We start from the raw sequence: 54,745 nt of genomic DNA on the forward strand, positions 1-54,745 counted from the left end.
CACTAAAAACAATGCTCAAGTATAAATGCGAGAACGCAGGCGTATTGTTTGAAGAAGTCCAAGAAGCCTATACCACCCAAATCTGTTCGTGCTGCGGTGAGATCACCTCAAGTAGTCCCAAAGGTAGTACAGATCTTGGAATAAGAGAATGGGAGTGCATGAGCTGTGGTACAGCTCATGATCGAGATATAAACTCAGCTTTAAACATTCTTGCGCTTGGGCATAAGCGTCTAGCTGTAGGAATCACCCTCTTTTAAGGGGGGGAGGATGTCAAAACCTCAAAACCGAGCACATGATTTTACTGCATCTACCTCACCCTGAAAATGAAATCAAAGGTGGGGCATTGAAAGCTGTAAAGCAAGCACTCAAGCAGGAGGGTTTTTTATGAGTTATTTTAAATACAAAGGTTATCTCGGGACGATTGAACCAGACCTTGAAACAGGTGAGTTGTTTGGAAAATTGGCGTTCATTCGAGATCTTATTACTTATGAGGCTGAAACCTTAAAAACACTTGAGCAAGCTTTTCAGGAATCGGTAGATGGATATTTAGATTCTTGTGCAGAATTAGGGAAGAAACCCGATCAGCCATTCAAGGGAACATTTAATGTTCGTATCAGTCCTGAGTTACATCGCAAAGCTGTTTTAGCTTCGGAAGATAGTTCTTTGAATGCATTTGTGAGTGATGCAATTCAAGAGAAATTAATGCGCTTAGGTGGATGATTTTATCAATGCTATAAATTTTGTTCTATATTCAATTTAAAGCATAGCGACCCATTGTTATACAGATCGCTATGCTTTTTTGTGTGAAAACTACTTCTTCTTACGTTTCAAGCGTTTCTTCGCTTGTTGTGCAGCAAGTGCCTCCAAAGCCTCACGCAATTCTTCATCACTAAAGGTGGTGATGTGTTGCAGCATCTGCAAAGTCACATCATCCAACACCAAATTGGCGTATTGTGCGACGTTTTTAAAGTTATCATCAAACACAATCGCATTGTCACTGTTGGTGCTGATATAACCTTGCTGAGTTAAGACTTTAATAAAGCTTTGGAACAAGGCTTTGTCAAAGAATTCAGGTGAGTTGAATTCATACAGCACCGACAAACGCTGACCGACCAAATGGCTGAGTTCTTCGACCTGACGTGCCGAAATATTGCCTGAGCCGCGTTGTGTAATCAGCGCCAGTGTCATGTAATAACGCTCTAAACTCTGCATTACAGGTGCAGCCAATACTACCAACTGGTTATGGTCTTCACTATTTGGTGCAGGTGAAATTAAGTTGCCTTCCGCATCTTCAGAAATCAATTTGGCCTGAATTAACGCTTCTACATAGGCACAAATCCGTTCTTTGAGTTCCTGATCTTGCCATTTCAAGAACAACTCAGCTTTCAGGAACGGATATAAAGTACGAATGACGTTGATTAAATCACCACGACGAATCGAACCATTATGTTTCACCAATGCTGCAATTAAAGATGGTAAGACAAAGGCATGCAAAATATTGTTGCGGAAGTAGGTGAGTAACACCGCCTGATGGTCTTCAATCGCGATAATATCGCCCAAAACGTGCTGCACTCGTTTAATCAGTTTGAGTTTTAAGCCGTAGGCAATAATTTCTTTACCTGATAATGGTGTGACTTGAGTGCGCTCATCATAAGGCAGGGCAGTGAGCAGATTACGGTAAGTGTCTAACTGCTTCACACAAATTTCTTCATCCAAGGTATGTTTTGGTGTTGCCAGTAAAATCAGCGATAACAAAGATACCGGGTTAATTACCGCAGCACGGTTAATGTTTTCCAAAATCGCATGTGCTGAAGTATTCACTGCATCTGACACTTGTGGTGGAATAGGATCATCATTTTTTTCAATGCTGATGTGTTCGGCATCGTGTTGTTTTAGAACATCATCTAAAAACACAGGTTCGCCAAAATTGACATGCACCTTGCCAAAAATCCGTTCAATCTTGCGCATGGTTTTTAAAATGCCCATTAGCGATTCAGATTCTTTTGGCTTGCCTTGCATTTCACCGACATAGGTTGAACCTTCCATCAGGCGTTCATAACCAATATAAGTTGGCACAAAAGCAATCGGTTTAGCACGACCACGCAAATGACTGTGAATGGTCATGGCGAGCATGCCTGTTTTTGGTGGCAACAAGCGGCCTGTACGTGAACGTCCACCTTCAATAAAGTATTCAAGCGGCGTGTTACGCGACAAAATACTGAATAAATATTCTTTAAAGACGGTTGTGTATAAGCCGTTGCCACGGAAAGTACGACGGATAAAAAACGCACCGCCACCACGAAGCAATTGACCTACAAATGGCATATTCAGGTTATCGCCCGCAGCAATGTACGGCACCATCATGCCGCGTTTGTAAATCACATAAGACAGCAATAAATAGTCGATATGACTGCGGTGACATGGGGTATAGATAATTTCATAGTCTTTGGCCAGTTCGCGCACGGTACTAAAATTATGCACTTCCACGCCATCGTACAATTGTGTCCATAAGCGGGTCAGTGCCATATCGGCAAAGCGTACCGCTGCATGAGAGTAGTCCGACACGATTTCATTTAAATAACCAATCGCACGACGCTCGGCTTCAATCACGCTAATTTTACTGCGTAAACTTTCACGACGAATGGCATCTTGCACATCGGGAGATTTAATCAGACTGAGCATGACATTGCGGCGGTCAGACAAGTCTGGGCCAAGTACGACTTCACGTTGTCCATCTAAGTAATTATTTAGAGTGTTAACAATAAAGGTCGCAGGCGACAGGTTCGGATGCTCAGTTTTGGCATGTTCAATTAAAGCGCGTAATGATTGTGGCTCGTGAAATTCCAAATAAGACTGACGACCATGCACCCCAATATTCATTAACTGCTTGACTGTGCCAGGCGTTGCCCACGTATCGGTAAACAGTAGTTTAAACCACGAATCCTCTTTGTCTGGAGAACGTCCCCACAACACGGTCACAGGTACCAATTCAATATCAAGTTCTGGGTGTTGTTCTAATTGTTCAATTAAACGTAACAAGCGTGGCGGAAAAGCATAAGGTGGTGGATTGAGTAGGTTGTTCTCATCGTGATGCTGTAAAAACAGAATCGAGGCTTTTTCTTTATGTGAACCCATCACCAATGGATCAAGCGCAGGCGTGAGTTTTAAGCGACGTGTTTCGCCATCGACCACCAAGGCATTGCTGCGTGAGTGATTTTGCAATACGTAGCAAGTTATCTTGGTGCGAGTGGCATTTGAGTCTACACTTTGCGCATCCTTGACAGGGACTTCACCCAAAACATGCGGTGTCACCACAAGGTCAAGCAGCTTACCAGAAAGCTGACGATACATTTGACCAAAACCACGCTTGGACATATTCACTCCTACTTCATCACCTAAGTCCCTAGCCAGTAGGGAATTTATTTTGCGTCATTGTATCTAATAATCGCGCTGCATTTTTAGATAATTTGCATGAATATTGTTAGATTTTATCGTTAAAAATCGTATTTTTAGCAAAATTGATCGGCTAAGTTGTGACACAGCGGTCAGTCTTTGATGGGTAAAAGATGCAGAATCTATGGCAAAATAGCAGGCTTAAAATAGTCAGTTTATTTTGACGATTTATTTTTTCATCGACTTCGATCCCGCATCCCCAATTTCCGCCATACATAGGTTAGTTATGAACGCACTCACACAAGAGCTGGTTGAACTTCTTTGTTTAGAAAAGTTAGAAGAAAATATCTACCGAGGTATCAGTCGTAACTTGGTGGGTAAACGTGTTTTTGGTGGACAGGTTTTGGGACAGGCTTTACGTGCTGCATCTTATACCACTGATCGTCCTGCGCACTCATTGCATGCCTATTTCTTGTTTGGTGGCGATGTCAACGCACCTATTATTTATGAAGTTGACCGTTTGCGTGATGGTAAAAGTTTTTCTAGCCGTCAAGTACGTGCCATTCAGCATGGGCGTACCATTTTTACTGCGATGGTGTCCTTTGCGCCGTTGGAAGACGGTCTGAATTATCAAATTTCAGAGCCAAACTATCCTGCAGCAGAAGCTTTAAAAAACGAAGCGGAACTCAAACAGCATATTGTCGAGTTTGTACCTGAAAATGTGCGTGCCAGTTTTATGCGTGATCGCTTGGTGGAGATTCGCCCGATTAATCCGAGCAATCCATTTTTACCGCAGCCTGAAGAACCTGCTTATGCACACTACATTCGTACCCATGACAGCATTTCACCAGAGGTGGATGAAGTGTCTTTGCATCAGGCAATTGCGGCATTTTATTCAGACTTCACGTTAATGACCACAGCACTGCGTCCGCATGGTTTGAGCTATTTATCACCAAGTTTGCAGTGTGCCAGTATTGACCATGCCATGTATTTCCATAAACCGTTCCGTGTGGATGACTGGATGCTGTACGACATGGAAGCCACCATTAGCACTAGTTCGCGTGGTTTGAACTTTGGGCGCATGTGGCAAAATGGTGAATTGGTGTGTAGCACCAGTCAGGAAGGCTTGATTCGTTTACGTGAAATCGAAACGCAATAAAATATAGCCTTTAAAATCTACATTCATCAGCCGACATTCATGTCGGCTTTTTTACATCCTGAAGCACGATCTGAACCTAATCAAAGTGCGCTAGAAAAATAATACTCGATTCAATTTCAGCCACATGGCATAGTCCACACATCACATTAAAAAACTCAATTGCGTATGAGCCTCAATACACAAATTCTAATTGCCGCAATTTTGGGTGTGGTGTTTGGTTTTATTCTGAATCTATTTCCAGACAGCACATTTTTTAGCGCCAGTTTGTATGGCATTGGTTTAATGAGCAGTATTTTTATTGGTTTATTAAAAATGCTGCTGATCCCACTAATTTTTAGCTCAATTGTGGTCGGTGTGTCGAACTTACAGGCTGTAGGGCAATTGAGTCGAGTCTGGAAAATTACGTTGGCGTGTTGTGTCACCACCACGACTTTGGCTTTAATTTTAGGTTTGGCGTGTGCGCATTTATTTGCAGTGGGTAAAGGCGTAGATATTGTGATGTTTCAAGATGCTATGGCGCAGCATCAAAGCCCAGACACGCTTACGCCGTCTTCGTTTTTTACCAATTTCATTCAAAACACCTTAATCAATCCGTTTAAAGCTTTTGCCGAGGGTAATGTTTTGGCAGTGGTGATATTTGCCTTATTGGTGGGTGTGGCGCTGGTCAAAGGCGGGGAGCACTTTAAAACGGTACGTAAACTCAGTCAGCAATTTTTTGAAATTATGATGTTGATGATTGGCTGGGTAATGAAACTGGCACCTTTGGGGATTTTTGCTTTATTGGCTAAGTTGGTTGCAACCGAAGATATTTCAGTCCTGAGTCGTTTGGCAGAGTTTGCTGCAGTGGTCACGGGCACCACGATTTTTCATGGTGTGGTGGTCTTGCCTTTGCTGTTGTGGATATTTGGCAAAATGGATCCGATCACCTTTTTTAAAGGCACACGTGCTGCCTTAATTACGGCTTTTGCCACCAGTTCCAGTTCTGCCACTATGCCACTTTCGATGAAATGTGCGCAGGAAAATTTAGGTGTGCGTCCGCAAACTGCAGGCTTTGTGATCCCGTTAGGTACACAACTGAATATGGATGGAACGGCATTGTATGAAGCTGCAGCGGCTTTGTTTGTTGCCAATTTAATGGGGCTGGATTTAAGTTTAGGACAGCAATTAATTGTCTGTGCCACAGCCATGATCGCTTCTTTGGGCGCGCCTGGTATTCCAAGCGCAGGTATGGTGACGATGATTATGGTATTACAATCGGTGGGCTTGCCTGCAGAAGCGATTGCGATTTTATTGCCGATCGACCGTTTGTTGGATACTGTGCGTACTGTGGTCAATGTGCAGGGCGATATGATGATTAGTGTGGTGGTCGATCGGCATACTCGTGATGACCCTGCACTGCATTCCTGATAATGGGTTTAAAATCGAATCAAGTTTTCAGCATCATCCTGTTTTATTGTGCTATGTAAAGACATGAGCCAAAGCAGATTAATCCCAACATGGGCTGTAGGCCACTTCCCAAATATGACCATCTAAGTCCTGAAAATAACCTGCATAACCGCCGTAAAAGGTGCTCTGTGCAGGTTTTAAAATTTTCGCACCTGCATTTTTTGCTTGTTTCAATACCTGATCGACCTCGAGTGGGCTATGTACATTATGTCCTAAAGTGATTTGTGCAGCACTGCTGGCTGTACCTGTTAAGCCTGTATCTTGTTGTAAACTTTGTTTAGACCATAAAGCCAGTTTTAAGCCTGCTTGCAGTTCAAAAAAGACCACCGCACCTTGTTCAAATTCCTGTCCAATAATGCCTTCAGTTACAAGTCCTAAGCCGTCGCGGTAAAAATCGAGTGCACGTTGTAAATCTTCTACCGCTAAGGTAATCACTGAAATGTGTGCCTGCATGTTTGATCTCCTTATCTTATGTAATTGTTTAAGCGTTTAATTGTTATGATCTTGACAGTAGGGCATTTCTGGCTGCGTTGTAAAGTGCAACTTTGGTGGTGAGAGAGATTGTGATTACGGCGTAAAACTGAAAGTGGACATACAAATAAAAAGTCCTATTCGAGATTGAACGAATAGGACTTTATGTTATAGACCAATAGTCAGTAATTTAACGGACTATTTGGTTTTGGTATCAGATGTGGCTGGATCGTCTATATCTAAAGATTCAGGCTGATCAACATCAACATCAACATCAACATCAACATCAACATCATCGCCAGTCGCTTCTGGAATGCTGTCTAAATCAAATTGATGCGCTTGTTCTAAGGTGAAGTTCAAACGACCGCCCATCACACTCGCAAGCTCTTCCAAACCTTGTTTGTTGAGTGATGAAAATAATTGAATCGAGAAATCTAGTTTCATCTTTTTCAACTGCTGTTTGACTTCAAGCAATACTTTATTGGCAGGGCCGCGGTTGAGTTTGTCCGATTTGGTGAGCAATACATGCACGAACAATTTACGTGAATATGCCCACTCCAGCATCATCACATCAAAGTGCTGTAAGGGATGGCGAATATCCATCAGTAACACCAAGCCTTGTAAACTTTTACGATGAATCAAATAATTTTCGAGTTCTTTTTGCCACACAATTTTCATGGCTTCAGGTACGGCTGCATAACCATAACCGGGTAAATCGACCAAACGCTGTTCGGGGTTGCCCAAACTAAAGAAGTTGATCATTTGAGTACGACCCGGTTTTTTAGAAGCACGTGCCAATTGTTTTTGATTGGTTAAAGCATTAATTGCACTGGACTTACCTGCGTTGGAGCGTCCTGCAAAAGCCACTTCGTAGCCAGTATCTTCTACACATAAATTCAGTTTAGGCGCACTCATTAAAAACTCGGCTTTACGCAGCCAGTTTAAGGCGCGAACAGAGTATTCAGTAATGGCAGGGTCTACTTTTTTCTCGTAGCTAATTTTCTGCCGTGGCTGTGCTGCTGCCTTACTGTTTTTCGATTTTCCTCTGCTATGGTGCATAACTTAACTTCAATTCATGGTCTACAAACAGGCATTATAAAGCAAGTCATACAGGCAAGCGACCTTTGCGCCCTGAATGCCCGAAAAAAGCAACATCTAGGATGATATTGCTTTGACCGTTTAAGTTACTTTAAAGATGAATCAGCGGGATTGGAGATTGTGTACTGAACTGTAAATTGGGTACAGGCTGTAGCACTTCACCCAAGCTGTATTGATCTAAGCTTTGATAAAACTGTTCCATTGCCTGATTGAGAATGCCTTTTAGTCCACATTGCGCACGCAGCACGCAGGGCGGGGTATTACACTCTACAATTTGATTTTCACCTTGCAGGATTCTCACCACATGACCTAAACGCAAAGGCAATGCTTCAGGATGCAAGCGAATCCCGCCACCTTTACCACGAGTGGTAATTAGCCATCCTTGCTTACCCATAAAGTGAACGATTTTTACCAGATGGTTCTGGGAAACATGCAAATCCTGTGCAATTTCCGCAATGGTATAGGGTACATCTCGAGGACGCGAGATATACATTAAAATACGCAGCGCATAGTCGGTGAATTTATTTAATTGCATGATCGCACAGATGTTTTTTTTAAATACAAATAAATTAAGGCTAGTCTAGCATAACTAGACTAGCCTTACCTATTAGCTTTTAACGCTTTAGATTAGTGGCGAACACCACCTGTACCAAACGCTTCGCTATGGATTTGCTCATCTTTGATGCCACGCGCAAGTAAAGCTTTACGCTGTTCTGCCATGAATGGCATTGGACCACATAAGTAGTAATCTGCATCGGCTGGTAACAGCGCTGCATCTACAGTGCTGAGGTCTAAACGACCTGCAACATCGTAATCTTGACCCAGTACATCACCTTCGTTCGGGAACTCATACGCAGTCAACGTATGAATACGTGGACATTTTGCAGTTAAGTCTTGGAGATGCTGTTTCATGGCATGTACTTGTTTGCTACGACATGCGTGAATAAATGTCACAGGTTGTGGCACATCTAAAGTCACCAATTGATTCAACATTGCAATCATTGGTGTTAAGCCAACGCCGCCACTAATGAAGACATTGCGTTTGTTGCTGTCGATGAGGAAGAAGTTACCTGTTGGTGCAGATACTTCAACTTCAGAACCTTCTGGTAATTGGTGCAATACGTTCGATACCCAACCTGCAACTTTATCTGCACCATTGCCTGGCTCACGTTTTACAGAAATACGTAAGTAATCTTGTTGTGGGCTAGTCGATAGCGTGTATTGACGTGGTTGCTTCAAGCCAAGTTCAGGTACAAATACGCGTACTGAAATATATTGACCTGCTTCGTATTTTGGTAAATCGCCACCATCTACTGGCTCGAAGTAGATTGAAGTGATTTCGTCACTTTCTACAACTTTCTTGGCAATTTTGAAATTACGCCAGCCTAACCAGCTGCCTTTAGTTTGTTCGTGTTGTTCGTAGATTGCACGTTCAGCATTAATAAACACTTCTGCTAACTGACCATAAGCAGCTGCCCATGCATCAATTAGAGGATCTTCCATTGAAATATTTAATACTTCGCTAATAGAGTGAAGTAGGTTTTCGCCCACAATATTATAGTCAGGTGCTTGAATGTTTAAGCTCACGTGTTTGTGGGCAATCAATTCAATCACAGGCGCAAGCACAGAAGGATCTTCAATGTTTTCAGCATAAGCCAATACAGCACCTGCAAGCGCTTGAGCCTGCGCACCACTACGTTGGTGACCCATGTTAAAGGTTTCTTTTAGATCAGGATTATTCCCCAACATGCGGTTATAGAAATAACCAGTCAGTGCGACACCATTTTCACGGAGTACAGGAACAGTTGCTTTTACAAGGTCAATTTGCTGTGGAGTCATGTTCGATCTCTCATGGCTGTTATTTATAAGATGTATTCAAAATACATCTTATAAATAAGGATTGCAAACATTTTTTTGTGAAACCTTAAAAAAAATATGGATTATAAAAATATCCCATTATTTTTAAAGTTTTTATGGGGTTTGTAGATGTGACAGCGAGAGGTTTGTAAGTGTTCATTTAGGTTTTGGATGGTGCATCCATGAATGAAATCTATACAAACCTCATCGTTTATAACATGCTATTTCTTACCAAATAATGACCCTAACAAACCTCGTACAATTTTCTGCCCAGTAGAACCGCCTAAGCTGCGTGCTGCGCTTTTGGCAAAGGTACCCACAATATCTTGAGTCAGTTTTTCACGCTGTTTGGCAGCGCGTTCTGCTTCTTTTTGCTGTTCGCGGGCTAGACGTTCTTGCTCGCGCGCTTGTTGTTTGGCGAGTGCTTCGGCTTCTTTTGCCTCTTGCTTGGCGCGAGCTTCAGCTTCTTTGGCTTCAATTTTAGCTTGTTCTGCTGCTGCGGCTAGTTGCTGACGTTGTTCAACTTTTTGTTGCAGCATTTCATAAGCACTTTCACGATCTAATTGCTGCTCATACACACCTGCAATAACACTCTGGCTGATACAGGCTTGACGTTCTTCTGTGCTAATTGGGCTAAACGATGAGTAGGGCGGCATTACCCAAGCGCGTTCTACAATTTGCGGTGTGCCTTGTTCATCTAAGCAACTAATTAAGGCTTCACCTACCGCAAGTTCGGTAATGGCTTGTTCAACTTTAAAGTCTGGGTTGGCACGGAATGTATCTGCGGCAGTTTTTACTGCTTTTTGGTCTTTGGGTGTAAAAGCACGTAAGGCATGCTGAACACGGTTACCCAATTGTCCCAATACGCTTTCAGGCAAGTCCAGCGGGTTTTGGGTCACAAAATAAATCCCCACGCCTTTAGAGCGAATTAAGCGTACCACTTGTTCAATTTTTTCTTGTAGCGCGCTGCTGGCATTGTCAAATAACAAGTGTGCTTCATCAAAAAAGAACACCAGTTTTGGCTTGTCCATATCGCCCACTTCAGGCAATTGTTCAAACAGTTCTGATAACATCCATAATAAAAAGGTGGCGTACAGTTTTGGCGTGTTCATGAGTTTGTCTGCAGCCAAAACATTAATATTGCCGCGTCCCTGACTGTCAGTTTGAATAAAATCCAAAATATCCAAACTCGGCTCACCAAAGAATTTATCACCGCCCTGATCAGCTAAAGCCAGTAAATTGCGCTGAATCGCACCCAAACTGGCTGGAGAAAGATTGCCATACTCAGCTTTAAATTCACTGGCGTGTTCGCTGACATAGGTCAGCATGGCTTTTAAATCTTTAAAATCAATCAGTAATAAACCCTGATCATCGGCAATACGGAATACCGCAGACAACACGCCCTCTTGGGTGTCATTCAGGTTCAGCATTTGCGCCAATAATAACGGGCCAATTTCAGAAATGGTGGTACGAATCGGATGACCTTGTTCGGCAAATAAATCCCAAAACACCACAGGAGATGCTGCAAACGGAATGCTTTCGATACCTAAGCTCTTAATACGTGCATCAAACTTTGGGCTGCTGCTGCCTGCTTTGGCTAGACTGGAAACATCGCCTTTGGCATCGGCTAAAAATACGGGTACACCAATTCGTGAAAAGCTTTCTGCCAGTACCTTTAATGTTACGGTCTTGCCGGTACCTGTTGCCCCAGCAATCAGGCCATGACGGTTGGCAAGCTGAGAATGCAGCACGATATCCTGTGTGGTATCGGCGGTTTTTTTAGCAATAACGATTGGTGTATTCATTGACTTGAAAACCTCTATATAAATTTTTGTCTTTTGGAATACTTAAATTTCCCTTATGCACGGATTCGTGATTTAAGCCTCTTTTTTGGTTTATTGTGTTACATGTTAAGGTATTTTTACTTTATTGTTGAAATTGTATCCATTTTTTTTGTAATATTCACCATTCATTTTATTTTTAATAACATTATGAAAAATAAAATTTTAATTTAATAGCTTTTATTAAATAGTTTGAAAACGGTTAGAGGGTATAAATGAAACTTAACAAACAATTATTAGCAATGTTAGTGGGAACATCTGTATTTTTAACGGCATGTGGTGGTGATTCAGATAGCTCAATATCTACAAAGCCTACTGATCCAGTTCAACCAGAACAGCCAGACGAAACGCTTACTACTATTCAAGATGTTGCAACTGTAGTAAGTGAAAAGGCAAATATTGCAGTTTTTGGTGCAGTGAATCCTAAATATTTTACAGAGACAGCATTAACATCAGGTCGGACTGTTTTATTGTTAGATGATAATGTGACAAAAGCAGCTGGATTTGCTTCACAGGTTGATTTAACTGCTTCATCGGCACAGAATCAAGCGAAAGTGAGATCCGTTGTATTAAATCAAAATTTAGATGAATTTAGTAAATTCTATTTAGCTGCATTTACTGATGCTCTTATCCAGCAAAATGCAAAAGTCAATATTTTAACTAATCGTGTATCTACGAATGCTCAAGGTGAAGTGGTTAATGTAATCTTGGATATTGATTTTTCTAATGCCAATGAACTGACTAAAGTTCGTGATCTGTTGTTATCTGTATTAAATTCAAATTCATCTGTTACTACTCCTGTAGCCGTACAAGCAAGTGATAAAAAATTACGTCTCAATCTATCTTTTTGGCTTGCAAACCAATTAGGTTATATTTGGGGAAATACTTACGTAGCGAGTAATAGTGATCAAGTTAACCAAGTATATGGTGATTTGAATATTGCTAGTGCTTTAAGTAGCAATGCGGTTATTGAAGTGGCTACAGTAAAAGAAACTTTTACTCAAACAACACAATCTGCAAATGCGGTTGACATTTTATGGAATATTGATTCTTCAGGTTCAATGTCTGAAGAACAGCGTAACTTGGCTAATGGTGCTGCACAGTTCTTTAAATCATTGAATCAAGCAGGTGTAGATTATCGTTTAGCAGTGAATACGCAGGATGCGTACGCATGTAAGTCGCTTAGAACTTTAAAAGATAAAACGACTAATTTTATTGATAGAAATACACCTGATGCAGAGCAAGAGTGGGCAACCTTGGCTCAACCTGGAACTTATGGTTCAGCTACTGAAACAGGTTTTTACTGCGTTCGTGAAGCAGATTTGACTGGTTTTGACCGTCCAAACGTGAAGAATTTAGTGGTGTTTGTTTCAGATGAGCCTGAAAATGAAACATATTGGCAGTCCAGTCCAGTATATAGTAACTATACACGACGAGATTTTAATGATTATAAAAATTATTTCTTGTCTACAAACACTACCTACTTTTCGATTGTAGGTACATCTGATCATATTCGTCCAACTTTTGCAGATCCTACAATTTCTTGGAGTACACCAGGATTCGAATGTAATGGTCAAGGTGGATCAGCAGAGGGCGGTGGTCATTTTAAAGAGATTGCACGGTTGACTGGTGGGGCTTCTGCTTCAATTTGTGCGGATGCCACAAGCTGGAATGTAGTATTTGATGACATTATTCGTGTAGCAACCGGTCTTGCAAGTCAGTTTAGTTTAAAACAGGTACCAGTACCTTCAACTGTTAAAGTGACAGTAAATGGTCAAAATGTTGCGCGTGATACAACACATCGACAAGGCTTTGATCTAGTTTATAGTAATTCTGGCGTAAGTTTAGTGTTCTATGGAACAGCTTTACCAAAAGCAGGTGAGACTGTTTCAGTAAGCTATGATTACTTTAAGTAAAGCGAAACAATAATGTAAAAAATTGGGCAAATTGCCCAATTTTTTATGTCGATATTTAAGCTAAGACTTTTAAAGCTTGTTGAATATCCTGAATCAGATCTTCCGGATGTTCCAGACCAATACAGAAACGAACCAGAAAACCCTCCTTCAAATGTGAATGTTCAAGCACACGCATTTCTTTTAAGTTATATAGCATGACCAGACTGACAGGACCACCCCAGCTAAAGCCAAGCTTAAACAGTTTTAAGCTGTCACAGAAATTGCGAATATCTTGCAACTTGTAGTTATTGTCAAAAATCACGCTGACCAAACCTGCGCTGTGTCCATCGCGGCAAATTTCTTTCCAATACGCATGCCCCGCAGATGTGGCATCAGCAGGATGCAACACCTGAGCAAATTGTGGTTGTAGTTTCAGCCAGTTCAGTAACTGCAAACAGCTTTGCGCTTGGTGTTCATAGCGCAATTGCATTGAGGCTAAGCTACGTTGTACTTGCGCAACATCATCGCCCGATACACAAATGCCTTGGATGGCATGCATACGAAATAATTGATGATGTAAATGTTGATCACGGGTCACCACAGAACCCATTAATATATCGCCACCACCACTTGGGTACTTGGTTAGGGCATGGACACTTATATCGACACTTAAATGATCGTCACCAAAATCGAAAGCATTAAAAGCAAGCCCTGCACCCCAAGTGTTATCTAAGGCTGTGAGCATATGATGTGCTTTGGCTTTTTTGACTAAGGCGCTCAAATCGGGAAATTCCAACGTGACCGAGCCTGCGGCTTCCAGCCAAATCAGTTTGGCTTTTGCAGAGGGTTGAAAACTTGCAACATCAATTGGGTTATACACTTTTACCGCGATGCCATAACGCTGCGCTAAATTGCGTAAATGCTCCATATTGGGACCGTAAATATTGTCGGCCACCCAGACTTCATCGCCTTGACTTAAAAAGCAGGAATTCACCAAATTAATGGCAGACAGTCCGCTCGGTGCAAGTAAGGCGTATTGCCCACCTTCTAATTGCGCAATTTGGTCGGCAAGGGTAAAGGTGGTTGGGGTGCCGTGTGTGCCATAACTATAGTCATAAGCATCTGTCCAATGGCGATTAAACAGTGCATCGGTATTCTCAAAAATAATGGTCGATGCACGAAATAGGGGAGGTTGTACTGTCGAAATATATTGCGGGGCACGTCGTGGTGCATGAATTAACACAGTTTGAGCATTCTTTTTCACAATCTCACTCAGAAAATAAAACCATATTGGCTTTAGATTAAGAGAAACACAGGCTTAAAGCTATAAAAAGCTGAACGCTTTAAAAATACAAGATGAGTCTTGAAGTTGGCGTTATTTTTGCAGAAGCTCAAGTGTAGACATAACTCAGGATGATTAAGATGCAAGCGCCATTAAGAGTGCATTATTTTCAACATATTGCCGAAGAAGGTTTTGGGAGTTGCTATAGCTACCTGAAACAAATGCAGGCACACATCAGTGCCACCGAATTTTTTGCTTTGCCACCCGAACAAAATATTGAAATTGAAGCTTTGCCACGGGTCGAAGATGTCGATTTATTGATTGTGATGGGCGGCGCCATGAGTGTCAATGATGAGGCGAACTATCCCTGGCTAAAAATTGAAAAGCGCTGGATTCGACGTTATTTCGCTTCAGGCAAGCCTGCTATTGGCTTGTGTTTGGGTGGGCAGTTAATTGCCAATGCGTTGGGTGCAGCGGTCAGTCGTAATCCAGAACAAGAGCGTGGTTGGCATCCAGTCTATAAAGTCGAAAATACACCAGAAACCTGCTTTCAAATACCTGATCAAATCACAGTGATGCAGTGGCATGGTGAAACTTTTGAATTACCAAAGGGCGCGGTAAGACTTGCCAGTAATGCCGCCTGCGCTAATCAACTCTATCAAATTGGGAAAAATGTACTAGGATTCCAATTCCATCCAGAAATTACCCCACAAGCTTTGCAGCTGTTTTTAGACAATGCCGAAATGAAACCAGCATTTTCGGGCATGTATGTACAACCCGCGCATGAATTAAAACAGATGTCTGCGGCACAATTTCAGGCAGGCAACCAATTAATGAATCGTGCAATAGATTATGTTTTAGCACAAAGCAAACTTCGAGAATAAAGTCATGGGTTGTGGCGCAAACACAGAAAAGAAAGTTAGGTCAGGGCGATGACGATTTCTGCTGTCAGGGATGGTTGGAATGGTCAAAATGCAGATTGTCTAAATTTACACTCAATAAATGGATAGGAATGCTGCCTAACTCATATATAAAGTGCTAATCGTATATTTTAAAAAGAGAAATCGGCAGAGCGTGAAAAATAAAGCAATAAAGCCAAAAAGAGATTTGCTTATGCATTAAACAATCGTTATAATGGGCGACCCTTTATGCAAGGGGGTTAACTGCGAAGAAAGTAGTTAACATCGTGACAGTCGTGGCATCGATCATGACCTTAGTGATAATTCACTGCCTTTGACACTTGCCTTAAATTAGTGGGGTGAGATGCGTCAAGGGTGATTCTTTATATATTTGGCTTGGAGTTAACTGGTATGTCTAACCAGAGAATTCGTATCCGTTTGAAGTCTTTTGATCATCGTCTGATCGATCAATCTGCTCAAGAAATCGTAGAAACCGCTAAGCGTACTGGCGCACAAGTTTGTGGTCCAATCCCGATGCCAACTCGCATCGAACGCTTCAACGTTTTAACATCACCACACGTAAACAAAGATGCGCGCGACCAGTATGAAATCCGTACTTACAAGCGTTTGATCGACATCGTTCAACCTACAGATAAAACTGTTGATGCGTTGATGAAATTAGATCTAGCAGCTGGTGTTGATGTTCAGATTGCATTGGGTTAAGGCTTTCGGTTAATTAACACTCTAAGTTAATTAGGCCGCTTTTTTAGAGGTTTATGCACATGGCTATTGGTTTAGTCGGTCGCAAGTGCGGTATGACCCGTATCTTTACAGATGCTGGTGTTTCTGTACCTGTTACAGTGATTGAGGTTGATCCTAACCGCATCACTCAAATCAAAACGCTTGAAACAGATGGTTATCAAGCAATTCAGGTTACTACTGGTGAACGTCGCGAATCTCGCGTAACTAACGCTCAGAAAGGTCACTTCGCTAAAGCGGGTGTTGCTGCTGGTCGTTTAGTTCAAGAATTCCGTGCTACAGAAGCTGACCTTGAAGGTCGTGAAGTTGGCGGAACTATCGGTGTAGATTTGTTCACAGTAGGTCAGATCGTTGACGTAACTGGTCAGTCTAAAGGTAAGGGTTTCCAGGGTGGTGTTAAGCGTTGGAACTTCCGTACTCAAGACGCTACTCACGGTAACTCTGTTTCTCACCGTGTTCTAGGTTCTACAGGTCAAAACCAGACTCCTGGTCGCGTATTCAAAGGCAAAAAAATGGCTGGCCATTTAGGTGCTGAACGCGTAACTGTACAGGGTCTTGAAATTGTATCTATCGACACAGAGCGTTCAGTTCTTGTTGTTAAAGGTGCGATTCCTGGTGCGACTGGTGGTGACGTAACTGTACGTCCTACGATCAAGGCTTGAGGGGAAATAACGTGAATTTAAATACTGTTTCCGGCTCTGCTGTTGAGTTATCTGAAGTTGCGTTCGGTCGTGAATTCAATGAAGCACTTGTACACCAAGTTGTTACAGCTTACTTAGCTGGTGGTCGTCAAGGCTCTAAAGCTCAGAAATCACGTGCAGACGTTGCTGGCGGTGGTAAAAAACCATTCCGTCAAAAAGGTACTGGCCGCGCTCGTGCTGGTTCTATTCGTAGCCCAATCTGGGTTGGTGGTGGTAAAACTTTTGCTGCTCGTCCACAAGATTGGTCTCAAAAAGTTAACCGCAAAATGTACCGCGGTGCAATGCAATGTATCTTAGCTGAACTTGTTCGCCAAGATCGTCTTGTATTGGTTGAAGAGTTTGCTGTTGAAGCTCCTAAAACTAAAGAGTTGCTTGCAAAACTTAACGACTTGAATGCAACTCGCGCATTGATCGTAACTGAAGCTGTAGATGAGAATCTATATCTTGCAGCGCGTAACCTTCCACACGTTGATGTGGTTGATGCTACTGCAATCGATCCTGTTAGCTTGATCGCGTTCGACAAAGTTGTAATGTCTGTTGCTGCTGCTAAGAAAATTGAGGTAGAACTCGGATGAACAACGAACGTTTATATCAAGTCCTACAAGGACCTGTATTTTCAGAAAAAGCACAAGTTTTAGGCGAAACTGCTGGTGTTCAAGTATTCAAAGTTGCATTAAATGCAAACAAACTTGAAATCAAAAAAGCAGTTGAGCAATTATTTGGTGTGGAAGTTGTTAAAGTTAACACGACTATCACTAAAGGTAAGACTAAGCGCTTTGGTCGTACATTGGGACGCCGTTCTGATGTTAAAAAAGCATACGTCACCCTGAAAGCTGGCCAAGATGTTGAAATGGCTGACTTGGGCGATACCGCTGAAAGCGCAGCGGAATAAGGACGAAATTTATGCCGATTCAAAAATGTAAGCCAACGTCTCCAGGACGTCGCTTTGTAGAGAAAGTCGTTCACGACCATCTTCACAAAGGTGCGCCTTATGCGCCGTTGGTGGAAGCTAAAAAACGTACTGGTGGTCGTAACAACAACGGTCACATTACTACACGTCACGTTGGTGGTGGTCATAAGCAACACTACCGTATCGTAGACTTCAAACGTAACAAAGATGGCATTCCTGCTGTTGTAGAGCGTATTGAATACGATCCAAACCGTACTGCACACATCGCATTGTTGAAGTATGCTGACGGTGAACGTCGTTATATTATTGCGCCTAAAGGTTTACGTGCTGGTGATCAAGTTCAATCTGGTAACGATGCTCCAATTCGTCCAGGTAACTGCTTACCACTTCGTAATATGCCAATCGGTGCTACTCTTCACAACATCGAACTTAAAATCGGTAAAGGTGCTCAATTAGCGCGTTCTGCTGGTACTTCGGTTCAATTGTTGGGTCGTGACGGTTCATACGCTATCGTTCGTCTACGTTCAGGCGAAATGCGTAAAGTGCACGTTGAGTGTCGCGCTGTGTTAGGTGAAGTATCTAACTCAGAAAGCAACCTTCGTTCACTTGGTAAAGCAGGTGCTTCGCGCTGGCGTGGTGTTCGTCCTACCGTTCGTGGTATGGCAATGAACCCGGTTGATCACCCGCACGGTGGTGGTGAAGGGCGTACTAAAGGTATCCAACCTGTAAGCCCATGGGGTCAAAAAGCTAAAGGGTACAAGACACGTACCAACAAGCGTACGACTAAGATGATTATTCGCGACCGTCGCGTTAAGTAACAAGTAAAGGAATCTGACAATGCCTCGTTCTCTGAAAAAAGGCCCATTCGTCGATGCGCACTTGTTCGCTAAGGTTGAAGCGGCAATCGCGGCTAATAACCGTAAGCCGATCAAAACTTGGTCGCGTCGTTCGATGATCCTCCCAGATTTTGTTGGTTTAACAATTTCTGTTCACAATGGTCGTAACCATGTTCCAGTGATTATCTCTGAACACATGGTTGGTCATAAACTCGGTGAATTCGCGCCAACTCGTACCTATCGTGGTCACGGTGTTGACAAGAAGTCTAAACGTTAATAGGTGCTATGATGGAAGTAACTGCTAAATTACGCGGTGCCGCTATCTCGGCACAAAAAGCACGTTTGGTTGCAGATCTTATCCGCGGCAAATCTGTTGCGCATGCACTTAACATTTTAAACTTCAGCAACAAAAAAGCTGCTGTTTTAGTTAAGAAAGCATTGGAATCTGCAATTGCAAATGCTGAACACAATAACAGTTTAGATGTAGACGACCTTAAAGTATCTACGATTTACGTTGACGAAGGCATGAGCCTTAAACGTATTATGCCACGTGCTAAAGGCCGTGCAGATCGTATTACTAAGCGTACTTGTCACATCACCGTTAAGGTAGGGGTTTGATATGGGTCAGAAGGTTCATCCAATCGGTATCCGCCTAGGTGTTGTGAAACGTCATAACGCTAACTGGTATGCGAATCCGAAACAATACGCTGAATACTTGCTTAAAGACCTTCAAGTTCGTGAGTTTTTAACTAAAAAACTTAAGAACGCAATGGTAAGCAATATTCTTATCGAACGTCCAACGGGTGCTGCTAAAGTAACAATTAGCACTGCGCGTCCTGGTATCGTAATCGGTAAAAAAGGCGAAGACATTGAGAAATTACAACGCGAATTAACATCTATTATGGGTGTTCCTGCGCAAGTAAGCATCAACGAAATTGACCGTCCAGACTTAGATGCACGTTTAGTTGCTGAAGCAATCGCTTCTCAATTAGAAAAGCGTGTAATGTTCCGTCGTGCTATGAAGCGTGCGGTACAGAACTCTATGCGTGCTGGTGCTAAAGGTATCAAAGTTGAAGTTTCTGGTCGTTTAGGTGGTGCAGAGATTGCACGTACTGAATGGTATCGTGAAGGTCGTGTACCTTTGCATACACTTCGTGCGGACATCGACTATGCAACTATGCGTGCTGAAACTACTTACGGTACGATTGGCGTTAAAGTTTGGGTATTCCGTGGTGAAATCTTGGGTGGCATGAAACAAGTCATGAACCCTGCACCTGCTGAAGAACGTCCAGCTAAACGCGGTCGCGGTCGTGGTGAAGGTCAAGAGCGTCGTGGTCGTCGCAATGATCGTTCTGCTGAAAAAGGAGAATAATCCATGTTGCAACCTAAACGTACTAAATTCCGTAAGGTGCAAAAAGGCCGTAACACTGGCTTAGCGCACCGTGGTAGCTCAGTATCTTTCGGTACTATCGCTCTTAAATCAGTTGAACGTGGTCAAATGACTGCGCGTCAAATTGAAGCGGCACGTCGTACAATCAGCCGTCGTATTAAGCGTGGTGGTAAGATCTTTATCCGTGTATTCCCAGACAAACCAATTACTTCTAAGCCTCTTGAAGTGCGTATGGGTAAAGGTAAAGGTTCTGTGGAATATTGGGTTTGTCAAATCAAACCAGGTAAAGTCTTGTACGAAATTGATGGTGTGAACGAAGAATTGGCACGTGAAGCATTTACGCTTGCTGCTGCTAAACTTCCGTTTAAAACCACTATCGTGACTCGGACGGTAATGTAATGAAAACTAAAGATCTACGTGAAAAGTCGGTAGAAGAGTTGACAGCTTTGCTTGATGAGCAACAGCTTAACCAATTCCGTCTTCGTATGGCGAAAGCAACTGGTCAATTGGGTAAATCGCATGAAGTTGCGCTTACTCGTAAAACTATTGCACGCATCAAGACCCTCCTTACCGAAAAACAGGGGAACGGGCAATGAGTCAAAATACAGTCCGCACGTTAACTGGCAAAGTTGTAAGCGACAAAATGGAAAAATCTATTGTTGTCCTTATTGAACGCCAAGTTCAACACCCGTTGTATGGCAAATTGATTCGCCGTTCAACCAAATTACACGCTCATGATGAGAACAATACCGCCAAGATTGGTGATGTTGTAACCATCAAAGAAAGCCGCCCAATGTCTAAAACTAAGTCATGGACTTTAGTTGAAGTTGTTGAAGCTGCTGCTGAGTAATTAACGTTCTTGTTGCATCATCGGTCAATTTCGAGTACTCTTTGAGCCTTTCGAAATTGTGACCGGTGATGCTCGGTTTTGGAGTAGGGCAATGATTCAAACCGAAACGATGCTTGACGTAGCTGACAACAGTGGTGCTCGCCGCGTACAATGTATTAAAGTACTAGGTGGTTCACATCGTCGTTATGCTTCTGTTGGCGACATTATTAAAGTTACTGTAAAAGAAGCTATTCCACGCGCACGTGTTAAAAAAGGTGACGTGATGAATGCTGTTGTTGTACGTACAAAGTTCGGTATTCGTCGTCCAGACGGTTCTGTGATCCGTTTTGATGATAACGCTGCTGTTATTTTGAATAACAACAAAGCACCGATTGCAACTCGTATTTTCGGACCAGTGACTCGTGAACTTCGTACTGAACAGTTCATGAAAATCATTTCATTGGCTCCTGAAGTTCTATAAGAGGCAATCATGGCTAAGATTAAAAAAGGCGATCAAGTAATTGTGATCGCAGGTAAAGAAAAAGGCAAACAGGGTACTGTTCTGTCAGTTTCTAATGACCGTGTTAAGGTCGAAGGTCTTAACTTGGTTAAGAAGCACCAGAAGCCAAACCGTGCTACGGGCGCTGAAGGCGGTATCGTAACGCAGGAAGCTTCGCTTCATATCTCAAACGTGGCAATTTTTAATGCTACAACCCAAAAGGCTGACCGTGTTGGTTACCAAACGATTAATGGCGTGAAAACTCGCGTTTATAAATCGAATGGTGAATCAGTGGCGGTGGCGAAGTAATAGGTTGAAATAGGCAATGGCCAGACTTAAAACACGTTACAACGACGAACTTAAGGCTCAATTACAAGAACAATTGGGCGTTAAGAATGTGATGGAGATCCCTCGCATCACTAAAATTACCATCAACATGGGTGTTGGTGCTGCAGCTGCTGACAAGAAATTGTTAGATGGCGCTCTTTCTGATATGCAAGCTATTGCTGGTCAAAAACCAGTTTTAACATTAGCTCGTAAATCAATCGCTGGTTTTAAAATCCGTGATGGTTGGCCGATTGGTTGTAAAGTTACTTTACGCGGCGAACGTATGTACGAATTCTTAGACCGTTTGATCTCTATCGCGATCCCTCGTATTCGTGACTTCCGTGGTTTCTCTTCGAAATCATTTGATGGTCGTGGTAACTACTCTATGGGTCTCAAGGAACAAATCATGTTCCCTGAAATCGATTTCGATAAGATTGATCAAATTCGTGGTATGGACATCACCATTACTACGACTGCTCGCACCGATGACGAAGGCCGTGCGCTTATGCGTGCATTCGGCTTCCCGTTCAAATAAGAGGTCGATATGGCTAAGAAAGGTATGATTAATCGCGAATTGAAACGCGAAGCTACTGTTGCTAAATACGCTGCAAAACGTGCTGAATTAAAAGCAACGATTGCAAACGTAAATGCAAGCGACGAAGAGCGTTTCGAAGCGATGATGAAATTACAAGCATTACCACGTAATGCGTCTCCAGTACGTCTTCGTAACCGTTGTGGTTTAACTGGTCGTCCTCATGGTTACTTCCGTAAGTTCGGTTTAAGCCGTAACAAATTACGTGACACAGTAATGCAAGGTGATGTACCGGGCGTTGTTAAGGCAAGCTGGTAAGGAGCACTATAAATGAGTATGCAAGATACCGTTGCCGACATGCTAACGCGTGTTCGTAACGCTCAAATGGCAAAGAAACAAACTGTTTCTATGCCTAATTCTAAGTTGAAGGTTGCTATTGCAAACGTACTTCAACAAGAAGGTTATATCGCAAATGTAGAAGTGGCTGACAACGAAGGCAAACCTACATTAACGATTACTTTAAAATACTATGAAGGCAAACCAGTTATCGAAACTGTGAAACGAGTAAGCCGTCCAGGTCTACGTCAGTATCGCGGTAAAGATGCACTTCCAAGCGTTAAGCAAGGTTTAGGTATTGCAATCGTTTCTACAAGCAAAGGCATCATGACTGATCGCGCTGCACGTGCTGCAGGTATCGGTGGTGAAGTTATTGCTTTTGTTTCTTAATAATAGGTGATTCCTCATGTCTCGTGTGGCTAAAGCCCCAGTAACTGTACCTAACGGTGTTACAGTTACTCAGAACGGCCGGCAGGTCGAAGTGAAAGGCAGCAAAGGTACATTGTCTTTCAACCTGCATGCGCTGGTCGAGCTAAAACAGGAAGACGGTATTTTAGCTATTGCTCCTAAAGCTGAGTCGAAAGACGCTTGGATGCAAGCTGGTACTGCTCGCGCTGTGCTTAACAACCTTGTAAAAGGTGTGAGCGAAGGCTTCGAACGTAAGTTGCAATTGATTGGTGTTGGTTATAAAGCTGCGGTAAAAGGTAACGTTGTTAACCTTAACCTTGGTTTTTCACACCCAATCGATTACACCCTTCCTGAAGGTGTGACTGCAGAAACTCCAACTGCAACTGAAATTATCCTTAAATCTGCTGATAAAGCAGCTTTAGGTCAAGTTGCTGCGGATATCCGTGGATACCGTCCACCAGAGCCATATAAAGGTAAAGGTGTTCGTTATTCGGATGAAGTTGTTCTTCGTAAAGAAGCTAAGAAGAAATAAGGCGCGAGGTTCTTATGAACGAAAAGAAACAATCCCGTTTGCGTCGTGCGAAAAGCACACGCTTGCACATCCGTGCATTGGGTGCGACTCGTTTGTGTGTAAACCGCACGCCGCGTCACATCTATGCTCAAGTTATTTCAGCAGATGGTGGCAAAGTTTTAGCGCAAGCTTCAACTTTAGATGCTACTTTACGTGCTGGTACAACTGGTAACGTTGAAGCAGCTCAAAAAGTAGGTGCTTTAATTGCAGAACGCGCGAAAGCAGCTGGTGTAACTAAAGTTGCGTTTGACCGTTCTGGTTTTAAATATCATGGTCGTATCAAAGCCTTGGCTGATGCTGCTCGTGAAAACGGCTTGGAGTTCTAATCATGGCTAAAGTTGAACAAAACGAAGGTCTTGTTGAAAAGCTGGTTGCCGTTGATCGCGTAGCCAAAGTTGTTAAAGGTGGTCGTATCTTCTCTTTCACAGCATTAACTGTTGTGGGTGATGGTAATGGTCGCGTGGGTTTTGGTCGTGGTAAAGCACGTGAAGTTCCAGCTGCTATTTCTAAAGCACTTGAAGCTGCACGTCGTAACATGATCACTATCGAATTGGCAGATGGTACTTTACAACACCCGATTCATGCGCGTCATGGTGCAAGCCGTGTTTACATGCAACCAGCATCTGAAGGTACTGGTGTAATTGCGGGTGGTTCTATGCGTGCAGTTTTAGAAGCTGCAGGTGTACGTAACGTATTGACTAAATGCCGTGGTTCTACTAACGCTGCAAACGTAGTGAACGCAACTTTTAACGGTTTGCGTGACATGACAACTCCTGAAAAGGTTGCTGCGAAACGTGGTCTTTCAGTAGAACAAATTCAAGGGTAATCAATCATGAAAACGATTAAAGTTACCCAGACTAAATCTGCATCGCACCGCTTGAAAAATCACAAGCTTAGCCTTAAAGGTTTAGGTCTGCGTCGTATTGGTCATACTGTAGAAGTGCAAGATACGCCTTCTAACCGTGGTATGATCAACCAAGTCTACTATATGGTTAGTGTAGAGGAATAAGCCATGACTCTGCGTTTAAATGAACTTGCACCTGCAGAAGGTGCTAAGCGTGAAGCCCGTCGTCTAGGCCGTGGTATCGGTTCTGGCGTTGGTAAGACTGGTGGTCGTGGTATCAAAGGTCAAAACTCACGTAAGAGCGGTGGTACACGTCCTGGATTCGAAGGTGGTCAAACTGCGTTATATCGTCGTTTACCTAAATTCGGTTTCACTAGCCAAATCGCTTTGAAAACTGCTGAAGTACGTTTATCTGAGCTTGCTAAAGTGGAAGGCGACATCGTTAGCCTTGAAACTTTAAAAGCAGCGAACGTTGTACGTAAAGATATGGCTCGTGCTCGTATCGTACTTTCTGGTGAAATTACTCGCGCATTCACTATTCAAGGTGTTGCTGTGACTAAAGGCGCTAAAGCTGCTGTTGAAGCGGCTGGCGGTAAAGTCGAGGAGTAATCCCCAGTGTCTATGTCTCCTAGTTCTTCAGGTCATGTTCACATGATGAAAGGCCAACCATTTCACGTGAAATACCGTGAAATTATACGCCGAATGATGTTTCTCATTGGTGCGTTGTTGGTATTTCGACTAGGAGCGCATATTCCAGTACCAGGCATTAATAATGCCGCACTTGAACAATTGTTTAATGCAAACCAAGGTACAATCCTTGGTTTGTTTAACATGTTTTCGGGTGGTGCATTAGAGCGGATGTCGATTCTTGCTTTAGGGATCATGCCATACATTTCTGCTTCGATTATCGTACAGTTGATGTCTACCGTGGTTCCTTCGCTTGAAGCTTTGAAAAAAGAAGGCGAGCAAGGCAAACGCAAAATTAATCAATATACGCGCCAAGGCACATTGTTTCTTGCACTTGTGCAAGCGATTGGGATGTGTGCAGGTCTGATTGGTCAAGGTATTACCTTAACGTCAGGTCTGGCTTTTTACGTTCCAGCTGTGACCTCTTTGGTTGCAGGCACAATGTTCTTAATGTGGTTGGGTGAACAAATTACCGAACGCGGAGTGGGCAATGGTATTTCCATGATCATTTTCGCAGGTATTGTTGCAGGCTTGCCTAATTTAATTATGCAATCCTTCACATCTATTGACAGTGGCCAGTCAAGCCTGATTGGTTTGGCAATTTTTGGTTTATTGTCTTTAGGTGTACTTGCAGCGATTGTGTTTATTGAGAAGGCGCAGCGTCGTATTCCAGTAAACTATGCTCAAAAACAACAAGGTCGTCGTGTATTTACTGCTCAGCAAACGCATTTGCCATTAAAAATTAATATGGCAGGTGTGATTCCAGCAATTTTTGCCAGTTCATTGCTTTTGTTCCCAGCGAGCTTAGGTCAATGGGTCGGCAGTGCGGATCCTAGTGCTGGATTAATCAAGCGTAGTCTACAAGACTTGGCATTGGTATTGTCGCCTGGACAACCGTTGTATTTGGTGCTCTTTGGTGCGTTAATTATCTTTTTCTGTTACTTCTACACTGCGCTGGTTTTCAGCCCTAAAGAAGTTTCGGAAAACTTGAAACGCAGCGGAGCTTATGTGCCTGGTATTCGCCCAGGTGAGCAAACTGCTCGTTACTTAGATCATATTCTCAGTCGTTTGACCTTTATTGGCGCGATTTACATCACTGTAGTCTGCTTAATGCCGATGATTCTACAAAGCTCATTTGGAATTCCATTTAGCTTAGGTGGTACATCATTATTAATCGTTGTAGTGGTTGTGATGGACTTTATGGCTCAGCTTCAAGCACATCTCACCTCGCACCAGTACGATAATCAAACGTTAATGAGAAAAACGACTGCTCATCCTAAGGGATAAGCGCACTTAGAGGTTTCATCATGAAAGTACAAGCTTCTGTAAAGAAAATTTGTGGTAGCTGCAAAGTTATCCGTCGTAATGGGGTTATTCGCGTAATTTGCAGCGCAGAACCTCGTCATAAGCAGCGTCAAGGTTAATTTGATTAAGACCTGTTGATTTCAGTAGGCTAATTAGGTTATTATCCGCCCCTCAAGATTTTTGTGGGGCGGTTGATTATCTTAACTGCCTTTTTGGAGAAAATTGAATGGCTCGTATTGCCGGTGTAAACATTCCGGATAACAAGCACGCTGTTATCTCTCTCACTTATATCTTTGGTATTGGTCGCCACACTGCTAAGACTATCTTAGCTGCTGCTGGTATCGCACCAACAACAAAGATCCGTGAATTAGATGACGCTCAGCTTGATGCGATTCGTGCAGAAGTTGCTAAGGTTCCGACCGAAGGTGACTTACGTCGCGAAATTTCCATGAACATTAAACGTTTAATGGATTTAGGCTGCTACCGCGGTCTTCGTCATCGTCGCAGCTTGCCTGTCCGTGGTCAACGCACCAAAACTAACGCACGTACCCGTAAAGGTCCGCGCAAACCGATTAAGAAATAAGATTTCTGGAAGCTAAAAGATGGCTAAAGATACTCGCACACGCAAGAAGGTCACTCGTACCGTCTCTGAAGGTGTTGCACACATTCACGCTTCTTTTAATAACACCATTGTGACCATTACCGATCGTCAAGGTAATGCACTGGCTTGGGCTACCTCAGGTGGACAAGGCTTCCGTGGATCACGTAAATCAACTCCGTTCGCTGCTCAGGTAGCTGCTGAAGTTGCTGGTAAAGCTGCTTTAGATTACGGTTTGAAAAACTTGGACGTCCTTGTTAAAGGTCCTGGTCCAGGTCGTGAGTCTGCGGTTCGTGCATTAGGTGCAGTGGGTTATAAAATTAACAGCATTACCGATGTGACTCCAATCCCTCACAACGGTTGCCGTCCACCTAAAAAACGTCGCGTGTAAGGAGAAACATTCATGGCTCGTTATATTGGTCCAAAATGCAAACTCTCTCGCCGCGAAGGGACAGACCTGCAACTAAAATCTGGCGTTAAACCATTTGACGTCAAAACTAAAAAACACGCTAAAGCTCCTGGCCAACATGGCGGGGCTCGTGGTGGTAAGCAATCTGAGTACTCACTACAATTACGTGAAAAACAAAAAGTACGTCGTATGTACGGTGTTTTAGAGCGTCAATTTAGTAACTACTATAAAGAAGCTGCTCGTGTGAAAGGCGCAACAGGTGAGAACTTGTTGAAATTGCTCGAAAGCCGTCTTGATAACGTTGTTTATCGCATGGGTTTTGGTTCTACACGTGCAGAAGCTCGTCAGCTTGTATCTCACCGTAGCATTACTTTAAATGGTCGTCGTGTTAACATTGCGTCTATTCAAGTTAAAGCTGGTGATGTAATTGCAGTTCACGAAGGTGCAAAACAACAATTACGTATTAAAAACGCAATTGAATTGGCTGCTCAACGTGGTATCCCTTCATGGATGGAAGTTGACCATTCTAAATTTGAAGGTACGTTTAAAGCTGCACCAGATCGTTCTGATTTACCTGCTGAAATCAACGAAAGCTTGATTGTAGAATTGTATTCTAAATAATCCTTGAGGTAGCAATAATGACGCGTACTGCAAATGAGTTTCTTACTCCGCAAGCGATCAAGGTCGAAGCGGCAAGCGGGACCTCGGCAAAAGTTATTCTAGAACCATTAGAGCGTGGCTTTGGTCATACTCTTGGTAATGCTTTACGTCGCATCCTTCTTTCTTCTTTACCTGGCGCAGCTGTGGTAGAAGTTGAAATTGAAGGTGTCGAGCACGAGTACAGTACTTTGGAAGGCTTGCAGCAGGACATCGTCGAGCTCTTGCTGAACCTGAAAGGATTGTCTATTAAGCTGTTCGATCAAAATGAAGCTTATTTGACATTGGAAAAACAAGGTCCAGGCGATGTAACTGCTGCAGACCTTCGTTTACCGCATAATGTTGAAGTGGTTAACCCTGAACACTTGATCGGCACTTTAAGTGCTACAGGCAATTTAAAAATGCGCCTGAAAGTTGCTCAAGGTCGTGGTTATGAAACATCTGACTCACGTTTCCCAGAAGGCGAAACTCGCCCTGTAGGTCGTTTGCAGTTAGATGCTTCTTATAGCCCAATTAAACGTGTGTCTTACATCGTAGAAAATGCGCGTGTAGAACAACGTACTGACCTTGACAAGTTGATCATTGATCTTGAAACCAATGGTACAGTTGATCCAGAAGAAGCAATCCGCAAAGCGGCAACAATCTTGCAACAACAAATTGCAATTTTTGTTGATCTTCAGAAAGATCAAGCTCCTGTTGCTCAAGAGCCTCGTGAAGAAGTTGACCCAATCTTGCTTCGTCCAGTAGATGATCTAGAGCTTACTGTTCGTTCTGCTAACTGTTTGAAAGCAGAAAATATTTACTACATTGGTGATCTTGTACAGCGTACTGAAGTTGAGCTACTTAAAACGCCTAACTTGGGTAAAAAATCGCTTACAGAGATCAAAGATGTTCTGGCTTCTAAAGGCTTACAGCTCGGCATGCGTTTAGAGAACTGGCCACCGGCTAGTCTCCGTATGGACGATCGTTTCGCCTATCGTAGCCGTTAATTAAGTAGGACTATCACCATGCGTCATCGTAATAGTGGTGTGAAATTAGGCCGTACAAGCAGCCATCGCAAAGCGATGTTCCAAAACTTGGCTAATTCTTTGTTCGAACACGAGTTAATCAAAACAACTGTTCCTAAAGCAAAAGAATTACGTCGTGTTGCTGAGCCTTTAATCACTTTAGCTAAAAACGATACAGTAGCAAACCGTCGTTTAGCGTTTGCTCGTACTCGTTCAGCAGCAACTGTTGGTAAATTATTTACCGTTCTTGGCCCTCGTTACAAAGAGCGTAACGGCGGTTATCTACGTGTTCTTAAAGCGGGCTTCCGTGCGGGTGATGCTGCACCGATGGCTTACGTTGAGCTTGTAGATCGCGAAGTTAAATAATTTCGCCAAGAATAACGCACGTTGTTCAGAAAAAGACCGGTTTTACCGGTCTTTTTTTATGAAAAAAATAAGTTGATCTCAAAAATGATCAAATTGTCCCGAATTGATATAAATTTTAGTAACTTTTGCTAAACTTGACATTGTGTATTGTCAAATTTATGCTTTAATAAAAAACATCATTCAAGCTGGACAATAAAACATGGATAAGCAGGTTGATATATTAATTATTGGGGCAGGGATTTCGGGCATTGGTGTAGCAGCACATTTAAGTCAAAACTGCCCACAGCGTTCTTTTGAAATTATTGAGCGTCGTCAAAGTTTTGGTGGCACTTGGGATTTATTCCAATATCCGGGCATTCGTTCAGATTCGGATATGTCGACCTTTGGTTATAATTTTAAGCCTTGGAAGAAAACCAATGTACTAGCCGATGGCGCATCTATCAAAGGTTATTTAGCAGAAGTCATTCAAGAAAAAGCCTTACATTCAAAAATTCATTTTCAGCATCGTGTACTATCTGCCAATTATGATTCTCAAACACGTAAGTGGACGTTACGCATAGAAAATGCAGCACAACAGATTGAAACTTGGGTGGCTAATTTTGTTTTAGGCTGCACAGGCTATTACAATTACGATCAAGGTTTTCAGCCTGACTTTCCGAATCAGCAGGCGTTTAAAGGCACATTTATCCACCCTCAGCATTGGCCTGAAAATTTAGATTATCGTGGTAAAAAGGTGTTAATTATTGGCAGTGGTGCAACTGCGATTACCTTAGTCCCTGCCATGTCGAAAGGTGGTGCAGCGCATGTCACCATGCTGCAACGCTCACCGACATATATTGCTTCAGTGCCTGCAATGGATTTTGTTTATCAGCAAATGCGTAAAGTTTTGCCTGAAGATGTTGCTTACAAAATCACGCGCGCACGTAATATTGGCATGCAACGCGCAATTTATGCTTTAGCACAAAAACAGCCGAAATTACTGCGGACTTTGTTGCTGAAATCTATCCAAATGCAGCTCAAAGGCAAGGTGGATATGAAGCATTTCACGCCACATTATAATCCGTGGGATCAGCGTTTATGTGTTGTGCCTGATGGTGATTTATTTAAGATTTTACGCGAAGGGCATGCCTCGATTGAAACCAATCAAATTGCAAGTTTTACTGAAACAGGTGTGCAATTAAAATCAGGTAAGCATCTGGATGCCGATATTATTGTCTCTGCCACTGGTTTGAATATTCAGATTCTAGGTGGTATTCAAGCCACAATTGATGGTGTGCCTTTAGACACTTCGAAGCACATGCTATATCAAGGTGTGATGATCAGCGATGTACCGAATATGGCGATGATTATTGGCTATATTAATGCCTCTTGGACGCTTAAAGTGGATGTGGCTGCGGATTATATTTGTCGTTTGCTCAATTATATGGATCGACAAGGTTATGACGAGGTAATTCCTCAAGGTGACCAAACAGAGTTATTGGAAGATACGGTGATGGGCAGTTTGAGTTCGGGCTATATCGCGCGTGCTGCTGATGTGATGCCAAAGCAAGGCAAACATGCGCCATGGCGAGTGACCAACAATTACTTAGAAGATCGCAAAACTTTAAAACAAGCAAGTTTTGAAGATGGTATTTTAAAATTCAAACAAGCTGTGCCTGCACAGCAGCGTAAACCTAAATTAGTGTCTTAAATCGTTGGGTGCAAAAATAATATGGCACAAGAAATTTAAAATTGCTTGCGCCATTTACATGTTGAGGTGGAAATTTTATAAAGAACGTGAAATCAGCTCTTTCATAATTTCATTGGTGCCTGCATAAATACGATTGGCCCGATTGTCTAAGTAAGCACGTGCAATTGGATACTCAAGCATATAGCCATAACCACCATGCAGTTGTAGACATTCATCCACCACTTTGGAGTACATCTCTGAAATTTTATATTTGGCGGCCGCTGCAGCTTCAACACTGAGCTGATCTTGAAGTTGTAACTGCATACATTGATCTAAAAAAGCACGACAGAAATCAATTTCGGTGCGTAATTCTGCCAGTTTAAAGCGCGTATTTTGAAAGCTATGAATACTTTTGCCAAAGGCTTGACGTTGCTGAGTATATTGCAGTGTATGTGCAAAAGCAGCTTCTGCACCTGCTTGGCAAATAATCGCGACAATTAAGCGTTCCCAAGCCAGTTCTTTCATCAGCATGATAAAGCCCATGCCTTCTGCACCCAATAAATTGCTGCGAGGCACGCGGACATTATCAAAAAATAATTCGCAAGTGTCCTGACCTTTCATACCAATTTTATTCAGTGGTTTGCCTTTGCTAAATCCCGCACGGTCTGCTTCTACCAATATTAAAGACAGATTGGCTGAACCTTTGTCTGTGTTCGCTGTTTTACATACCACAATCGCCATGTCGCACAAATAGCCGTTGGTAATAAAAATTTTAGAACCATTAATCACGTATTCATCGCCATCCAATACCGCAGAGGTACGCACAGCTTGTAAGTCTGAACCTGTACCGGGTTCGGTCATGGCAATCGCGGTTATCACTTCGCCTGTGGCCATGCGGGGTAACCAGTGTTGTTTTTGTTCAGTTGTGCCAAAGTTATTAATGTAATTGGCGACAATATCTGAATGCAGTGAAAAACCGGTAGCACTGTCACCTGCATAGGCTTGTTCTTCAATCAAAATCATGCTGTATAAGCGGTCTACCCCTGAACCTGCATATTCTTCAGGCATGGTGCTACACAGCAAACCCAAAGTACCTGCTTTACGCCATAGCTCACGGTCTACATGCTGCTGCGCTTCAAATTTTTCAGTATGGGGGATGACTTCCTGCAAATAGAATTTTCGTACCAAATCACGAAAACTGTCGTGTTCAGCACTGAATAAGGTGCGCGGTAACATATTGGCAATGGGGCGAATTGCGGCAGATTGCATGGTTTTATCTTCCTGATGTTGTTATTTTGAATTCACCTTAGAAGAATTTATAGGGGGCAACAAGGTGCAAAAGTTTCAATTGCAAATGAAAGATGATGCTTTTGGTCAATGCTGCATAAAAGTCATCGAAACTTTAAAAGGGGTCGGTTAAACTAGCCTGAGTTTAATTTTAATGGGGAAACCGCATGAGTGATGACATCAGCTTAGAAGAACGCAAAGTGATTTACCGTGCCCGTCGTGGTTTAAAGGAAATTGATGTCTATTTTGACCCGTATGTGAAAAATCATTATTTGACTGCCAGTGCGGAAGAAAAACAAATGTTTGCCGATTTGGTTGAGCAGGAAGACCCAGATTTATTGGATTGGTTTATGGAAGTGTCTGAGCCACCACGTCCTGAGTTGAAAGATTTTATCCGTAAACTAAAGCATTATGTGCATGGCTAAGCAGCAGTTTCAGCTGAAACCTAGTGTCATCGCAATAGTGTTTCAGCTGATGATCGCTCTACTCATCGTTTGGCTTTTACTACAAGTGTTAAAGCCATGGCTTAGCGTTGTATGTATTGTCATTATGGGCTGGACATATTTTAAATTTGTTCGTGCAAACCGAATTGTTGGTTTAGATCAATTAGATGACCGTGAATGGTCAATTTCCTATCTCGCGCCTCGTGTAGTATCACAACAGATTAAAAGCACAGCTCGCCAAATTGAAATTCAGCGTGTGCAACTGCGTCAAGTGATAGATCATCAAATTTATATCGTCATGGAATTTCAGCAAGCCTTTAAACCTGTGGTGATTTGGTGTGATCAGGTTTCCAAGGCGGAATGGAAGGCTCTAAAAATATTGGCGAAAATGCTCTAATTTACAGACAGCTGTATATTTTTATAATAATAAAAAACTATAAGTATCATAAAGATAAAATTATCATCTATTTTTCGTGTCCTGATCAGTCATTTTATATTGGCATAAAAGATTACACATATCCCTATTTTTAGTTATATTCATTCCAGACAAGTGTAGATCAATACAAATCAGATTCCTGAAATGTGCAGATTTAAATTTAGTCGAAAGATTTTTTAAGATAAGCCCGAATTGGGCATCAGTTAATAAGTAGCATGTGCTGAACCGTCGCAATGCTACTTTTTTTTGCCTAAATTTTGTCGGATGACAGATTTCAGTCAATTTTAGTCACTTTAAAACATGGCAAAGTTATCCATCTGAAGCAGCAAGTAGACGCTTTTATTCAGATATTGCTTCTGCTATGTTTGTTGCAATGGACATAAACACAATTATAGAGGACAGGAAAATGTCGCAAGTCCAAAAAATAGGCCAGGGTGTGGCCGTATTTGCAATCACAAGTTTATTATTATCAGGTTGTTCACAAGTGATCAAAACAGGTGCCAATGTCGCACTTGGATTTACTGAAAAACATATTGTGCCGCCAATTTTAGCGATGGAAGATGCTGAAATGGTGTGTAATTCTGGTAATTCCTTAACCCCTGCCATTATGGCGACTAAAGATATGGGCGCAGACCCAACCCGTGTTGCGGTACTAATGTATTCGGCTGCGGGTATTTGTGCCGAAGAAAAAGCTTTGGATGCTGAATTGCGTTATTTACGTGCAGCAAAAGCAGGGCAAGTGGGCGAAGCGCAAGATGCGCGGATTCAGCAAAAACGTTGGGCGGCTTTGGCGGCACAGCGCCAATACACAGGCTATCAATTGTTTCAGCATCGTTGGGAAAAGAAATATCGGAAACCTTTGGGCGAAGGTTGTCCAAAAATGAACAGTGATATTGATCAAACTGTGTATATGTTGGGGATGTTGAGTGGCTTGCAAGCCATGACCAATGATATTAATTCAGGCGGGGCAGTGCATGTGCCTAAAGATATTGCCGCGATTGTTGAACGTGGTATGACCTGTTTAAACAATGAAAAATTCTGGGGCGCACCAGAGGCTACACGTGCCGTAATTTGGACTTTGCTTCCAGGTGCGGGAGATGGCAAACCTGATCCGTATCAAACCTTAAAGCAGTCGATGCAAATTGGTGAAAATAAAGGGGTGCGTTTATCACACGCTTTATATGCGGTTGCTGCCCAAGCCAGTGGTGAAGATGCCAAAATCCGCGATGCACTCAAAGCCTTTTCTAATGCACGCAGTGACGAAAAACCTGTAAATCCACAATTTAAATTGATTGATGCCATGGCAGGAAGCATGGTACAAGGAATTTCAGACCGTTACTGGACTGAACATACAGGTGTGCGTACTGGTGATCAGCAACGTTTCTGGGATGAACAAGATGATTCATCTGAATTAGATGATTTATTTAATGAGGATACGGCAGCTCAATTGTAAAAATATCAAGATTGCCCAATTCAATATAGACAAGAAATTTTAGGATTGGGCAATCCGTTTGCCGAAGCACATAACAAGAATAATTTGGAGGATGCAAGCGCCTATGCAATATTCATCTCAATTTCTCAGTCGAAAAATTGTGTTTATTGCGGCATGTATGTCGGTTTCGGCATGTTTGCAGATTTTTGCAGAGCATTTTATTTATTGGTCTACACATTTATTGGATGAATTTTGGCGCTTATGGACAGGGCATTGGGTGCATGTGGGCTGGATTCATTATTTACTCAATATGATCGCGTTTGCCTGTTTACCTTTTATTTTTCCGCATGCCAAAGTATGGCACTTTGTGGCGCTTTTGTTGGTACTACCGCCAGCGATTAGTCTGAGTTTCTATTACTTCCTTGCCGATATTGATGCCTATGCAGGACTTTCTGGGGTGTTGCATGGTGCTTATGTGGCGGTGGCATGTGTGCATTTGCTCTATAAAAAAGAACGTGGTTTTGCGGCATTGGTGTTGCTGCTTATTTTATCTAAACTGATTTGGGAAAATACCGTGGGCAGTTTGGGTACAGCAGAATTAATCGGAAGTCCTGTATTAGTTGAGGCACATTTATTGGGGGTGATTTGGGGAGTAATTTTTGCACTGGCTTATATTATTTGGGCCTATTGCATTGATCCGCATTAAAATTACATCAAAATGATGGCAAAAAGGGCTCACATAAAATCTCACAATTGACCATTTTTACTTAAAAGAAAATCTATATTGTCATTTTAAAAATAACGACGTTCATTCACATTTAAACTGAATACAAAAATGCTCAATGGAAGATGGATATTCCGTTGAATAAGGACAGACAGAAATTCGAGTGTCTCGGTTTCTGCATAGAATAAAAACAGGAAAATATATGCACAATAACGGACAACGCAGGTCTGGCTTGGCTTTGCTCAGACATATATGGACAGAATGGATTTCTACATTCGTTATTTTGATCTTGTTGCTACTGACACTTATTATTGGTACAGGTGAAATGGTACATGGTCAGTTGTTGCGCATGGGTGAACGCCTATACGGTGACCCTGCAACGGGTATGCAGTATTCATTTTTGCGTGCCGAACCCACTGCACCTGACTGCGAACGCAACCCCGATATCGATGCACAAGTACATGCCCAAATGCAAGCCAATGCTGCTGATGAGTTTGCCGATATTTTTGGTACTGCCTCTGAATCAGATGTCCGCGCTTCCATTTTAGCAGCCAAACAAATTTGTGAAGAAAAATTTCAATTTCATGATCAGGCGATTCAGCATATTCAAGCCCATCCAAGCTTGAAAATGTATCGAACCATTGAAACCTCTTTTTTTGGTATTTTTAAATTTGGTACTGAAAACCGTGCCATTTTATTGGTATTGATGGTGGTCTTTGCTGCAATTAGTGCCACTTTAAAGACCCATCACATTGGTTTACGTGGCCCTGCGACCAAAATTGACTTCAAGGTGTATTCGACCTTAATGGTGGTGGCGAATGGTTTCTTAACCTCGTCAAGTATCAGTCAATATCGTTCAGTACTCAATTCAGGCGTACCGATGAGTGGTGAAACGCAAATCATTTACTGGATGTGGATGATTCTGTTTGCAACTCTGACTTTAATTAGTTTATTCCAGCTTATTAAGCCACCTGCACCGACCCGTGAAGGCGGTAGTTTAGGTCTTGCTTTCCTGAGCGTACCTTTGTATGCCTATATGGCAATTAGTACGGGTTTCTCTTTTACCTTCCTGATGGATTATCCAATGGGGCAAGGGATTTACCTAGGGCAACTGGTCGAATTCTCTAGTATTTTCTTGAACTTGGCTTTGTTTATTTGGGCGGGGATGTTGCTCAAACAAACCCGAATTGTGGATTTGTTCCTGAATATTCTGCGTCCGTGGAATTTGGCACCTGAAACTTTAACCTGGCTGATTCTGATTGCTGCTGCATTACCAACGGCTTATACCGGTGCATCGGGGATTTTTGTCATTGCTGCAGGTGCGATCATTTATAAAGAAGTTTGGAATGCGGGTGGACGACGTCAGTTTGCACTGGCGGCAACAGCTATGTCGGGTTCAATGGGGGTCGTGCTTCGTCCATGCCTATTGATTGTTGTGGTGGCATCGCTGAATAAAGAAGTCACAACGGACATGCTGTATCACTATGGTTTGTATGTGTTCCTACTGACTTCAACCCTATTTTTAGTGATTTCGTTGTTCTTTGCTGAAAATAAATTCCGCATTGCTGCACCGAACATAGCTGCGCCATTGTCCTTACGTGCTTTTGGCCCTGTACTACCATATATCCTCATTTTTGTGTTGATTTGGTTGTTCTATAAATATGCTTTAGACACCAATATGAATGAATTTACTGCACCTGTAATGATGCCGGTTATTTTATTGATGATGGTGTTGTTTGATAAATTGCGCCATGAACCTGCGCCTATTCCAGCGATGGGGCAGTGGGATCAGACTTTAGATCACAAGCCTGTAGCACAACAGACAGCAGCTTCATCTGAGCGCTCATTATTGACTGCACCTGATTCACCATTGCGTCAGTATGGTTTCTTCAAAGCTCTGCATTTATCGACCAGTGAAACGGTGGGACATATTGGGGCATTGGTAATTTTGATGGCGCTTTCAGTCAGTGTAGGTGGCTATTTAGAACGCATTGAAATTATGGAAGCGTTCCCAACCGACATTAGCAGCATCTTTATTGTGATTAGCCTGATTGTTGCCTTGATGATTTTTGTGGGCATGATTATGGATCCATTCGGTGCGGTGATTCTAATTTCTGCAACGGTTGCGCCTGTAGCTTATCAATATGGGATACATCCTGCGCATTTCTGGATGATTACCCTAATTGGTTTTGAATTAGGCTATGTGACGCCACCTGTAGCGCTGAATCACTTATTGGCAAGGCAGTCGATTGGAGATGAAGAAGTCGCTGCAGCCGATGCAGAAGTTCGTCATAAATCGTTCTATTATCGTTATGAGCGTTGGATTTTGCCTATGATTGTGATGCTTCCTGCGATGTTGATTATTGCCTATGCACCGTATGCGTTCAAGCTATTCGGCTGGTATGAATAAGCACATGGATACTTAATCACTGTCATCTTATTATTTAAAAACACCCTGTGGTTCACTACGGGGTGTTTTTTTATAAGGTTTATGAGGCTGATGTGTAGGGAATACAAAAACAGCATTAAGAATGTGGTGAGTGGTGATTCAGGTGTTTTTGTAACAGTGGACTGCACAAAATAATGGCAAGCAAAATTAGGGCAAAGCCAATTAAACTAAATAAGTCTGGCGTTTCATGCCAAAAGCTAAAGCCCCAAATCCCTGCAAAAATAATCGCAATGTAATTGACAGGGCCAATTTGCCCAGCAGGGGCAAGACGGTAGGCATTGGACATAAAGATCTGACTGATATTGGCCAGCAATCCTGCACCAATTAAAAAACTCAATTCTTTTAAGTTGTAAGGACGCCATGACCAGAACATCGGTACAACAGAAATGAGTGTCCCAATCATGCAAAAATAAAACACAATGCGTTCAGGCGGTTCGGTTTGAGTCAGGGCGCGTACCGTGACAAAAGCCATCGCTGCTAAAAAACTGGCACTGAGTCCAATTGCGGACATGCTATTAAACATACCTGCATCGGGTTTGGCGACAAATAACACGCCAAATAAACCAATGAACGCAGCCCATAGCATTGGTTTGGTGATTTTTTCTTTAAGGAATAGCCATGCAATTAAGGGAATAAAAATAGGCGATGAATAGGTAAAGACCATCGCATTGGACAGTTTTAGATTGGCAATCGCGTAGAAAAAACCATACATGGCGGTTAAGCCGACCACCGAACGCCAAGTGTGCATCCATAACTTTTCAGTTTTAAAAAAGCCCAAGCCTTTATTGAAAATGAACGGGATAAAAATAAACAAACCAATAAAATTACGGAAAAATACCACTGTGGCATTATCTACCGTTTCTGATGCGTAACGAACGCACACTCCCATGAGTGAAAACAGAAAGGCAGAGCAGGTCAACAGCATAATTGCTTTGAGCAAATTTTGTTGGGCAGAACCAGAAGGTGTCATACAAATAAAGCCAGAATAACCTCTGGCTATTCTAGCTTAAATTGGCTACAACACTGACCCTTTATCGTATTTTAAAATGACTGATGTGAAGCAGAGGAGGCTTACTGTGCCAGTTGGGCTTCCAGTATTTTGATTTGTTCTTCTTTCAGTTTAATCAATTCATCGGCATCGTTATGTTGCTGTTTTAATAAGGCACGTTGATCATTCAGCTGATTTTGAATGTCATCTAATTTAGCCACTTCTTCTTTGGCAAGCGCTGCATTCTCAGATATAGGTGCTTTGAGTAAATCTTCTGTGACCAACTGTTTTGGTGCTGCTTCATCTTCTTGCAATGGCGTTGCTTTAGCAGGTACAGCTTTCGCTACAGACGCCGTAGTTGGGGCAGTTTCTATAGGCGCAGTATTGTCGCTATCGCCCATCCATTGAAAGATAAATACGGCAATAATGACAATAATTAACCCACCCGTAATCGCCCATAAAAGCTTAGGGTTATGTCGTTGATCTTCAGTCATGCGTTGTTGAACCTTATTGTTTTACTTTGACTGACGCGGCTTAAACTGGATCACCCCAATTTCATCTGAAACCTCTGGGATTTCAGGTTCATCAATATGTGTTGGACGGTTTTCCGTATAATCACACTCGATACATTCGATCCATTCAGCTTCGTCAGCGGTGAGCATGACAACCCGATCCATCGCCTGACATTTCGGACATTTTGCGCCTGCAATGAAACGACGTTTAATGGTCATCACGACTCCCCTAACTTCATCTAAAGTTCTTAGTTTAAGCGTTTTTGACTATGTTCGTCCAACCTTGATGACGTAATAGTGCGTCTATTTTTGGCTCGCGTCCGCGGAAATTGATAAATGCGTCAAGCGCTGAATCTTTTCCGCCAACTGCTAGAATAAACTGTCTAAACTGCTTGCCAGTTTCGGTGTTAAATAGCCCTTCATTTTCAAAGCGATCAAAGGCATCGCTGGCCAAAACCTCTGCCCATTTGTATGAATAATATCCTGCAGCATAGCCGCCTGCGAAAATATGGCTGAAGCTGTGCTGGAAGCGGTTGTAAGCTGTAGTTGGCGCAACGGCATAGTTTTGACGAATATCATCTAGCATGGCTTGAATCTGTTCCGCATTTAAAGCAGGGTTGCTGCGATGAATACTTAAATCGAACAGGGCAAATTCAATTTGGCGCAGGCTCTGCATTCCCGACTGGAAGAAACGTGCATCTAACAGTGCTTTAAGCAGGTGTTCTGGCAGGGTGTCTTGGGTTTCAATATGCGCACTCAGCATATCTAAACTATCTTGATCCCAAGTCCAAAATTCCATGAATTGGCTTGGTAATTCCACCGCATCCCAAGCGACACCATGTGTACCTGCCACAGCAATATTATCTACTTCAGTTAGCATGTGATGTAAGCCATGTCCAAATTCATGGAATAGGGTGATGACTTCATCATGCGTTAAAAGCGCGGGTTGGTCTGCAACAGGTGGGGTAAAGTTACACACCATATAGCAAATTGGTTTTTGTAAACCTTGTGCCAATTGCATGCGTGAACGGAAACCACTCATCCATGCGCCGCCGCGTTTGCCTGTACGGGCATATAGATCAAAGTAAAAACCACCAATCACTTGACCTTGATCTTCAAGTTCAAAATAACGTGCATCAGGATGCCAAACAGGGGCAGCGCGCTCAATAATATCGACATCGTATAAACGCTTGACGATGCTAAATAGACCTTCAACCACTTTCGGTGCAGGGAAATATGGTTTTAACATTTCTTGTGAAAGGTTAAATTGCTGTAATTTTAATTTTTCAGAATAGTAGCCTGTATCCCACGGTTGTAAGGTATCAATCCCATCTTGGGCGGCAATGGCTTTGAGTTCGGCAATTTCTTGTTCTGCAGGTGCACGAGCATGTTCTGCCAGTTCACGCAGGAATTGATCGACTGCTTCGACACTTGGTGCCATTTTGCTGGCAAGGGATAATTCTGCATAGTTGTTAAAACCGAGCAATTGCGCCATTTCTTGACGTAAACGCAAGATTTCTTCCATGACTGCTGTATTGTCAAATTCAGCAGAGTCTGCCTGATCAGAAGCACGTGTGGTATAGGCTTTATAGAGCGCTTCACGCACTTCGCGGTCTTCTGCATAGGTCATAATGGCAATATAAGACGGGAAGTCGAGTGTGGCTACAGCCTGTTCGAGTTCGCGTTGCTGACCATATTGTTTCAGAAGTTCAATACTGCCTTGAGGTAGTCCTTTGAGCTGCGCTTCAGTTAAAGGTTTGAAGTAGGCTTGTGTAGCATCGAGCACGTGATTTGAGAAGTCAGAAGAAAGCTGTGACAGACGTGAAGAAATTTCTGCATAACGTGTTTTTGCTTCACCTTCTAAAGCGACACCTGAAAGCTTGAAATCACGCAGTGCAAGTTTAATCGCACTTTGCTGTGCTGTAGGTAGGTCACTAAAAATAGGAGCATCGTGTAGATGCTGATAGGTTTGATATAACGGTGTATGTTGACCAAGTTGTGTGTAGTATTCACTTAAACTTGGTAATAAAGCCTGATGAACTTCACGTGTTTCGGCATTATTCATGACAGCATTGAGGTGCGAAAGCACGCCCCATGCTTCACTCATGTTATTTTCAAGGGTATCGACGTGTTCGAGTACTTGTAGTTGTGCTTGTACGGATTCGGGTACATCCGTTAATTCTTTTAAAAATGCCTGACCTTGGGCAATGCTCTGTTCAATCTTTTGTTTTAAGTCTGCAAGGGTAATTTGGTCAAATTGTGGAACAGGCAAAGTTGCCTTTTCTAATGTCATGTCGGTCTGCCGATTTATTTCCTGTGTTATTTGTAGAAGTAAGGCTTCTAGAAGGATAAATCAAGCCTTGGGTGCTATTTATTCGCTCTTGTTTCACCGTGGATAGATTGAATATCTTGGATGTAGGTGCCAAAGCGCCCCTCAATGACCGATAATTTTATGAATAGATTTTGATTTTTGTAGTGTTCATATTCATCTACATTGATTCGAAACATACCAGTAGAGTCATACGGTGTTTCAATAGAATAGTAGACACTTCCTTTTTTACCATGTTTTTTAACAGCGCTTGCTTCCAATGTCACCACAGTAGGTGTACCCAAAACTAGGGTATGAAGCAGAGGAGGATAGACAACTAGATTTAAGTAAAGAAACAGAATTACAAAAATAGGGAAGAGGAGTAAAAAATAGAATTTTGGCTTTTTTTGTACATTTGTCCATGTACGTGGAATGATCCATTGTCCGTATCTATGCAGAACATAAAAGTAGATCAAAACAGCCAAATAAATCAACGTTGCAACAATGAAGGCTGTGATTTTGACTTGATTTGTTGGGGTGAAGTCTATAAAAAAGAGAGCAATCAGTGCTGAAATACTAAGTACAAAGACTAAGCATATTACATATTCATGGTAATAGTATTTAGTAATTTTCTGTGATGTCATGATTTTTAAGTGGTTTATTTTTATAGAGATATATTAAATGAAAAAGAGCGCCGTAGCACTCTTTTTTATTTAGTAAAATTTACTCACCCTTTGCTTTGGCATTGGATTTTTTCTTTTTCACCTTGGTCTTTTTTTTGGCTTTGTCTTTCGGTTTAGCTTCCGACTTCGCTGAGGTTTTTTTACCGTAAGAGCTCGGTTTGCTTTTTGGCTTTTTCTTCGGCACAGGTTGCTCACCGTTTTCACTTAAAGTCGCCTTGCTTGGACGCTCAGAAAAAACTTCTTCAGTGGCTTCACGGCCGAACGGTTTTGCCACGCGCGGTGCGCGCATACGAATAGCACGACCTGCATGGGTGAGTTGCTGCATGAGCTCAAAATCAATTTTGCGATCTTCTAAATTGACAGCCGCGACTTTAATTTTAACTTCATCGCCCAAGCTAAAGCTTTGACCACGTGCTTGTCCAATTAGACTTTGGCTGGCTTGGTCAAATACAAAGAAGTCATCGCCCAACTGGCTGACATGAATCATGCCATCGACATAAAGGTCTTTGAGAGTAACAAATAAACCAAATTCGGCTACTGCAGAAATTACGCCCACAAATTCTTCACCCAAATGCTGCTGCATATAGTGGCATTTTAGCCATGTGGTGACAGAGCGTGAGGCTTCATCGGCACGACGTTCAGTTGCAGAATAATGTTCGCCTGCATCATCTAAAGCTGCGCCCGAAAGTGGTGATGGTTTTTGTTTTAAATGCGCTTTAATGGCACGATGCAACAATAGGTCAGGGTAGCGACGGATTGGTGAAGTGAAATGCGTGTAGGCATCGTAAGCTAAACCATAGTGACCTGAATTATTGGCGCCATAATAGGCTTGCATCATTGAGCGTAATAACACCGCGTGAATACTTGGTGCATCAATACGATCTTTAGTGGCTTCAATCACCGCTTGATAGTCGGCCTGAGTGGGTTGTTCTGGAAAATGTAGCCCAAGTAATTTGACAAAATCACGGACTTTTTGAATACGTGAAAACTCTGGCGGTTCATGCACACGGTACAGCATCGGCACATCATGTTTGAGTGCATATTCTGCTGCTGCGACGTTGGCGAGTAACATACATTCTTCAATCAGTTTATGCGCATCGTTACGGCTGCGCGGCAAAATTTCTTTAATTCCACCTAACTCATCAAAGGTCATGTAGGTTTCAACGGTTTCAAACTCCATGGCATGACGTTCAGCACGTAAACCTTTCAGCACTTGATACAGTTGGAACAGAGTATTTAATGATTTGCGCACCTCCCGATCTTCTGGAATTGCCGCACTATCACCCTCAAAATATTGTGCCACTTGAGTATAGGTTAAACGTGCTTTGGAATGCATGACCGATGGATAAAATTCAAAACCTGTGACACGACCTGCGCGTGACAGTTTTAAATCGCAGACCATACACAAACGGTCAACCTGCGGATTCAGCGAACATAAGCCATTCGATAAAGCTTCAGGCAACATCGGTAATACAAAATGCGGGAAATAGACTGAAGTCCCACGTTCCTGAGCTTCATCATCCAACGGTTTGCCTGTACGGACATAATGGCTGACATCGGCAATTGCGACCACGACACGGTAACCACCGCCTGGACGTTTTTCTGCATATACTGCATCGTCAAAGTCGCGGGCATCTTCACCATCAATAGTCACTAAGGCTAAATCGCGTAAATCAACACGTCCTTCACGGTCTTGGGCTGTCGGTTCTTGAAAGCTTTCGGCTTCTTGAATGACATCTTCAGGAAATTCATACGGCAGACCAAATTCTAAAATGGTTTGCGGAATAATAATTTCAGTTTCGGCTTTGTCTGCCATCGACTGAATAATATGTCCTGTGGCAAATTCTTCGCGGGTTGGATAGTCGTCAATCGCAATGCGCACAGAATCGCCCAATTTAACTTGGGCATGTTCAATTAATTCTTTTTCAAGGGTAATGGGTTGATGGCTATTTGGCTGGGCAGGCTGAATAAAATATTCACCATCGTATTCTGACAATTTACCAATGATTTGTTTGACACGACGCTGGGTGACTTCGGTAATAAAGCCCCATGCCTTGCCTTTACGATCTACCGAAGTCTGGCGGACTTTGACTTGATCGCCATTAAACACCAAACGTAGTTCGCGTTCAGGCAATAAAATATCTTCATGACCTGCAATATTGGCTGTGCCTAAACCTTTACTGTTGATGTAAACCGTGGCGTCATGAGTCGGTTGTTCTGCAGCCAGCTGGAACTTGAATCCATCTTTCATGAGCTGACCATCACGTACCATGGCAATTAAACGATGGCTCAGGGCATCAATACTTTTTTGATCGGCAATCGCAAAATGCTCTACCAAGTCTGCATGTGACTGTGCCGCCTGCAAGGTTTCAATGGTTTCTAAGATTAAGGTACGGCTTGGAATAGGATTTTCGTAGCGTTCGGCTTCAGCTTTCGCTTCAGGATCGACCCAATTTTTCATCATGGAATAAACTTCATGTCAGAAGATAGGTTTAGCATAAGTCATGTACGGAAAGACTGCACGTAAATGATTGCAATAATGTGTTTTCTGTCGTTATTTTACGATGTTTCTAGTTTTTGTGCAGCGATTGCCAAAAGTTCAGGCGTAATTCTGGTGATGAATCCTGAAAATTGTTTAAAAAATATTTAATTGAGCAAAAATATGCAAAAATTGTGGTATCGAAGCTTGCAGTGCTAGCACTTAATTTGTATTATGGCGGCACGTTACGGTGAGATGGGTGAGTGGCTGAAACCACGTCCCTGCTAAGGACGCATACGGGTAACTGTATCGAGGGTTCGAATCCCTCTCTCACCGCCACGCTTTACTTATGTCGCGCTCATAGCTCAGCTGGATAGAGCACTTGGCTACGAACTAAGGGGTCGGGAGTTCGAATCTCTCTGAGCGCACCAATAAGTAAACCGAACAGTAACGTATCGCCTAAATTGGCACACAAGTAATGCGCTCATAGCTCAGCTGGATAGAGCACTTGGCTACGAACTAAGGGGTCGGGAGTTCGAATCTCTCTGAGCGCACCAACTTGAACAATCAACCGCTTAAATGCGGTTTTTTTGTGCCTGAAATTTAGTAAACTCAAACAATAATCAGTTTATTAAAAAGAATAGCGTACTCATGGTTTTACGTTAAAATTCTTTTGAATCGTCCAATATCTGTGCATTTGATTGCAAAATGATGAATTAATACTTAACAGCCAGAAAAAAACACGTATAATGCACCCCATCAAGTCGTCGCGCTCATAGCTCAGCTGGATAGAGCACTTGGCTACGAACTAAGGGGTCGGGAGTTCGAATCTCTCTGAGCGCACCAACTTGAAATAAAAAACCGCACTTTTGATGCGGTTTTTTTGCATCTACACTATCTAAAAATGATGAAATTTCTGTGTCAAAAGCATGACCATTGTTTTACGTCTGGCTTTGAGCGAATAAACACGAAAAAAATAAGGAAAGTGCTCAATCTAGTGTAAGATTTAGCTCAATTTGAATGACTTGATGATGAGCTTATGTCTGACACGCAGCCAGCATTGTCTTTGCGCTATTTTTTAAATTTAGAAGAATCTCAAGACGGCTTTGCCCTTGCGACTTTTGGTAAAAAACAATTTACCCGTTTTATTACACCGTTGATTAGTGTGGCGATTATTGCTTGGGGCTTTTATTTGGGCTTCGATGGGGTAGGTCGCTATTATGTTGCACTCGGTGCTTTCTTTTTAATCTTGCAAACTTTAATGCGTTATTGGTTTTTGCCAATGATGTTTAAACGCCAGTTTGTAAAATACCAATTTGGAAAAAGCGAGCAAGGCATTGATTTATTTCAGGACTATGCCGAGCTGTATGCCAATGGTCGTAAACAGGTATTTCATTATAACGAGGTGCAAAATTTCGCTGTGGGTAAACTCACCTATATGCTGGAATTAAAAAATCGTACAGTGGTGATTGTACCGAAACGTGCATTTAATCTGCCTGCAGAACAAACGGTTTTTGAAAATACTTTTAAAAAGTAAGTTTTAATTTTCCCAATTTACGAGTTATTTGAGGATGATCATGAGTACACGTCCATCTAAAATTGTCTGTGTCGGTCGCAGTTATGCAGACCATGCCAAAGAATTAGGTAATGCTGTACCTGATCATCCTGTGTTATTTATTAAACCGCCAAGCAGTTTACGCAGTTTAAGTGATGGGATTACGTGGAATAAGGTCTGGGGCAATTGTCACTATGAATGTGAATTGAGTTTACGCATTGACCAGCCTTTAAATGCAGACACAGATCCTGCCAAAGTATTGGATGCTGTAGGTGCAGTGACTTTGGGCTTGGATTTAACTTTGCGTGAATTGCAGGATGAACTTAAGAAAAAAGGACAGCCGTGGGAACGAGCCAAAGCGTTTGACGGTTCTTGTGTGTTGGCAGATTGGGTGGATGTATCGGAAATTCAGGACTGGAAAAACGTGCAATATTGTTTGGACATTAATGATGAATTACGTCAGCAAGGCGATACCAGTTTATTGATTTTTGATATTGCGGCATTGTTGGCAGATATTAGCCAAGTATTTAGTTTAGAACCTGGTGATGTGGTAATGACTGGTACACCTGCAGGGGTGGCAGCATTACAGTCGGGCGATCAGTTGAAGATGACCTTACAAGGACGTACTCAGGCATTTGTCTGGACGACTTTTGTAAAATAAATAGTGGTGTAAACGGTGATGTCATCAAAAGATGAGTATCACCGTTTTGTACTTGCTTTTAAATCCAATGGTTATACTTTCAGTAAATGCTGAAATTTACTGCGTAATTTATTCAGTTTCGGTGGAATGGAAAAATTGCAGTAGCCCTGATTTGGATTTTTGGCAAAGAAATTCTGATGATAGTCTTCTGCAGGGTAAAATTCAGGTGCTGCACTGAGTTCAGTCACAACATTCACACCTTCAGCTTGTAATGCTGCAATCATCTCGGTGGCAGCTTGTTGCTGTGTAGCATCTAAATAATAAATCACAGAGCGGTATTGTGTGCCGACATCATTGCCCTGACGGTTTAATGTGGTTGGGTCGTGTGTGGCAAAAAACACCTCAAGTAATTGTGAATAGCTGATCTGCTGCTCATCAAAATCAATCAAAATGACTTCTGCATGTCCGCTGTCGCCACGGCAAATATCTTCATAGCTTGGGTTTAAGGTATGTCCACCTGCATAACCGCTGGTGACTTTTTCTACGCCTTGCAGTTGTAAAAATACGGCTTCGACACACCAGAAACATCCGCCACCAAACAATGCTTGTTGCATGATTTTGTCCTTATATTTTATGAATCAACCATTTTAAGCCTGTCTATTATTAGGCTTAGCCGTTAACGTGCAGCCGTTGGTGTTTCAAATTGAATCAGTAAATTTCCATGGCGATCTAGCAATTTCAGGGTTTTACCATAGACCTGATAATGCGTCACTTTATTTAGGGCTTCATGGAATTTCTGATCTAAGTTGTTGTTATTTAAGCAAGCCATTCGCGTGGTTGCCAATTGCCCCAATTGTAGGGTGTCACGTCCTGCGACATAACTACCGCTGAGTCGGTTACAACTATCTGAACCTGTGACTGTTTGTGTGGCGGCATCAAAGTTTAAATATGGCAAGTTTTGGCGGTTTGCTTCTGTTTTTAACATGCTGTTGCCCAATTGCGTAGCAGTCCATGTACGTTGTACTAAGTTGGCTTGATTGATTGCGCTAATTTGGCTTGCACTCGTTTGAGTTGGCATAGTTTCACATCCTGATAAAGCAATCATTGCACCCAATAAGGTGATCCCGAAGTATTTTTTTAGCATGGAATGATCTCTAATTTTTTGAAATTGTTGCTATCTAAACAAATTATGCGCCGTGGCTCTAGTTAAATTTGTATGTTTGCTGCAACTTTTTCCAAGATATGGTGTGGTTTTTTCTCTGAATTGATTGTATCTGCGCAAAATGACCAAAATAGGTCAGGGCAGCACTTTGTTCTGATAAGTCGGATGCGAATAAGGCGTGCTGATGTTTGCTGAAGAATCGAGCTGCACGCCTTGTCGAATGAGCGCGGAAAAGTCTTGGCTGTGGATATCTTTTAAGTTTTCCACACGTGGGTTAATGTGGGCACGTTGATACCAAGTTTGCATATCCCAACGATGATCCAGCGCATGCAAATCATATAAATAATTGGGTAAATAACCCGAAGCAAACAGACGATAGTCGGCAGGGAAACGTTTTTGAGATACTGCCTGAATCATGTCAAACAGCAGCGTGGTGCAATTACTGGTCAACGTATTATACCAACGCGCTTTGGCGGCTAAAGCATCGGCTTTATGCAGATATTCCTGAAACAGTGCTTGTGCTTCTTGTGGATTGAGCTGGATCGGGAAAAAATAAACTTGCTCACCCCGAATATTGCTGCGGGTGTAGATGATATCTTTTTCATCGGCAGCGACAAGGCTGAGTTCATATTGCCGAAAGAAGCCACCAATCGCAGAAAACTCTTCGTGTTTTTCTTTGCGAATTTCAATGGAAAAGGTGAGTGGCGCTTGATCGGCAAAGTCAAAACTGACTAAGGTATGCGCAATTTTTGGCCCCATCCAGTAAGAGGTGATGATATTCACCCCCGTAATCTGTTTCAGGTTAAATTGGCGGGTTTCCCAACGTTCGGTATAGCGACCATCGGCATGCCAGTCAAAATTGCGGACATTGTGCAGCGTGACCTGATCTTGTACTTGTTCATAATGCAGCATACGGGCTACTTCAGGGTTCCAGTCACGGTCTTGCTTGGCATCCATCCCAAAATACCAAAACAGCCCCAAGGTAAAACCCAAAAGATAAACCAAAATATCCTGATTGCGACTGAGCAAATGCTGAGTGATATAAATGCCCAAAATGCTGAGGGTGAAGGCTAGCCAAGTCCCAATCAGCACACGGCTCATTAACCAACCCAAAGGCTGATGAATCCACAAGGCCATACTGAGCCAAATAGAAGAAAGAACGACACCTAAACTGAAGATGAAATGCAGCATCCGCCATTCCTGAGGCAAAGTTAAATTCCGTTTAAGTCATCATAATCAAATATTGCCAAGGCTGTCAGCATTATTTTTGATAGCGGGCAAACTCAAAGGCAATCCCTGATTTTTCATCGACATGCTGTTCTGAGGCCACTTTTTTAAACTCGGCAGGAATGGCAGGATAATGCGCATCTCCCTGAACATCTAGTTCAATATGCGTCAGTTCCAAACGGTCAGCAATCGGCATAGTTTGGCTAAAAATTTCACCACCACCAATAATAAATAAAGTGTTTGGTTTTTCTGAGGCTTGAACATCGGCAACGGCTTGTTGCAAGGCATCTTCAATGCTATGCGCCACTTTTGTGCCTTCAAATGCCCAGTTTGGGTCGCGGGTAATCACCCAATTGACACGTTTAGGCAGGGTGCGTCCCATCGACTCCAAGGTTTTGCGTCCCATAATCACCACGCCACCTTGGGTGATTTCTTTGAAGTGTTTTAAGTCTGCCGAAATATGCCACGGCAATTGGTTACCCTGACCAATGCAGCGTTGTTGATCCATAGCGACTACGTGTACAACTTCTAAATTTTGAAATGACATAATTAGGCTCGTATTTTCTTAGTCTGCCAAGCATCTTTTGGGGACGTTGGGGCAATTTAAATGTTGAGATGATAAATCTAGCAACAGGCAATTAAACAGCGACAGGTGCTTTAATTGCAGGATGTGACTCATAGCCTACAATTTCAATATCTTCAAATTTAAAATCGAAAATATCTTTGATTTCAGGATTGAGTTTTAACTGACATAACGCCAGTGGTTCACGGCTTAGCTGTAACTGTGCCTGTTCAAAGTGGTTGGCATATAAATGCGTATCGCCACCTGTCCAGACAAAATCTCCGACTTCTAAATCACAGACTTGCGCGATCATGTGGGTTAGTAAAGCATAGCTGGCAATATTAAAAGGCACGCCTAAAAACACATCGGCACTGCGTTGATATAGCTGGCATGAGAGTTTGCCGTTGTGCACAAAAAACTGGAATAAAGTATGGCAAGGCGGTAAAGCAACTTGACCTGCTTCTTTCGGGTTCCAGCCTGACACGATTAAACGACGTGAATTTGGATTGGTTTTAATTTCATTGATTAACCATGCAATTTGGTCAAAACCATCTTGCTCATACAGACCATCGGCTTTTTGTGTTGCACCAAAATTACGCCATTGATGTCCGTACACTGGGCCAAGTTCACCTTCAGGACGACCAAAGCGCGCGGTTTGTTCTGCGGTAGACCATTCATCCCAAATACTGACTTTATGTTCTTGTAGATATTTGACGTTGGTATCGCCTTTTAAAAACCATAACAGCTCAATTACGATAGAACGGAAATGTACTTTTTTGGTAGTCAGCAGTGGAAAACCTTGTGCAAGGTTAAAACGCATTTGGTGCCCAAACACTGAACGTGTGCCTGTTCCGGTACGGTCACCTTTGTCGCCACCATGGTCAAGAATATGTTGGAGTAGGTCTAAATACTGGCGCATAGCGTTCTCTGGTCAAGCAAAAGTGAATATTTTTTGTTTGGGCAATTCGATGCCCAGTAAATCAGAAAGAATAATAGCAGAGTTTTTTAAGTTGTGACTTTATTGTGTGTCGGAAGCGTGATGTTGATGCAGTAAAGCCAACGGCGAAAACAGGCAAATAGCCAAAGCGGTAAAGCCAATGCCTTGAGCGCCCGACAGTAAAATTTCACCGTGTTGAATCTGCATGAAAATTATTGCGAGTAACAACGCCAGTGGAATCCAAGTCAATAGTCGTGCCAACCAACCTGTGGGATGTTGTGCAGTAAAATGAATTTTGCAGTAACGACAAATTAAAAAAACAATACCTGTGGCCAGAAACATTAAAATCGCATCGAGCTTTAAGGGTTCTAAGAAGTATACCGCTGCAGTGACCAGCGCGATCACCATCAGCAGGGCAATTTTCTTTGTGACCGCAACCTGTGGGTTAAACCAAAATTCAAGCATGTGAGATATTGAGGTCTGAAAAGTGTAAGTAATAGATAGCACTGTAGCATAAAAAAGGCGAAGATTGACTTCGCCTGAATGGATGAAACCTGCATTTAAATGGGTAGTAGCTTAGCTGTTTTTTTGCGGCCCCCAATCATAAATTTTCTTTTGATAGGCATACCACATCATCCAGAAACCGACCAAAATCATTGGTAAGCTCAGGAATTGTCCCTTACTCATCCATGCAATAAAGAGCTGACCATGATCGGGTTCGCGGAAAAATTCGACAACAAAGCGCGCCAAACCATAACCAATCAGGAATAGGGCTGATACTGCCATGCGTGGACGTGGCTTTGAACTAAACCACCACAGCACAACAAACAGGATTAAACCTTCGCATAAGGCTTGATAAAGCTGCGATGGATGACGTACCAATTGCAAAGGATCGGTTGGGAAAATCATCCCCAATGCAAAGTTTGGATCGGTCACAGGGCGACCATATAATTCACCGCCAATAAAGTTACCAATACGACCAAACATTAGACCTGTAGGTACACACGGGGCAATAAAATCCAGAGTTTGAAACCACGTCATTTTGTATTTTTTACACCAGAACAGCATGGCTAAAATCACGCCCAGAAAGCCACCGTGGAAACTCATGCCGCCTGTCCAAACTTGGAATAACCACAGCGGATTTGCCAAAAATTGTTCAAAGCCATAAAAGAAGACATAACCGACACGTCCACCAATCACCACGCCCAAAGCGCCGTAAAAGATCAGGTCGGACACCATGTCGGAAGTCCAGCCACGTTGTTTGGCACGATAAGTTGCCAAACCCCAAGCAAATAAAAATGCCAGTAAATACATCAAGCCATACCAATGGACTTGCAAAGGCCCGAGCGAAATAGCAACGGGGTCAATATTTGGATAGGTGAGCATTCCTGTTCCTTGTGATTCTGTTTTGCACAGATTTTAGCTGAATGTGATGAAAAATGTTGTACATTCAATGTGTAAAGATCAAGAGTTTAAATTATGTGTATTGTGGCATTGGCTTGGCAGGTCTTGGCAGACACACCACTGTGTTTGATTTCAAATCGGGATGAGTTTTATCGGCGTCCGACAGCAGCACTGGCAGCATGGCTTCATAGTCCAATTGTTGCAGGGCAGGATTTAGAATCGGGCGGTACGTGGATGGGCATTACTCAGTCGGGTCGTTGGGCAGTGATTACCAATTATCGTGATGCGAATGATGTTCGTGAATATCCAACCTCACGCGGGCATATTATTCAGGCTTTTTTAGAATCTGAGCAAACGCCTATCCGTTTTGCGCAAGCCTTAGAAAAACAGCAATGTGAATATGCAGGTTTTAATTTATTTGTGGGTGACACCACTCAAGCGGTGTACATGAGTAACCGTGGAGAAGCGCCGCAGGTTTTAGCTAAAGGCGTTTATGTGGTGTCGAATGGATTGATGAGTGACCCTTGGGAGAAAACTGCACGCTTACGCAAACGCTTTACGCAGGAGTTTTTACCGATGCTGCAATTGCCTGATCTTGCAACGGCAGAGCTAAATGCTGCGGCGTGGGATATTTTGCAAGATGAACGCAAAGTTGCATCTGAATTGTTACCGCAAACAGGGATTTCATTGGAGATGGAAGCGTTGTTGTCATCGACTTTTATTCAAAGTCCACTTTACGGTACACGTTGTTCCAATTTTTTACGTATGCAGGCGCAGCAATTTACATGGCTGGAAAAAACACAATATGGTGAGCAAAAGGGAGATATTGTGCAGCAACAGTTGAACATTGAGGCATAAAAAATGCCGACGTGATGTCGGCATTTTTAATTTATGGATGTTATCCAGCAATTGCTTTGCCGTCTTTACGGGTGATGACAACCGTTGCTGAACGAGGACGTGCAGTTTTATTGTTCATGTCAGTTTGTGTTGCAGGCCAATGGCTGCTTGGCGCATCAAAACTCTTTGAATCTTCACCTGGGTGCTGAACGTTAATAAAGATTGCTTTGTAGTCAGGTGTCATGGTTACACCTGTAATTTCACATTCTTTTGGCCCAACAAGGAAGCGACGTAAGTTTTTATCGGTGACTTGAGCACCAGCAATTGTACTTTGATCACCAACAGTTTTTACAACACCGCCATCACCAACTTGACCAGGTAGTGCTGCTAACATCATACAGTTTGTAACATCTGTATATGCGCCATCATCTGTTTGAATCCAAAGAACACCACGTGGGTCAAACCACATACCATCTGGACTTGAGAAGTCGTTTGCATCGCTTAAATTAGAAAGGTTAATTGTCGGATCCATACTTGCTTCAGCACCAAATAGATAGATATCCCATTCAAATGATGTTGCTGCAGTATTCTCTTCTTTAAAGCGGATAATATGACCATTGACGTTACCTTTACCACCTTCAGGATCGGTGTAGTTACGTGGGTTTGCAGGATCTGTTGCATAGCTTGAACCACGGTTCGAGTTATTGGTTAAAGTCACGTACACTTCACCATTTTCAGGGTTTACAGCAACCCATTCTGGACGATCCATTTTTGTAGCTCCTACAGCATCTGCTGCAAGACGAGCAAAAGTAAGGACATCCGCTTGTGAGCTAAATGGGTAAATAGCGTTTGTTTCGGTTAAGCCATTTTTACCATAAGCCAGTTCAATCCACTCTCCTGTGCCTGATGCATTAAATTTAGCGACATAGAATTTCCCTGAATTCATATATTTGTCGCCAGCTCGATAGCCACCATTCACATCTTTAGGATCCCATGTTGCATCTGATACAAATTTGTAGATGTACTCACCGCGCGAGTCATCGCCCATATAGAATGCAAATTTTTGCCCTTCAATTGCGCGGCTGGCGCGACAGTCTTCGTGAGCAAAACGACCTAATGCAGTACGTTTTACTGGGTTTGAGCGGCTATCGAATGGATCAATTTCTACAATCCAGCCAAATGTATTTGGCGCATTACGATAGTCTTGAGTTGCAGACTCTTTGGTTACGTTAGCAGCCCAACGATCATACATGTCTTGAGATTCAAAACCAGCTTCTGCTGTTTCCCAACCATAGCGTGAAGATTTATTCAAATACACGATGCGATCTTGCTCATCGCGTTCTGGAATTTTTTTACTATCAGCATCTAAAATATAAATGATGTTGTTTTTCGCATCACGTTTAACACTACCGTCTGCATTTTTTTCAGTTTGATAAGAGATCTCTAAGCCTAAGCTATAGCGTTTAAGTGCTATTTTTTCAGCTTCACTACGGGCTGAGTATTGGTCTGTACCTGAGCGTTGGAAATAACCAATAAAATTTTCTTCAGCAGTTAAATAAGTGCCCCATGGTGTATAACCATTACCACAGTTATTTTGTGTGCCTCGAGTTTGACGACCAGCGGGAGAGAATGCTGTGTGCAGTAATGGAGAACCAGCTACAGGCCCTGCAAAATCCATGACAGTCGAAGCTGTAATACG

General features: G+C 42.5%; 65 protein-coding genes and 4 tRNA genes (1 of these 69 cut by a window edge). 47 read left to right on the forward strand and 22 right to left on the reverse strand.

The features are described 5' to 3' along the window. Together FTU39_RS06465 and FTU39_RS06470 are read left to right on the forward strand one after the other, a co-directional pair. Positions 1–257 (forward strand): zinc ribbon domain-containing protein (locus FTU39_RS06465; RefSeq protein ID WP_179988826.1); only part of this gene is annotated, 257 nt, incomplete at its 5' end. A 127-nt stretch (positions 258–384) separates the two neighbouring features. Next, complete coding sequence (locus FTU39_RS06470; RefSeq protein ID WP_180051893.1) at positions 385–720, forward strand: type II toxin-antitoxin system HicB family antitoxin; 336 nt, start codon at positions 385–387, stop codon at positions 718–720. Positions 721–810: 90 nt separating this feature from the next. Here the strand turns inward: FTU39_RS06470 and plsB are convergent, their stop codons facing one another. Further along, positions 811–3,375, reverse strand: a complete 2,565-nt coding sequence (gene plsB, locus FTU39_RS06475) for a glycerol-3-phosphate 1-O-acyltransferase PlsB (protein WP_004974675.1) — start codon at positions 3,373–3,375, stop codon at positions 811–813. A gap of 304 nt (positions 3,376–3,679) precedes the next feature. On the opposite strand from plsB, the gene FTU39_RS06480 reads away from it, so the two are divergent. Continuing rightward, positions 3,680–4,552 (forward strand): acyl-CoA thioesterase II, encoded by an 873-nt coding sequence (locus FTU39_RS06480; protein ID WP_154320299.1) that lies wholly within the window; start codon positions 3,680–3,682, stop codon positions 4,550–4,552. Between the two features lie 165 nt (positions 4,553–4,717). Beyond that, positions 4,718–5,959: a dicarboxylate/amino acid:cation symporter gene (locus FTU39_RS06485; protein WP_004974680.1), complete on the forward strand. Its 1,242-nt coding sequence runs from the start codon at positions 4,718–4,720 to the stop codon at positions 5,957–5,959. Positions 5,960–6,037: 78 nt separating this feature from the next. Here the strand turns inward: FTU39_RS06485 and FTU39_RS06490 are convergent, their stop codons facing one another. From FTU39_RS06490 to FTU39_RS06510, 5 genes are all read right to left on the reverse strand, one after another. Beyond that, the gene (locus FTU39_RS06490) at positions 6,038–6,451 is read right to left on the reverse strand and encodes a VOC family protein (RefSeq protein ID WP_019836869.1); all 414 of its coding nucleotides are present in this window, start codon (positions 6,449–6,451) and stop codon (positions 6,038–6,040) included. Between the two features lie 216 nt (positions 6,452–6,667). Beyond that, positions 6,668–7,528 carry a ribosome biogenesis GTP-binding protein YihA/YsxC gene (gene yihA, locus FTU39_RS06495; RefSeq protein WP_179993942.1) on the reverse strand — a complete coding sequence of 287 codons (861 nt, stop codon included), beginning with the start codon at positions 7,526–7,528 and terminating at the stop codon, positions 6,668–6,670. Between the two features lie 130 nt (positions 7,529–7,658). After that, a complete protein-coding gene (locus FTU39_RS06500; protein ID WP_004974689.1) occupies positions 7,659–8,102 on the reverse strand; it encodes an Rrf2 family transcriptional regulator in 444 nt (147 codons plus the stop codon). A 92-nt stretch (positions 8,103–8,194) separates the two neighbouring features. Further along, positions 8,195–9,406, reverse strand: coding sequence for an NO-inducible flavohemoprotein (gene hmpA / locus FTU39_RS06505; RefSeq protein WP_004974691.1), 1,212 nt, complete (start codon positions 9,404–9,406; stop codon positions 8,195–8,197). A 239-nt stretch (positions 9,407–9,645) separates the two neighbouring features. Then, on the reverse strand, positions 9,646–11,229 hold the full coding sequence (locus FTU39_RS06510; protein WP_178866857.1) for a helicase HerA-like domain-containing protein: 1,584 nt from the start codon (positions 11,227–11,229) through the stop codon (positions 9,646–9,648). Between the two features lie 251 nt (positions 11,230–11,480). On the opposite strand from FTU39_RS06510, the gene FTU39_RS13830 reads away from it, so the two are divergent. After that, positions 11,481–13,181: a hypothetical protein gene (locus tag FTU39_RS13830; RefSeq protein WP_257224401.1), complete on the forward strand. Its 1,701-nt coding sequence runs from the start codon at positions 11,481–11,483 to the stop codon at positions 13,179–13,181. Between the two features lie 55 nt (positions 13,182–13,236). On the opposite strand, the gene FTU39_RS06520 is transcribed toward FTU39_RS13830, so the two are convergent. After that, positions 13,237–14,424 carry a PLP-dependent transferase gene (locus FTU39_RS06520; protein WP_180051894.1) on the reverse strand — a complete coding sequence of 396 codons (1,188 nt, stop codon included), beginning with the start codon at positions 14,422–14,424 and terminating at the stop codon, positions 13,237–13,239. A gap of 158 nt (positions 14,425–14,582) precedes the next feature. Here FTU39_RS06520 and FTU39_RS06525 point away from each other — a divergent pair, with 158 nt between their 5' ends. The 30 genes from FTU39_RS06525 (at position 14,583) to FTU39_RS06670 (ending at position 31,002) form a co-directional block, all read left to right on the forward strand. Then, entirely contained in the window at positions 14,583–15,326 is a 744-nt protein-coding gene (locus tag FTU39_RS06525) for a type 1 glutamine amidotransferase (RefSeq protein ID WP_180051895.1), read from the forward strand. Positions 15,327–15,752: 426 nt separating this feature from the next. Continuing rightward, positions 15,753–16,064: a 30S ribosomal protein S10 gene (gene rpsJ / locus FTU39_RS06530; protein WP_000070912.1), complete on the forward strand. Its 312-nt coding sequence runs from the start codon at positions 15,753–15,755 to the stop codon at positions 16,062–16,064. A gap of 59 nt (positions 16,065–16,123) precedes the next feature. Then, a complete protein-coding gene (rplC, locus tag FTU39_RS06535) occupies positions 16,124–16,762 on the forward strand; it encodes a 50S ribosomal protein L3 (RefSeq protein WP_026438075.1) in 639 nt (212 codons plus the stop codon). Between the two features lie 11 nt (positions 16,763–16,773). After that, positions 16,774–17,376, forward strand: coding sequence for a 50S ribosomal protein L4 (rplD, locus tag FTU39_RS06540; protein WP_004974702.1), 603 nt, complete (start codon positions 16,774–16,776; stop codon positions 17,374–17,376). Further along, a complete protein-coding gene (gene rplW / locus FTU39_RS06545) occupies positions 17,373–17,693 on the forward strand; it encodes a 50S ribosomal protein L23 (protein ID WP_004974703.1) in 321 nt (106 codons plus the stop codon). Before rplD ends, rplW begins: the two co-directional genes overlap by 4 nt. A gap of 11 nt (positions 17,694–17,704) precedes the next feature. Further along, positions 17,705–18,529 carry a 50S ribosomal protein L2 gene (gene rplB / locus FTU39_RS06550; protein ID WP_004974706.1) on the forward strand — a complete coding sequence of 275 codons (825 nt, stop codon included), beginning with the start codon at positions 17,705–17,707 and terminating at the stop codon, positions 18,527–18,529. A gap of 19 nt (positions 18,530–18,548) precedes the next feature. Next, on the forward strand, positions 18,549–18,824 hold the full coding sequence (gene rpsS, locus FTU39_RS06555; protein WP_004673001.1) for a 30S ribosomal protein S19: 276 nt from the start codon (positions 18,549–18,551) through the stop codon (positions 18,822–18,824). A gap of 11 nt (positions 18,825–18,835) precedes the next feature. Further along, positions 18,836–19,165: a 50S ribosomal protein L22 gene (rplV, locus tag FTU39_RS06560; RefSeq protein ID WP_001982638.1), complete on the forward strand. Its 330-nt coding sequence runs from the start codon at positions 18,836–18,838 to the stop codon at positions 19,163–19,165. A gap of 1 nt (position 19,166) precedes the next feature. Beyond that, positions 19,167–19,919 carry a 30S ribosomal protein S3 gene (rpsC, locus tag FTU39_RS06565; RefSeq protein ID WP_004974711.1) on the forward strand — a complete coding sequence of 251 codons (753 nt, stop codon included), beginning with the start codon at positions 19,167–19,169 and terminating at the stop codon, positions 19,917–19,919. Between the two features lie 3 nt (positions 19,920–19,922). Beyond that, entirely contained in the window at positions 19,923–20,336 is a 414-nt protein-coding gene (gene rplP / locus FTU39_RS06570) for a 50S ribosomal protein L16 (RefSeq protein ID WP_004691317.1), read from the forward strand. Further along, positions 20,336–20,533 (forward strand): 50S ribosomal protein L29, encoded by a 198-nt coding sequence (gene rpmC / locus FTU39_RS06575; RefSeq protein ID WP_004650482.1) that lies wholly within the window; start codon positions 20,336–20,338, stop codon positions 20,531–20,533. Before rplP ends, rpmC begins: the two co-directional genes overlap by 1 nt. Beyond that, positions 20,530–20,787, forward strand: a complete 258-nt coding sequence (gene rpsQ / locus FTU39_RS06580) for a 30S ribosomal protein S17 (protein ID WP_004974714.1) — start codon at positions 20,530–20,532, stop codon at positions 20,785–20,787. Before rpmC ends, rpsQ begins: the two co-directional genes overlap by 4 nt. A 91-nt stretch (positions 20,788–20,878) precedes the next feature. Then, entirely contained in the window at positions 20,879–21,247 is a 369-nt protein-coding gene (gene rplN, locus FTU39_RS06585; RefSeq protein ID WP_001982634.1) for a 50S ribosomal protein L14, read from the forward strand. Between the two features lie 9 nt (positions 21,248–21,256). Continuing rightward, positions 21,257–21,574: a 50S ribosomal protein L24 gene (rplX, locus tag FTU39_RS06590; protein ID WP_180051896.1), complete on the forward strand. Its 318-nt coding sequence runs from the start codon at positions 21,257–21,259 to the stop codon at positions 21,572–21,574. 16 nt (positions 21,575–21,590) lie between these two features. Next, complete coding sequence (rplE, locus tag FTU39_RS06595; protein ID WP_004974719.1) at positions 21,591–22,127, forward strand: 50S ribosomal protein L5; 537 nt, start codon at positions 21,591–21,593, stop codon at positions 22,125–22,127. Positions 22,128–22,136: 9 nt separating this feature from the next. Continuing rightward, positions 22,137–22,442, forward strand: coding sequence for a 30S ribosomal protein S14 (gene rpsN / locus FTU39_RS06600; protein ID WP_004825185.1), 306 nt, complete (start codon positions 22,137–22,139; stop codon positions 22,440–22,442). Between the two features lie 12 nt (positions 22,443–22,454). Further along, positions 22,455–22,850: a 30S ribosomal protein S8 gene (gene rpsH / locus FTU39_RS06605; RefSeq protein WP_004974720.1), complete on the forward strand. Its 396-nt coding sequence runs from the start codon at positions 22,455–22,457 to the stop codon at positions 22,848–22,850. A 16-nt stretch (positions 22,851–22,866) separates the two neighbouring features. Continuing rightward, positions 22,867–23,400, forward strand: coding sequence for a 50S ribosomal protein L6 (rplF, locus tag FTU39_RS06610; RefSeq protein ID WP_004974722.1), 534 nt, complete (start codon positions 22,867–22,869; stop codon positions 23,398–23,400). Positions 23,401–23,414: 14 nt separating this feature from the next. After that, complete coding sequence (gene rplR, locus FTU39_RS06615; RefSeq protein ID WP_004281497.1) at positions 23,415–23,765, forward strand: 50S ribosomal protein L18; 351 nt, start codon at positions 23,415–23,417, stop codon at positions 23,763–23,765. 2 nt (positions 23,766–23,767) lie between these two features. After that, positions 23,768–24,265: a 30S ribosomal protein S5 gene (gene rpsE / locus FTU39_RS06620; protein WP_004974725.1), complete on the forward strand. Its 498-nt coding sequence runs from the start codon at positions 23,768–23,770 to the stop codon at positions 24,263–24,265. A 6-nt stretch (positions 24,266–24,271) separates the two neighbouring features. Next, complete coding sequence (gene rpmD, locus FTU39_RS06625; RefSeq protein ID WP_004786899.1) at positions 24,272–24,448, forward strand: 50S ribosomal protein L30; 177 nt, start codon at positions 24,272–24,274, stop codon at positions 24,446–24,448. Positions 24,449–24,451: 3 nt separating this feature from the next. Continuing rightward, on the forward strand, positions 24,452–24,892 hold the full coding sequence (gene rplO / locus FTU39_RS06630) for a 50S ribosomal protein L15 (protein WP_004974728.1): 441 nt from the start codon (positions 24,452–24,454) through the stop codon (positions 24,890–24,892). Between the two features lie 45 nt (positions 24,893–24,937). After that, positions 24,938–26,257, forward strand: coding sequence for a preprotein translocase subunit SecY (gene secY / locus FTU39_RS06635; RefSeq protein WP_171062591.1), 1,320 nt, complete (start codon positions 24,938–24,940; stop codon positions 26,255–26,257). Between the two features lie 20 nt (positions 26,258–26,277). Continuing rightward, a complete protein-coding gene (gene rpmJ / locus FTU39_RS06640) occupies positions 26,278–26,394 on the forward strand; it encodes a 50S ribosomal protein L36 (RefSeq protein WP_000867907.1) in 117 nt (38 codons plus the stop codon). Positions 26,395–26,501: 107 nt separating this feature from the next. Beyond that, complete coding sequence (rpsM, locus tag FTU39_RS06645; protein ID WP_004974734.1) at positions 26,502–26,858, forward strand: 30S ribosomal protein S13; 357 nt, start codon at positions 26,502–26,504, stop codon at positions 26,856–26,858. A gap of 19 nt (positions 26,859–26,877) precedes the next feature. Next, a complete protein-coding gene (gene rpsK, locus FTU39_RS06650) occupies positions 26,878–27,264 on the forward strand; it encodes a 30S ribosomal protein S11 (protein ID WP_001040166.1) in 387 nt (128 codons plus the stop codon). A 12-nt stretch (positions 27,265–27,276) separates the two neighbouring features. Beyond that, the gene (gene rpsD / locus FTU39_RS06655) at positions 27,277–27,903 is read left to right on the forward strand and encodes a 30S ribosomal protein S4 (protein WP_004974744.1); all 627 of its coding nucleotides are present in this window, start codon (positions 27,277–27,279) and stop codon (positions 27,901–27,903) included. A gap of 17 nt (positions 27,904–27,920) precedes the next feature. Continuing rightward, positions 27,921–28,928, forward strand: coding sequence for a DNA-directed RNA polymerase subunit alpha (locus FTU39_RS06660; RefSeq protein ID WP_004974745.1), 1,008 nt, complete (start codon positions 27,921–27,923; stop codon positions 28,926–28,928). Positions 28,929–28,946: 18 nt separating this feature from the next. Then, a complete protein-coding gene (rplQ, locus tag FTU39_RS06665; protein ID WP_004974746.1) occupies positions 28,947–29,312 on the forward strand; it encodes a 50S ribosomal protein L17 in 366 nt (121 codons plus the stop codon). 199 nt (positions 29,313–29,511) lie between these two features. Then, a complete protein-coding gene (locus tag FTU39_RS06670) occupies positions 29,512–31,002 on the forward strand; it encodes an NAD(P)/FAD-dependent oxidoreductase (RefSeq protein ID WP_178866866.1) in 1,491 nt (496 codons plus the stop codon). 75 nt (positions 31,003–31,077) lie between these two features. Here FTU39_RS06670 and FTU39_RS06675 read toward each other — a convergent pair whose 3' ends face one another. Continuing rightward, complete coding sequence (locus FTU39_RS06675) at positions 31,078–32,250, reverse strand: acyl-CoA dehydrogenase family protein (RefSeq protein WP_104852582.1); 1,173 nt, start codon at positions 32,248–32,250, stop codon at positions 31,078–31,080. 185 nt (positions 32,251–32,435) lie between these two features. Between FTU39_RS06675 and FTU39_RS06680 the strand changes: the two genes are divergently transcribed. From FTU39_RS06680 to FTU39_RS13990, 5 genes are all read left to right on the forward strand, one after another. Then, on the forward strand, positions 32,436–32,693 hold the full coding sequence (locus FTU39_RS06680) for a succinate dehydrogenase assembly factor 2 (protein WP_004974752.1): 258 nt from the start codon (positions 32,436–32,438) through the stop codon (positions 32,691–32,693). Beyond that, entirely contained in the window at positions 32,686–33,108 is a 423-nt protein-coding gene (locus FTU39_RS06685; protein ID WP_180051897.1) for a protein YgfX, read from the forward strand. Before FTU39_RS06680 ends, FTU39_RS06685 begins: the two co-directional genes overlap by 8 nt. A gap of 445 nt (positions 33,109–33,553) precedes the next feature. Then, positions 33,554–34,600, forward strand: coding sequence for a hypothetical protein (locus FTU39_RS06690; protein ID WP_004974758.1), 1,047 nt, complete (start codon positions 33,554–33,556; stop codon positions 34,598–34,600). A 103-nt stretch (positions 34,601–34,703) separates the two neighbouring features. Continuing rightward, positions 34,704–35,285, forward strand: a complete 582-nt coding sequence (rrtA, locus tag FTU39_RS06695) for a rhombosortase (RefSeq protein WP_154320306.1) — start codon at positions 34,704–34,706, stop codon at positions 35,283–35,285. 1,054 nt (positions 35,286–36,339) lie between these two features. Then, a complete protein-coding gene (locus FTU39_RS13990; RefSeq protein WP_373682943.1) occupies positions 36,340–37,713 on the forward strand; it encodes a TRAP transporter large permease subunit in 1,374 nt (457 codons plus the stop codon). Between the two features lie 115 nt (positions 37,714–37,828). Here FTU39_RS13990 and FTU39_RS06705 read toward each other — a convergent pair whose 3' ends face one another. The 6 genes from FTU39_RS06705 to rnr form a co-directional block, all read right to left on the reverse strand. Next, positions 37,829–38,722 (reverse strand): DMT family transporter, encoded by an 894-nt coding sequence (locus FTU39_RS06705; protein WP_180051898.1) that lies wholly within the window; start codon positions 38,720–38,722, stop codon positions 37,829–37,831. Between the two features lie 101 nt (positions 38,723–38,823). Further along, a complete protein-coding gene (locus FTU39_RS06710) occupies positions 38,824–39,234 on the reverse strand; it encodes a hypothetical protein (RefSeq protein ID WP_179995219.1) in 411 nt (136 codons plus the stop codon). A 21-nt stretch (positions 39,235–39,255) separates the two neighbouring features. After that, complete coding sequence (locus FTU39_RS06715; RefSeq protein WP_171324836.1) at positions 39,256–39,465, reverse strand: YheV family putative zinc ribbon protein; 210 nt, start codon at positions 39,463–39,465, stop codon at positions 39,256–39,258. A 40-nt stretch (positions 39,466–39,505) separates the two neighbouring features. Continuing rightward, on the reverse strand, positions 39,506–41,545 hold the full coding sequence (locus FTU39_RS06720; RefSeq protein ID WP_180008672.1) for a M3 family metallopeptidase: 2,040 nt from the start codon (positions 41,543–41,545) through the stop codon (positions 39,506–39,508). 74 nt (positions 41,546–41,619) lie between these two features. Then, positions 41,620–42,204, reverse strand: a complete 585-nt coding sequence (locus FTU39_RS06725; protein WP_111885424.1) for a hypothetical protein — start codon at positions 42,202–42,204, stop codon at positions 41,620–41,622. A gap of 79 nt (positions 42,205–42,283) precedes the next feature. Then, on the reverse strand, positions 42,284–44,707 hold the full coding sequence (gene rnr, locus FTU39_RS06730; RefSeq protein WP_180051899.1) for a ribonuclease R: 2,424 nt from the start codon (positions 44,705–44,707) through the stop codon (positions 42,284–42,286). 264 nt (positions 44,708–44,971) lie between these two features. Between rnr and FTU39_RS06735 the strand changes: the two genes are divergently transcribed. The 6 genes from FTU39_RS06735 to FTU39_RS06760 all read left to right on the forward strand — a co-directional run bounded on the left by FTU39_RS06735 (position 44,972) and on the right by FTU39_RS06760 (position 46,938). Further along, positions 44,972–45,061: transfer RNA gene (locus FTU39_RS06735), tRNA-Ser, on the forward strand. Between the two features lie 15 nt (positions 45,062–45,076). Beyond that, positions 45,077–45,153: transfer RNA gene (locus FTU39_RS06740), tRNA-Arg, on the forward strand. Positions 45,154–45,202: 49 nt separating this feature from the next. Next, positions 45,203–45,279: transfer RNA gene (locus tag FTU39_RS06745), tRNA-Arg, on the forward strand. Positions 45,280–45,491: 212 nt separating this feature from the next. Continuing rightward, positions 45,492–45,568: transfer RNA gene (locus FTU39_RS06750), tRNA-Arg, on the forward strand. A 193-nt stretch (positions 45,569–45,761) separates the two neighbouring features. Beyond that, on the forward strand, positions 45,762–46,259 hold the full coding sequence (locus tag FTU39_RS06755; RefSeq protein WP_096901373.1) for a YcxB family protein: 498 nt from the start codon (positions 45,762–45,764) through the stop codon (positions 46,257–46,259). Positions 46,260–46,299: 40 nt separating this feature from the next. Further along, positions 46,300–46,938: a fumarylacetoacetate hydrolase family protein gene (locus FTU39_RS06760; protein WP_179989935.1), complete on the forward strand. Its 639-nt coding sequence runs from the start codon at positions 46,300–46,302 to the stop codon at positions 46,936–46,938. A gap of 71 nt (positions 46,939–47,009) precedes the next feature. On the opposite strand, the gene msrA is transcribed toward FTU39_RS06760, so the two are convergent. The 7 genes from msrA to lgt all read right to left on the reverse strand — a co-directional run bounded on the left by msrA (position 47,010) and on the right by lgt (position 52,191). After that, on the reverse strand, positions 47,010–47,531 hold the full coding sequence (gene msrA, locus FTU39_RS06765) for a peptide-methionine (S)-S-oxide reductase MsrA (RefSeq protein WP_070153293.1): 522 nt from the start codon (positions 47,529–47,531) through the stop codon (positions 47,010–47,012). Between the two features lie 62 nt (positions 47,532–47,593). After that, the gene (locus FTU39_RS06770) at positions 47,594–48,061 is read right to left on the reverse strand and encodes an META domain-containing protein (protein ID WP_004974787.1); all 468 of its coding nucleotides are present in this window, start codon (positions 48,059–48,061) and stop codon (positions 47,594–47,596) included. Between the two features lie 153 nt (positions 48,062–48,214). After that, positions 48,215–49,270 (reverse strand): DUF4105 domain-containing protein, encoded by a 1,056-nt coding sequence (locus FTU39_RS06775; RefSeq protein ID WP_004974789.1) that lies wholly within the window; start codon positions 49,268–49,270, stop codon positions 48,215–48,217. A gap of 70 nt (positions 49,271–49,340) precedes the next feature. Continuing rightward, positions 49,341–49,853: a dihydrofolate reductase gene (locus tag FTU39_RS06780; RefSeq protein WP_004974792.1), complete on the reverse strand. Its 513-nt coding sequence runs from the start codon at positions 49,851–49,853 to the stop codon at positions 49,341–49,343. Positions 49,854–49,944: 91 nt separating this feature from the next. After that, positions 49,945–50,787 (reverse strand): thymidylate synthase, encoded by an 843-nt coding sequence (gene thyA / locus FTU39_RS06785; protein ID WP_004974795.1) that lies wholly within the window; start codon positions 50,785–50,787, stop codon positions 49,945–49,947. 99 nt (positions 50,788–50,886) lie between these two features. Continuing rightward, on the reverse strand, positions 50,887–51,270 hold the full coding sequence (locus tag FTU39_RS06790; RefSeq protein ID WP_004974797.1) for an AzlD domain-containing protein: 384 nt from the start codon (positions 51,268–51,270) through the stop codon (positions 50,887–50,889). A gap of 111 nt (positions 51,271–51,381) precedes the next feature. Next, positions 51,382–52,191: a prolipoprotein diacylglyceryl transferase gene (lgt, locus tag FTU39_RS06795; protein WP_180051900.1), complete on the reverse strand. Its 810-nt coding sequence runs from the start codon at positions 52,189–52,191 to the stop codon at positions 51,382–51,384. A gap of 93 nt (positions 52,192–52,284) precedes the next feature. Between lgt and FTU39_RS06800 the strand changes: the two genes are divergently transcribed. Next, positions 52,285–53,067, forward strand: a complete 783-nt coding sequence (locus tag FTU39_RS06800) for an NRDE family protein (protein WP_179995934.1) — start codon at positions 52,285–52,287, stop codon at positions 53,065–53,067. 40 nt (positions 53,068–53,107) lie between these two features. Here FTU39_RS06800 and FTU39_RS06805 read toward each other — a convergent pair whose 3' ends face one another. Further along, positions 53,108–54,745 carry the 3' portion of a PhoX family phosphatase gene (locus FTU39_RS06805; RefSeq protein WP_180051901.1) on the reverse strand. The gene runs 678 nt beyond the window's last position, so only the last 1,638 of its 2,316 coding nucleotides appear in the window; its start codon lies beyond the right edge, outside the window — the gene reads right to left on this strand; its stop codon occupies positions 53,108–53,110.

Source organism: Acinetobacter sp. YH12099 (assembly GCF_013419195.1).
GTDB lineage: Bacteria > Pseudomonadota > Gammaproteobacteria > Pseudomonadales > Moraxellaceae > Acinetobacter > Acinetobacter towneri.

What these genes read in the sequence shown, in the direction of transcription:
- FTU39_RS06470 (WP_180051893.1), top strand. Translation starts at nt 385, where the DNA reads ATGAGTTATTTTAAATACAAAGGTTATCTCGGGACGATTGAACCAGAC.
- plsB (WP_004974675.1), bottom strand. Translation starts at nt 3,375, where the DNA reads ATGTCCAAGCGTGGTTTTGGTCAAATGTATCGTCAGCTTTCTGGTAAG.
- FTU39_RS06480 (WP_154320299.1), top strand. Translation starts at nt 3,680, where the DNA reads ATGAACGCACTCACACAAGAGCTGGTTGAACTTCTTTGTTTAGAAAAG.
- FTU39_RS06485 (WP_004974680.1), top strand. Translation starts at nt 4,718, where the DNA reads ATGAGCCTCAATACACAAATTCTAATTGCCGCAATTTTGGGTGTGGTG.
- FTU39_RS06490 (WP_019836869.1), bottom strand. Translation starts at nt 6,451, where the DNA reads ATGCAGGCACACATTTCAGTGATTACCTTAGCGGTAGAAGATTTACAA.
- yihA (WP_179993942.1), bottom strand. Translation starts at nt 7,528, where the DNA reads ATGCACCATAGCAGAGGAAAATCGAAAAACAGTAAGGCAGCAGCACAG.
- FTU39_RS06500 (WP_004974689.1), bottom strand. Translation starts at nt 8,102, where the DNA reads ATGCAATTAAATAAATTCACCGACTATGCGCTGCGTATTTTAATGTAT.
- hmpA (WP_004974691.1), bottom strand. Translation starts at nt 9,406, where the DNA reads ATGACTCCACAGCAAATTGACCTTGTAAAAGCAACTGTTCCTGTACTC.
- FTU39_RS06510 (WP_178866857.1), bottom strand. Translation starts at nt 11,229, where the DNA reads ATGAATACACCAATCGTTATTGCTAAAAAAACCGCCGATACCACACAG.
- FTU39_RS13830 (WP_257224401.1), top strand. Translation starts at nt 11,481, where the DNA reads ATGAAACTTAACAAACAATTATTAGCAATGTTAGTGGGAACATCTGTA.
- FTU39_RS06525 (WP_180051895.1), top strand. Translation starts at nt 14,583, where the DNA reads ATGCAAGCGCCATTAAGAGTGCATTATTTTCAACATATTGCCGAAGAA.
- rpsJ (WP_000070912.1), top strand. Translation starts at nt 15,753, where the DNA reads ATGTCTAACCAGAGAATTCGTATCCGTTTGAAGTCTTTTGATCATCGT.
- rplC (WP_026438075.1), top strand. Translation starts at nt 16,124, where the DNA reads ATGGCTATTGGTTTAGTCGGTCGCAAGTGCGGTATGACCCGTATCTTT.
- rplW (WP_004974703.1), top strand. Translation starts at nt 17,373, where the DNA reads ATGAACAACGAACGTTTATATCAAGTCCTACAAGGACCTGTATTTTCA.
- rplB (WP_004974706.1), top strand. Translation starts at nt 17,705, where the DNA reads ATGCCGATTCAAAAATGTAAGCCAACGTCTCCAGGACGTCGCTTTGTA.
- rpsS (WP_004673001.1), top strand. Translation starts at nt 18,549, where the DNA reads ATGCCTCGTTCTCTGAAAAAAGGCCCATTCGTCGATGCGCACTTGTTC.
- rplV (WP_001982638.1), top strand. Translation starts at nt 18,836, where the DNA reads ATGGAAGTAACTGCTAAATTACGCGGTGCCGCTATCTCGGCACAAAAA.
- rpsC (WP_004974711.1), top strand. Translation starts at nt 19,167, where the DNA reads ATGGGTCAGAAGGTTCATCCAATCGGTATCCGCCTAGGTGTTGTGAAA.
- rplP (WP_004691317.1), top strand. Translation starts at nt 19,923, where the DNA reads ATGTTGCAACCTAAACGTACTAAATTCCGTAAGGTGCAAAAAGGCCGT.
- rpmC (WP_004650482.1), top strand. Translation starts at nt 20,336, where the DNA reads ATGAAAACTAAAGATCTACGTGAAAAGTCGGTAGAAGAGTTGACAGCT.
- rpsQ (WP_004974714.1), top strand. Translation starts at nt 20,530, where the DNA reads ATGAGTCAAAATACAGTCCGCACGTTAACTGGCAAAGTTGTAAGCGAC.
- rplN (WP_001982634.1), top strand. Translation starts at nt 20,879, where the DNA reads ATGATTCAAACCGAAACGATGCTTGACGTAGCTGACAACAGTGGTGCT.
- rplX (WP_180051896.1), top strand. Translation starts at nt 21,257, where the DNA reads ATGGCTAAGATTAAAAAAGGCGATCAAGTAATTGTGATCGCAGGTAAA.
- rplE (WP_004974719.1), top strand. Translation starts at nt 21,591, where the DNA reads ATGGCCAGACTTAAAACACGTTACAACGACGAACTTAAGGCTCAATTA.
- rpsN (WP_004825185.1), top strand. Translation starts at nt 22,137, where the DNA reads ATGGCTAAGAAAGGTATGATTAATCGCGAATTGAAACGCGAAGCTACT.
- rpsH (WP_004974720.1), top strand. Translation starts at nt 22,455, where the DNA reads ATGAGTATGCAAGATACCGTTGCCGACATGCTAACGCGTGTTCGTAAC.
- rplF (WP_004974722.1), top strand. Translation starts at nt 22,867, where the DNA reads ATGTCTCGTGTGGCTAAAGCCCCAGTAACTGTACCTAACGGTGTTACA.
- rplR (WP_004281497.1), top strand. Translation starts at nt 23,415, where the DNA reads ATGAACGAAAAGAAACAATCCCGTTTGCGTCGTGCGAAAAGCACACGC.
- rpsE (WP_004974725.1), top strand. Translation starts at nt 23,768, where the DNA reads ATGGCTAAAGTTGAACAAAACGAAGGTCTTGTTGAAAAGCTGGTTGCC.
- rpmD (WP_004786899.1), top strand. Translation starts at nt 24,272, where the DNA reads ATGAAAACGATTAAAGTTACCCAGACTAAATCTGCATCGCACCGCTTG.
- rplO (WP_004974728.1), top strand. Translation starts at nt 24,452, where the DNA reads ATGACTCTGCGTTTAAATGAACTTGCACCTGCAGAAGGTGCTAAGCGT.
- secY (WP_171062591.1), top strand. Translation starts at nt 24,938, where the DNA reads ATGAAAGGCCAACCATTTCACGTGAAATACCGTGAAATTATACGCCGA.
- rpmJ (WP_000867907.1), top strand. Translation starts at nt 26,278, where the DNA reads ATGAAAGTACAAGCTTCTGTAAAGAAAATTTGTGGTAGCTGCAAAGTT.
- rpsM (WP_004974734.1), top strand. Translation starts at nt 26,502, where the DNA reads ATGGCTCGTATTGCCGGTGTAAACATTCCGGATAACAAGCACGCTGTT.
- rpsK (WP_001040166.1), top strand. Translation starts at nt 26,878, where the DNA reads ATGGCTAAAGATACTCGCACACGCAAGAAGGTCACTCGTACCGTCTCT.
- rpsD (WP_004974744.1), top strand. Translation starts at nt 27,277, where the DNA reads ATGGCTCGTTATATTGGTCCAAAATGCAAACTCTCTCGCCGCGAAGGG.
- FTU39_RS06660 (WP_004974745.1), top strand. Translation starts at nt 27,921, where the DNA reads ATGACGCGTACTGCAAATGAGTTTCTTACTCCGCAAGCGATCAAGGTC.
- rplQ (WP_004974746.1), top strand. Translation starts at nt 28,947, where the DNA reads ATGCGTCATCGTAATAGTGGTGTGAAATTAGGCCGTACAAGCAGCCAT.
- FTU39_RS06670 (WP_178866866.1), top strand. Translation starts at nt 29,512, where the DNA reads ATGGATAAGCAGGTTGATATATTAATTATTGGGGCAGGGATTTCGGGC.
- FTU39_RS06675 (WP_104852582.1), bottom strand. Translation starts at nt 32,250, where the DNA reads ATGCAATCTGCCGCAATTCGCCCCATTGCCAATATGTTACCGCGCACC.
- FTU39_RS06680 (WP_004974752.1), top strand. Translation starts at nt 32,436, where the DNA reads ATGAGTGATGACATCAGCTTAGAAGAACGCAAAGTGATTTACCGTGCC.
- FTU39_RS06685 (WP_180051897.1), top strand. Translation starts at nt 32,686, where the DNA reads ATGGCTAAGCAGCAGTTTCAGCTGAAACCTAGTGTCATCGCAATAGTG.
- FTU39_RS06690 (WP_004974758.1), top strand. Translation starts at nt 33,554, where the DNA reads ATGTCGCAAGTCCAAAAAATAGGCCAGGGTGTGGCCGTATTTGCAATC.
- rrtA (WP_154320306.1), top strand. Translation starts at nt 34,704, where the DNA reads ATGCAATATTCATCTCAATTTCTCAGTCGAAAAATTGTGTTTATTGCG.
- FTU39_RS13990 (WP_373682943.1), top strand. Translation starts at nt 36,340, where the DNA reads ATGGCAATTAGTACGGGTTTCTCTTTTACCTTCCTGATGGATTATCCA.
- FTU39_RS06705 (WP_180051898.1), bottom strand. Translation starts at nt 38,722, where the DNA reads ATGACACCTTCTGGTTCTGCCCAACAAAATTTGCTCAAAGCAATTATG.
- FTU39_RS06710 (WP_179995219.1), bottom strand. Translation starts at nt 39,234, where the DNA reads ATGACTGAAGATCAACGACATAACCCTAAGCTTTTATGGGCGATTACG.
- FTU39_RS06720 (WP_180008672.1), bottom strand. Translation starts at nt 41,545, where the DNA reads ATGACATTAGAAAAGGCAACTTTGCCTGTTCCACAATTTGACCAAATT.
- FTU39_RS06725 (WP_111885424.1), bottom strand. Translation starts at nt 42,204, where the DNA reads ATGACATCACAGAAAATTACTAAATACTATTACCATGAATATGTAATA.
- rnr (WP_180051899.1), bottom strand. Translation starts at nt 44,707, where the DNA reads ATGATGAAAAATTGGGTCGATCCTGAAGCGAAAGCTGAAGCCGAACGC.
- FTU39_RS06755 (WP_096901373.1), top strand. Translation starts at nt 45,762, where the DNA reads ATGTCTGACACGCAGCCAGCATTGTCTTTGCGCTATTTTTTAAATTTA.
- FTU39_RS06760 (WP_179989935.1), top strand. Translation starts at nt 46,300, where the DNA reads ATGAGTACACGTCCATCTAAAATTGTCTGTGTCGGTCGCAGTTATGCA.
- msrA (WP_070153293.1), bottom strand. Translation starts at nt 47,531, where the DNA reads ATGCAACAAGCATTGTTTGGTGGCGGATGTTTCTGGTGTGTCGAAGCC.
- FTU39_RS06770 (WP_004974787.1), bottom strand. Translation starts at nt 48,061, where the DNA reads ATGCTAAAAAAATACTTCGGGATCACCTTATTGGGTGCAATGATTGCT.
- FTU39_RS06775 (WP_004974789.1), bottom strand. Translation starts at nt 49,270, where the DNA reads ATGCTGCATTTCATCTTCAGTTTAGGTGTCGTTCTTTCTTCTATTTGG.
- FTU39_RS06780 (WP_004974792.1), bottom strand. Translation starts at nt 49,853, where the DNA reads ATGTCATTTCAAAATTTAGAAGTTGTACACGTAGTCGCTATGGATCAA.
- thyA (WP_004974795.1), bottom strand. Translation starts at nt 50,787, where the DNA reads ATGCGCCAGTATTTAGACCTACTCCAACATATTCTTGACCATGGTGGC.
- FTU39_RS06790 (WP_004974797.1), bottom strand. Translation starts at nt 51,270, where the DNA reads ATGCTTGAATTTTGGTTTAACCCACAGGTTGCGGTCACAAAGAAAATT.
- lgt (WP_180051900.1), bottom strand. Translation starts at nt 52,191, where the DNA reads ATGCTCACCTATCCAAATATTGACCCCGTTGCTATTTCGCTCGGGCCT.
- FTU39_RS06800 (WP_179995934.1), top strand. Translation starts at nt 52,285, where the DNA reads ATGTGTATTGTGGCATTGGCTTGGCAGGTCTTGGCAGACACACCACTG.